Origin of the sequence: uncultured Holdemanella sp. (assembly GCF_958348295.1) — a bacterium.
In the GTDB taxonomy this organism is placed as follows: Bacteria; Bacillota_I; Bacilli_A; order Erysipelotrichales; family Erysipelotrichaceae; genus Holdemanella.
Window position 1 is genome coordinate 1 of the sequence record NZ_CATVYQ010000014.1, and the last position, 40764, is coordinate 40764.

Annotated in this window: 36 protein-coding genes and 1 pseudogene; 2 read left to right on the top strand and 35 right to left on the bottom strand. The window is 31.2% G+C overall.

The window, feature by feature from the left end; all coding sequences use genetic code 11:
- Positions 1–102 precede the first annotated feature (102 nt).
- The 27 genes and pseudogenes from rfbD to Q3907_RS04085 form a co-directional block, all read right to left on the bottom strand.
- A complete protein-coding gene (gene rfbD, locus Q3907_RS03950) occupies positions 103–1017 on the bottom strand; it encodes a dTDP-4-dehydrorhamnose reductase (RefSeq protein ID WP_301897334.1) in 915 nt (304 codons plus the stop codon).
- Between the two features lie 35 nt (positions 1018–1052).
- On the bottom strand, positions 1053–2087 hold the full coding sequence (gene rfbB / locus Q3907_RS03955) for a dTDP-glucose 4,6-dehydratase (protein WP_117571150.1): 1035 nt from the start codon (positions 2085–2087) through the stop codon (positions 1053–1055).
- A gap of 4 nt (positions 2088–2091) precedes the next feature.
- A complete protein-coding gene (gene rfbC, locus Q3907_RS03960) occupies positions 2092–2664 on the bottom strand; it encodes a dTDP-4-dehydrorhamnose 3,5-epimerase (protein ID WP_270778721.1) in 573 nt (190 codons plus the stop codon).
- 13 nt (positions 2665–2677) lie between these two features.
- Positions 2678–3556 (bottom strand): glucose-1-phosphate thymidylyltransferase RfbA, encoded by an 879-nt coding sequence (gene rfbA / locus Q3907_RS03965; protein WP_040465984.1) that lies wholly within the window; start codon positions 3554–3556, stop codon positions 2678–2680.
- Between the two features lie 78 nt (positions 3557–3634).
- Complete coding sequence (locus Q3907_RS03970) at positions 3635–5308, bottom strand: CDP-glycerol glycerophosphotransferase family protein (protein WP_301897336.1); 1674 nt, start codon at positions 5306–5308, stop codon at positions 3635–3637.
- Between the two features lie 4 nt (positions 5309–5312).
- Complete coding sequence (locus Q3907_RS03975) at positions 5313–6461, bottom strand: methyltransferase domain-containing protein (RefSeq protein WP_301897337.1); 1149 nt, start codon at positions 6459–6461, stop codon at positions 5313–5315.
- A 5-nt stretch (positions 6462–6466) separates the two neighbouring features.
- Positions 6467–8365, bottom strand: a complete 1899-nt coding sequence (locus tag Q3907_RS03980; RefSeq protein WP_301897338.1) for a DUF6077 domain-containing protein — start codon at positions 8363–8365, stop codon at positions 6467–6469.
- On the bottom strand, positions 8365–8709 hold the full coding sequence (locus Q3907_RS03985; protein WP_301897340.1) for a DUF2304 domain-containing protein: 345 nt from the start codon (positions 8707–8709) through the stop codon (positions 8365–8367). Before Q3907_RS03985 ends, Q3907_RS03980 begins: the two co-directional genes overlap by 1 nt.
- A gap of 2 nt (positions 8710–8711) precedes the next feature.
- Positions 8712–9398 (bottom strand): glycosyltransferase family 2 protein, encoded by a 687-nt coding sequence (locus Q3907_RS03990; RefSeq protein ID WP_301897341.1) that lies wholly within the window; start codon positions 9396–9398, stop codon positions 8712–8714.
- A gap of 116 nt (positions 9399–9514) precedes the next feature.
- Positions 9515–11989: a glycosyltransferase family 2 protein gene (locus tag Q3907_RS03995; protein ID WP_301897342.1), complete on the bottom strand. Its 2475-nt coding sequence runs from the start codon at positions 11987–11989 to the stop codon at positions 9515–9517.
- Between the two features lie 54 nt (positions 11990–12043).
- Positions 12044–13033, bottom strand: a complete 990-nt coding sequence (locus tag Q3907_RS04000) for a glycosyltransferase family 2 protein (RefSeq protein WP_301897343.1) — start codon at positions 13031–13033, stop codon at positions 12044–12046.
- 39 nt (positions 13034–13072) lie between these two features.
- Positions 13073–13855: an ABC transporter permease gene (locus Q3907_RS04005; RefSeq protein ID WP_295644491.1), complete on the bottom strand. Its 783-nt coding sequence runs from the start codon at positions 13853–13855 to the stop codon at positions 13073–13075.
- 10 nt (positions 13856–13865) lie between these two features.
- The gene (locus tag Q3907_RS04010) at positions 13866–14996 is read right to left on the bottom strand and encodes an ABC transporter ATP-binding protein (protein ID WP_301897344.1); all 1131 of its coding nucleotides are present in this window, start codon (positions 14994–14996) and stop codon (positions 13866–13868) included.
- Positions 14997–15104: 108 nt separating this feature from the next.
- Positions 15105–16058: a glycosyltransferase gene (locus Q3907_RS04015; RefSeq protein WP_301897345.1), complete on the bottom strand. Its 954-nt coding sequence runs from the start codon at positions 16056–16058 to the stop codon at positions 15105–15107.
- Positions 16059–16069: 11 nt separating this feature from the next.
- Positions 16070–16915 (bottom strand): glycosyltransferase family 2 protein, encoded by an 846-nt coding sequence (locus Q3907_RS04020; RefSeq protein WP_301897346.1) that lies wholly within the window; start codon positions 16913–16915, stop codon positions 16070–16072.
- The gene (locus tag Q3907_RS04025; protein WP_301897347.1) at positions 16912–17568 is read right to left on the bottom strand and encodes an SIS domain-containing protein; all 657 of its coding nucleotides are present in this window, start codon (positions 17566–17568) and stop codon (positions 16912–16914) included. The genes Q3907_RS04020 and Q3907_RS04025 overlap by 4 nt, the downstream gene beginning before the upstream one ends.
- Before the next feature lie 2 nt (positions 17569–17570).
- Entirely contained in the window at positions 17571–18809 is a 1239-nt protein-coding gene (locus Q3907_RS04030; protein ID WP_301897348.1) for an HAD-IIIA family hydrolase, read from the bottom strand.
- Complete coding sequence (locus Q3907_RS04035; protein ID WP_295644477.1) at positions 18809–19816, bottom strand: kinase; 1008 nt, start codon at positions 19814–19816, stop codon at positions 18809–18811. Before Q3907_RS04035 ends, Q3907_RS04030 begins: the two co-directional genes overlap by 1 nt.
- Positions 19813–20919 carry a glycosyltransferase family 4 protein gene (locus tag Q3907_RS04040; RefSeq protein WP_295759507.1) on the bottom strand — a complete coding sequence of 369 codons (1107 nt, stop codon included), beginning with the start codon at positions 20917–20919 and terminating at the stop codon, positions 19813–19815. Before Q3907_RS04040 ends, Q3907_RS04035 begins: the two co-directional genes overlap by 4 nt.
- Before the next feature lie 111 nt (positions 20920–21030).
- Complete coding sequence (locus tag Q3907_RS04045) at positions 21031–22128, bottom strand: glycosyltransferase (protein ID WP_301897349.1); 1098 nt, start codon at positions 22126–22128, stop codon at positions 21031–21033.
- Positions 22129–22174: 46 nt separating this feature from the next.
- A complete protein-coding gene (locus tag Q3907_RS04050; RefSeq protein WP_301897350.1) occupies positions 22175–22789 on the bottom strand; it encodes a sugar transferase in 615 nt (204 codons plus the stop codon).
- A gap of 277 nt (positions 22790–23066) precedes the next feature.
- Positions 23067–23348 (bottom strand): DUF2871 family protein, encoded by a 282-nt coding sequence (locus Q3907_RS04055; RefSeq protein WP_301897351.1) that lies wholly within the window; start codon positions 23346–23348, stop codon positions 23067–23069.
- Between the two features lie 97 nt (positions 23349–23445).
- The gene (locus tag Q3907_RS04060; RefSeq protein ID WP_301897352.1) at positions 23446–25059 is read right to left on the bottom strand and encodes a hypothetical protein; all 1614 of its coding nucleotides are present in this window, start codon (positions 25057–25059) and stop codon (positions 23446–23448) included.
- Positions 25060–25227: 168 nt separating this feature from the next.
- Positions 25228–26892 (bottom strand): hypothetical protein, encoded by a 1665-nt coding sequence (locus tag Q3907_RS04065; protein ID WP_301897353.1) that lies wholly within the window; start codon positions 26890–26892, stop codon positions 25228–25230.
- Between the two features lie 339 nt (positions 26893–27231).
- Positions 27232–27638: pseudogene (locus Q3907_RS10695) on the bottom strand (DUF2871 family protein).
- Positions 27639–27733: 95 nt separating this feature from the next.
- On the bottom strand, positions 27734–28474 hold the full coding sequence (locus Q3907_RS04080) for an N-acetylmuramoyl-L-alanine amidase (protein WP_301897355.1): 741 nt from the start codon (positions 28472–28474) through the stop codon (positions 27734–27736).
- A 179-nt stretch (positions 28475–28653) separates the two neighbouring features.
- Complete coding sequence (locus tag Q3907_RS04085) at positions 28654–28791, bottom strand: hypothetical protein (protein WP_295644464.1); 138 nt, start codon at positions 28789–28791, stop codon at positions 28654–28656.
- A 103-nt stretch (positions 28792–28894) separates the two neighbouring features.
- Between Q3907_RS04085 and Q3907_RS04090 the strand changes: the two genes are divergently transcribed.
- Positions 28895–31792: a glycoside hydrolase family 2 TIM barrel-domain containing protein gene (locus tag Q3907_RS04090; protein ID WP_301897356.1), complete on the top strand. Its 2898-nt coding sequence runs from the start codon at positions 28895–28897 to the stop codon at positions 31790–31792.
- 141 nt (positions 31793–31933) lie between these two features.
- Here the strand turns inward: Q3907_RS04090 and Q3907_RS04095 are convergent, their stop codons facing one another.
- The 8 genes from Q3907_RS04095 to Q3907_RS04130 all read right to left on the bottom strand — a co-directional run bounded on the left by Q3907_RS04095 (position 31934) and on the right by Q3907_RS04130 (position 39534).
- Positions 31934–32191 carry a helix-turn-helix domain-containing protein gene (locus Q3907_RS04095; protein ID WP_301897357.1) on the bottom strand — a complete coding sequence of 86 codons (258 nt, stop codon included), beginning with the start codon at positions 32189–32191 and terminating at the stop codon, positions 31934–31936.
- A gap of 540 nt (positions 32192–32731) precedes the next feature.
- Positions 32732–33712: a S66 peptidase family protein gene (locus Q3907_RS04100; protein WP_295644455.1), complete on the bottom strand. Its 981-nt coding sequence runs from the start codon at positions 33710–33712 to the stop codon at positions 32732–32734.
- A 368-nt stretch (positions 33713–34080) separates the two neighbouring features.
- On the bottom strand, positions 34081–34425 hold the full coding sequence (locus Q3907_RS04105) for a cupin domain-containing protein (RefSeq protein WP_301897358.1): 345 nt from the start codon (positions 34423–34425) through the stop codon (positions 34081–34083).
- Positions 34426–34435: 10 nt separating this feature from the next.
- Entirely contained in the window at positions 34436–35494 is a 1059-nt protein-coding gene (trpS, locus tag Q3907_RS04110; RefSeq protein WP_295644451.1) for a tryptophan--tRNA ligase, read from the bottom strand.
- A gap of 12 nt (positions 35495–35506) precedes the next feature.
- The gene (gene galE, locus Q3907_RS04115; RefSeq protein WP_301897359.1) at positions 35507–36508 is read right to left on the bottom strand and encodes a UDP-glucose 4-epimerase GalE; all 1002 of its coding nucleotides are present in this window, start codon (positions 36506–36508) and stop codon (positions 35507–35509) included.
- 47 nt (positions 36509–36555) lie between these two features.
- The gene (locus tag Q3907_RS04120) at positions 36556–37026 is read right to left on the bottom strand and encodes a CpXC domain-containing protein (protein WP_295644348.1); all 471 of its coding nucleotides are present in this window, start codon (positions 37024–37026) and stop codon (positions 36556–36558) included.
- An 11-nt stretch (positions 37027–37037) separates the two neighbouring features.
- Positions 37038–38816 carry an aminopeptidase P family protein gene (locus Q3907_RS04125; protein ID WP_301897361.1) on the bottom strand — a complete coding sequence of 593 codons (1779 nt, stop codon included), beginning with the start codon at positions 38814–38816 and terminating at the stop codon, positions 37038–37040.
- 19 nt (positions 38817–38835) lie between these two features.
- Positions 38836–39534, bottom strand: coding sequence for a hypothetical protein (locus Q3907_RS04130; RefSeq protein ID WP_301897363.1), 699 nt, complete (start codon positions 39532–39534; stop codon positions 38836–38838).
- Between the two features lie 78 nt (positions 39535–39612).
- On the opposite strand from Q3907_RS04130, the gene Q3907_RS04135 reads away from it, so the two are divergent.
- Positions 39613–40446 carry an HAD family hydrolase gene (locus Q3907_RS04135; RefSeq protein WP_301897365.1) on the top strand — a complete coding sequence of 278 codons (834 nt, stop codon included), beginning with the start codon at positions 39613–39615 and terminating at the stop codon, positions 40444–40446.
- Positions 40447–40764: the final 318 nt, after the last annotated feature.

Below are 40764 nucleotides of genomic sequence, written 5' to 3' on the forward strand. Positions count from 1 at the left end.
TATTATACCAAAAAAGACCGATATTCAGATTTTTAAATCTTGAATATTCGGTCCTTTTTTATTAAGCTGAAACTTCTTTATCCGTTACAGCTCCTTAGTTCATTAAAATTCTATTTCTTTTAAATATCTTTCTAAAGCATCCTGCCAAGTTGGTAATGGATTAAACCCATTTTCTACAAGTTTTGATTTATCCAAACGAGAATTAAAAGGACGAGCTGCTTTCGATAAACCATACTCGGCTGTTGTTACTGGAATTACAGTGTTTGTATAACCTGCTTGTTTAAAGATTTCACACGCAAAATCATACCAACTAATATATCCACCCTCATTTGTCGCATGATAATAACCATATTTATCCGTTTCAATCATGTCGACTAATAAACGTGCTAAATCATAAGTATAAGTTGGTGTACCAATTTGATCATTTACTACTTTTATTGTATCAAATTTCTTTCCTACATTTAACATTGTCTTAATGAAGTTATTTCCATTCTTGCCAAATACCCACGCAATACGAACAATGAAATACTTAGATAAAGTATTTGAAACAGCTAATTCACCACCAAGTTTAGTTTGTCCATATACATTTAATGGCTTATAATCTTTGCAGTCTGGAGTCCAAGGATCTGTTCCCTGACCATCAAATACATAATCGGTAGAAATATAGACCATTTTGGCATCTACTTCTTTACAAGCATCCGCAATATTTTGTGTACCATCCACATTAATAGCTTTAACCTTATCTTGTTTGTCTTCATCTTCCGCTAAATCAACTGCTGTCCATGCAGCACAATGTACGACTACATCTGGATTTACAGTTTTAATTGTTTCCATTACTGCATCCTTGTTTGTGATATCTAAGGACACATATTCAGCTGTTGTTACATAACTTCCATCTTGGATTCCACTATAACTTTCAGCTAAGTCTGTACCAATTCCAGTATAACCTCTTAAAGCCAATTCATTCATAACATCATGACCTAATTGACCAGCCACACCTGTCACAAAAACCTTCATTTATTCATCCTCCTATTTAGTAAGAAAAGCTAAGATTATTCCTTAGCTCTTCCTTTTTCTACATACATCTTTTCAAAATAGTTTTGGTATTCACCACTAATGATGTTTTCCCACCATTCCTTGTTGTCTAAATACCATTGGATTGTCATTGGAATACCTGTATCAAATGTATATTTTGGTTTCCATCCAAGTTCTGTTTCTAACTTCGTTGGATCAATCGCATAACGCATGTCATGACCTTTACGATCTGTTACATACGTAATTAAACTTTCTGGTTTGTTTAATGCATGTAAGACGGTCTTTACAACTTCTAAGTTTGTTCTTTCGTTATGTCCACCTACATTATAAACTTCACCAACACGTCCTTTACGAACAATTAAATCGATGGCTACACAGTGATCATATACATGTAACCAGTCACGAACATTTTCACCAGTTCCATATACTGGAATTGTTTCATCATTTAAAGCACGAGAAATAATTAATGGAATTAATTTTTCTGGGAAATGATAAGGACCATAGTTATTTGAACAACGACTAATCGTTACTGGTAAACCATAAGTTCTATGATATGCAAGTACGAATAAGTCTGCACTTGCCTTCGCACTTGAATATGGACTTGAAGTGTGAAGTGGAGTGTTTTCAGTAAAGAACAAATCAGGACGATCTAAAGGAAGATCACCATATACTTCATCAGTAGAAACTTGGTGATATCTTTGAATACCATATTTAACACAAGCATCTAATAATGTAGTTGTTCCCATTACATTTGTCTTAACGAAGATTTCAGGATCTTCAATACTACGGTCAACATGACTTTCAGCCGCAAAGTTAACAACAACATCAAACTTTTCTTTTTCAAATAAATCCATGATGAATTCACGATCTGCAATATCACCTTTAATGAATTTATAATTTGGTTTATCTTCAACAGGTTTACAAGTTTCTAAGTTACCTGCATAAGTCAACTTATCTAAGTTAACAATCATATCCTCAGGATATTTATTGACCATATAATGTACAAAGTTTCCACCAATGAAACCAGCACCACCAGTTACTAAAATTTTCATATTTTTATTCTCCTTCATATACAAATTGATTGTTTGACTCTTCTAAAGTAGGTCCAACCTGATCTTTTTCACTCAAGACAGGCTCAATACCATTTAATAATGATCCCCAATCTACATTACAAGTTGGATCATCATAACGCATTCCACCTTCTGATTCTTTATTATAGACATTATCTACTTTATATCTAAACTCAACATTATCTGTTAGAGTTAAGAATCCATGCGCAAATCCTTGTGGAATAAAGAATTGTCTATGATTTTCTTCACTAAGCTCTACACTTACCCATTGACCAAATGTAGGACTACCTTTGCGAATATCGACTGCAACATCAATTACAGTTCCTTTTGTACAAGAAACCAATTTACTTTGTGCATAAGGCGGATTTTGCCAATGCAAACCACGAAGCGTACCCTTCTGTGCACTAAAAGACATATTGTCCTGCACAAAATCAACAGTAACACCTAATTTTTCATATTTAGGCTTTGAATACGTTTCTGTAAAATACCCTCTATGATCCCCAAATACATCTGTATCAATAATCAATACACCAGGAATCTTTGTTTCAGTTACCTTCATTCTAATACCCCCATTACTTAATATACTTACGATCCATGATCTTCTTTAAATAAGCACCATATTGGTTTTTCTTATAAATTTCATACGTAGAAGCCAATTCATCATCACCAATCCATCCATTGTCGTAGGCAATTTCTTCAAGACATGCAATCTTACGATGTTGATGCTCTTCGATTGTCTTCACAAAGTTTGTAGCATCCACTAGAGACTCATGTGTACCCGTATCTAACCAAGTAAATCCATCACCAAGTAATGTGACATTCAATTCACCATTCTCTAAATAGATACGGTTCAAATCTGTAATTTCAAGTTCCCCACGAGCACTTGGCTTTAAATTTTTCGCATACTCAACCACTTTATTATCATAGAAATAAAGTCCTGTTACGGCATAATTTGATTTAGGACAAGCTGGCTTTTCTTCTAAACTAATAGCCTTACCTTGAGAATCAAATTCAACCACACCAAAACGTTCAGGATCTTCTACATAATAACCAAATACGGTAGCTCCCACTTTATTTTCAGCAGCCGCACGAAGACGTTTCGTCAAACCATGACCATGGAAAATATTATCACCCAAGATCATTGCGCAACTATCATTTCCAATAAACTCTTCACCCAAGATAAATGCTTGTGCTAAACCATCAGGACTTGGTTGAACCTTATAAGAAAGTTCAATCCCAAATTGATGACCATCCCCTAATAATTCTTGAAAACGAGGTGTATCATCTGGAGTTGAAATAATTAAGATTTCACGAATACCTGCCTGCATTAAAATAGACATTGGATAATAAATCATTGGCTTGTCATAAATAGGAAGCAATTGCTTACTTGTAACCTTAGTCAAAGGATATAAACGAGTACCACTACCACCAGCTAAAATAATACCTTTCATAACATTGTTCCTCCATAATTATATTTATAATATCACACATATAAAATAAACCCTAACGTAACGTTAGAGTCAAGTGTTTTATCTCTTTATTATTTTTTTCATCTTTTGGGTTGCCTTATAAGAACGGCTATTTTTGATTGATTCTAATTCATTTTTTAATTTTATATTTTCTTGATGCAATTCATTCAACAAATAAGTAACAAATTCATTGGATTGATATGTATCAATGATGTTAAAAGAGATTTTCAAATTATCAACATTAGTATCTTTAAGATCAATATGAATCTGTGGATCAAATCCTAAGAAATATACCATATTATTATTTTGAATACCGTTAAATATGTTGAATGACAGTAGTTCATCTTTACATCGAATTTCTATATCTTTCAATATCCAATGCCCATTAACATCTGGATCAAAACGAATGTATTGAACGTCGTCTAGTTGCGATAATTCATAGACAAGACGTTCACCATTCTCTATTATATTTTTATTTATATAGAGCTTGTCATCTTCATTTAATCCTTTACCTTTATCAAGATATATTTCTGTATTCAACTCCATACTATAATCATATAAACTTGAATTTCCTGGAAAATATGCTACCCCTAATTTTTTATCAAAATCATAAGAGTTATCATTCAATTTAAAATTTATTTCATCTAATAATCTTTGAGAAGATAAGCTATCAAGATATTTATGGAAGTATCCTAACATACTTTTTCTTTTTTCTTTATATATATCTTCTCCATGAAAGATTTGTTCTAATGATTCAATTAAAGAAGCCTGACTTTGAACCATTTTTCCAGGCATCAACAAAGATGGATCTTCTACAACAAAACCACGATCCTTTTTATATTCTTCTATATCAGGGCAAGAAAATATAATTGGTCGATTCAACAACAAGTAATCTACATAGACTGAAGAATAATCTGTTACCAAAACATCAAATGCATTCATAATATGATAAATCGTCATTAATTGTTCATTTAATGATTCCGTGTCTAAAAGTATCATTCGTTTAGGAATTTTAAAATCATTTTTTTGAAAATATTCTTGATCAGCAAAGTGAAATTTAGAAACTATATAAGCATTATTTTTTTTCAAAAAAGCATCTAATTCTTTTACATCATAGTCACTATAATTAAAAATATTTTCTTCAAACTGTTTTCCTTCATCTTTCAATCCCTTTCTCATAGTAGGTAAATAAAAGATAAAACGACTATCTGGATGCACATCTATTAACTTTTTTAAGTTTTCTCTTCCATTTTCTATACCTATCAAATCATTTCTAGGAAAACCTGTTATTTTCACTTTATTTGGATCCACCGATAGCATTCCGCTCATATTTAACTGACAAGTTCTAGAAGTAGCTGTAATAATATCACTTTGAGCCGTAATTACTTTTAAATTTAGAAAATCCATATTTGAACTAGCTGTGTCAAAATACCCAATTAATTTAAGTGGGAAACCGTGCCATGCAGATACATGTATTTGATTCTTTTTCTTGTGATAAGCAAATTCAAAGGATGAAGTAATAAAACAATCTGCTTTATCTATCATCTCATTTGCTATATCTGTACCAAATAAAGCACATTGTATACCATTTTCTTTCATTCTTTGATACATTTTTTCGTTTCGAACACACCAAAACGTATCTATGTTGTTATTATCTTTTAAATACTCCCAAAAGCCTCGTGAATTATCCGCAAAATCGGGATTAGACTCGAAAACAAATAATCTCTTTTTCATTTTTTTATCCTCTATAACCAATAAACAATCCAGCATGTTTTGTTACTACTATTTTACCATTCTTCTTTAACAATTCATCAATATATTCTTTAAAATCAGTGAGTCTTGGACCCAATATTTCATTTTGATTACCATGACAAGACATAATATAATCAATTAAAGGTTTTGATTCTGTGATTTCCAATGTATCTCGATAATCATATCTTTTAACCGATTTAAAATATGCGCACAATATAGATTCACCATTCTCTAATCCAAACACATCATATAACCTATGATTTGAAAGATTCACACTTGCATCAAAATTTTGTACGATGTCTGTTATTTCCTTCATATGCTCTTTTGCATATGTACTGCAATATAATATTCCATTCGGCTTTAAAACTCTTAATATTTCTTTTAATCCCAAATTTAAATCATTCAAATAAAACAGTACATGATTGGCAATAATAGAATCAAAATAAGCATCTTTAAAAGGTATCTTTTCAGCATCTGCTACAATACAGTTAAAATCCGAACCTAATTTATTACGAACCTCTTCCACCATACCTTCACTAATATCCGATAAAAAGATTTCTCGATTTCTTAAATCAATCGTATTTTCTTGCCACAACTTACCATTGCCACAACCAAGTTCTAATAATCGATTTACTTTAGAAAAATCAATCTTTTCAAACAACCAATTAAACCATCCCTGTGAATTAGTCGAATACTTTTCATGTAAAGAAATACGATCATTTAAGTTCTTCGCATTCTTATATTGCTCAATAATATTCGTTTCTTCATTCGACAATTGAACTAAAGATAAAATCATATTCCAAGAAAGATCTGAAGATTGACTCGCTTTTTTTAAAGCATCTTTTAAAGATTGTAGATGACTGATTTTATCCTCAATCAAATCAATCTGCAATTCAAAGCTCTCTTTAAGATTGGTATTGTCCATAACCATCGGAAAGATTTCTTCAATACTAAAACCCAAATGTTTTAATGATAAAATCTTCTGTAACTTCAATAAATCCAAATCACTATATTGACGATATCCATTTTCCATAACAAAAGAGGGTTTTAATAACCCTATTTTGTCATAATATCGTATTGTTCTTTCGCTGACATTCGCAAGTCGTGCAAATTGTCCTGTTTTGTAGTAATTCATTATAACTAACCCTTGACATAGATTGAATAATAGACACCTGCATTTTGATCAATAATCGTTTGTACTTTTTTAAAATCTCCATATGAATCATGCTTGCTTGTATCGCCAAATAATATAAAACTATTAATTCCATACTTATTAATAAATTTTATACAATTATTAAAATCATCATCTGATTTAGTGTCATTAAAAGTGTGAAACAATTCTTGATATTCATATTTATATGACGCAATTTCTTCATCACTATCAACATAATATCGTGGAATGGCTGAGTATGATATTGTATCACTCGAAACTGTTGTCAAAATTGTTGCTAATGGATGCGGAACCCCGTTTGCGAAAACAAATTCTGGAGCTAAAATACGCAGAGTCCCTTTTTCTAGTGAAATTTCATCTAAAACTTTACCTAATTCAAGCGTTGAATTCGGAACCATTTTTTTATTCTGTGCAATTACAATCAACGAATTTTTAATAGTCATATTTCTTCCTGTATAAGTTAAGATTGAACTTCCTGTAATGATACATGTCAAAATCAAAAATACTGGTTTCAAAATATTTCTATGAACATGAGACATAAAGAAATATGCTACATACGAAAACGCCACAATATAGAATGTGTACATTAATGTTGTAAACATGCGATTTGAAACAAAATTATAAATGGAGAAATTTTCAAAAACATCATTAATTTCAGGAATCATCATTAATGCGAAAATAAAAATTAAGGTAAAATTAATTCTATTTACAAAAGAATTTCTAAATGTAAACGATATTACAAGTACCACCAAAGATACAAGGAACGGCAATGTTTTTACATTTTGAGTTAACAAAGAATAAATTTCCGATTGAATACCTAAATTATTTGGTAAAATTATACCAACAACTACATATATTAATAACGGAATTAACAAAAATATTACTTTTCGCTCCTTATTAAAATTAATAATGAAGTATAATGTGACACTCGTTAATACTATAATGGGTAATGCAATACTAGACTTAGACATTAACACAACTGAAATCATAAAGAGCTTAAAAATATCTTTTATCGTAATCTTGTCATTCTCAACAAATGTCATCATAATCCATAAAATTCCCATTGTTCTAGGAATTGAAGAACCAAAATACATGGCTGTTACAAATTGCCAATGATCTATTAAATGCATAAATCCGATTTGATAAACAGTATTCATATTTGTGGCAAAAAATATAATGACAATAGGTATATATTGTATAAATTTAAATCTGTCATTTGATAGATTTAATTTTTTATAAATTTTGGTTGTAAACAAAGAAATTGTTGAGCAAAATAACAAATAATTAAAAAAATTAAGAAATAAACGACAATATACAAATACATTAATTTTTAGAAGATATACGTATATTGAAGATTCCAATTCCCATGTATTAATCCTATACGACAACATTGATTTTGCATAACAATTCACTGGGTAATCATAAGAATAAGGAGTGTCTAAGTAAGGCATTTTCACAATTTTACTTAAGTAATATCCATCATCTAAATGATTATTCAACCAATACACGCTAAAGCTTATAACCGATATAAACATTAAAATGAGAACTATTATGAATAAAAAATAGTTTTCTTGAAATAAATTCTTTATATCTTCTTTTGTTATCTTTAATTTATTCTTTTTAATAGAATATATTATATAAAATAAAATAAAAATTATTGTCAAAAAGAAGTAAATTAACGCAAACATCCAAGGCACATCAAATAATTCAATCACCATTAGTCCAAGTCCAATAATAAACGAATAGCCAATATATCCAGTAATTAAGTTAGTTGAAAAATTATGCTCTTTACGAATAGAAAAACCAAATAAATAAGATAATGCAATCATCCAAATTAAAAACAATAATCCACTAATATAATCCCACATTATCTATCACCCTTATGACGCTCTTTATATTCATTAATACTAAGTTTTTGTATTAATTCTTTTTGCTTTTCTTTTAATTTAGAAATTTGTGCATTTTGATTAAATAACATAATGTATAAAAAGAAAATAAATAAACAAAAAATGAAGTTACTTGGAGACATAAATCCAAGTTCATTTGAAATCCAAATGGGAATTTGAGGAAAAATGCTGATAATCAATAATAAAATTGCCCATAAAATCCAAACGATTGCATCATCAATATCTAAACCATGTTTCTGTATTTTCTTTATAACGAATAGAAAAGTGATAACACTTGCAACGATAAAAAAATATTGTAATTCCATAATTATTTTACCTTTCTAAATGGTTGTATTAAAAATATTGATACCATCATACGACTCATATACTTAATTGTATTTACTAAATTTAAATAAGATTCCCCAAATTCTCGATCACTCATTTGAACTTGAATTTCTTTTATTTTTCTTTGTTTTCTCAACATATAAACCAATGTATCTGGTTCTGGAGGATTATTCATTTCACTAGCATAATCCTTAATACATGCTCTATCATACGCTCTAAATCCACTTGTTGGATCCGTAATCGTTTTGCCCGTCATTAGTTTAATGGCTCCGGCAATTAATCGACTACCCATCATACGTGCTGTAAAGGTTTTTTTCTCATCCACAAAACGAGATCCAATCACAATATTATTTCCTTTTTCTATTTCTTTAACTAATGGTGCAATATATTTAGCTGAATGTTGACCATCTCCATCAAATTGAATGACAATATCATAATTTTCTTTTATTGCCAATTTAAATCCAGTTTGAACAGCCCCGAACAATCCTAAATTACAAAACCCATCTATATAGTTGAAATCATTCTTTTTTAACACTTCCAAAGTATTGTCTTTGGAACCATCATTTACAACGACATAATCCACTTCTGGTGCGTTCACTTCTAGATCATGTACCGTTTTTTCAATATTTAAAGCTTCATTATACGCAGGTATAACAACTAAAGTTTTCATATCTATCTACTCCTAAATCCTTAACCATTATAATTTATCTTAATCATTTTTTCAATTTTTTAAAAAAGGACCAAATTAATGGTCCTGGTATATCTGTATTTAAAATACACACTCTTTTAATCGAGTGTAAATGGAGCCGATTTCAAGTTCCAATTTTTATTGTAATATGGATCTCCCTTTTTTAAAATTTCTGGCCATTTGGCTTGAAATTTTTTTACCTCTGATTCGAAACGAGCTTGTTTTTCTGGTGTATCTTCATACCCTCTAGATTTAGATTCATAATGATGCCATAAAGCAAATGCATTATATACAATTAAATAATCCTTATCACGAATTTTTAAGCATAAATCAATGTCGTTACATGCAACTACGAACTGCTCATCAAATCCATTCACTTCTTCAAACACACTCTTTTTCACCATCAAACATGCCGCTGTACATGCAGAATAATTACAATTAACTCGTGGTCTCATCAAGAAACCTGGATCATCTCTATCGATTCCATTAAACACATGTGCTGCATATCCATTAAATCCAACTACAACTCCAGCATGTTGAATCGTATCGTCTTCATACAGTAACTTAGCACCTACAGCACCTACTTCTTTACGCATACAACATCCTAACATCTCTGCAATTGCAGTTGATTCAATAACTTCCGTATCATTATTTAAAAATAACACATAGTCACCTTTTGTATATTGCACGCCAAAATTGTTGATTTTAGAATAATTAAAGGAACCTTCATATGTAACGATAGTAACATTATCATGTTCTTGTTTTAATTGTTCATAATATTCAAAGATATCTTTTTCAGTACTATTGTTTTCAACAATCACAATTTCAAAATTCTTATATGAATTAACATTGTATAAAGAATCAATACAAGTTTTTAAAGTATCTTTTTGATTATAGTTAGGAATCAAAATTGAAACTAAAGGATTTGGCTCTGTACTATAAATCGTATGATAAAAACCATAATATGGTTTTGGCAACAATTCAACTTTAGCTCCCTTTAATCCAATACGTTCATAATGGGATTCAATGGCTTTTTGACCCGCCGTATAACAATACAATTTACTTTCTGGATCCATTGCGGTTGATTGAGGATGCATGCGCCAGTGATATAAAACGCGTGGAATATGATAAACTCCATTTGCTTTTTCAATACATCTAAAAATATAGTCATAATCCTGGCTACCATCATATTCACTTCTATAACCACCAACTTGTTCATAAATACGACGATTCACAAAGAAGATATGAGTAATATAGTTATGTGATCGCATCAAATCTTCACTGTAATCAGGCTTTAGATTTGGCTCAATAAACACTTTATATTGGTCATTTAATTTATCTTCATCTGTATAAAGTGTTTCATATCTAAAGTCTTGTAAAGCTTTCACAACCTCATAAAAACAATCTAATTCCAAAACATCATCATGATCATATACTGCTAGATAATCACCATCTGCCATTTCCATAGCCTTATTTGTATTACCTGAAATACCATAGTTTTGATCTAATCTTTTGAATTTGATTTTATCACCATAATTCGCATAATGTGCTTTAATATATTTTTCCACATCATCTGTAGTACTTCCATCCGCAATACAAAGCTCCCAATTTGAATAACTTTGATGTACAACTGTATCTATCATTTCTTTTAAATACTCTTCTTTAGTATTAAACGTAGCAACCGCTATACTAATTTTAGGTGAATATTCAAATTGTACTTTAGCTTGTTTTGCCAGTTCTTCAGCTGTAACTCTTTGTTTCAAGAACCAATTTTGATATTCATCTACATTTACGCCCTGTTTAAATCGTTGAATAAATTTTTTAACACCATTTTTACGTAAATAATCTATGGCATTGTGTATACTTCTTTTATTCAAATGCTTAACATAAGATTTAATCAATCCTCGAGTAGTATTGCTACTTTCATCAATTGTTGCTTTTTGTGAATCATTCTCAGATTTAAATCGAAGATAAAATTTCTTTTCAGGATCTCCTTCAAATCTAATTTGAAAACCACAATTTTTATTATCGGGTTTTACTAAATGATATTGTACCAAATCTGTTCTTGCGAAAGAACGTATTTTGTATTCAATAGAATTTTCATTTTCATCCAAAATATCAATACTTACGGGCTTTCCATTTTCTGAGTATACCCATCCTTGAACAGTAATTATACCTTTATTAAAATCTTTCGCTATACTATCAAGATTAAATTCAATTTCTTCTGTATTTCTAACTTTTTGAATTTTTTTCTTATTCACTAACAATAATTGCTCTTTATTCAATTCATCTTTTACATTCAATTCAAATGAATCAACATCTACATCTGTACAATCAACTTTAATTCGAAAGCCAACTATATCTGATTTTAAGTCTACTTTTCTATCTTTGTATACATCTTGACGATGCACTTTAGCTACATCTATAGATACATTTTGATTATTCAATTTAGCTGAATATGTAACAGGCTTATCTTCTTTTGAATAACACCAACCAATTACCTCTATATATTTTGCATAATCAAGATCCTTATATATAACTCTATCTATAGTATAAAAAAAATTCTTTTCCATATTGCCTCCACAAAACACTTTTATCATAACACAAACAATGACAATGTGCCTAATCTATTTGTTTATAAACACTTTAAAAGTAACTATAATATCCATCAGCCTTCCCTTAGTTGTTTTAAAATACTTATAGTATGAATTAAAATTTTGAATTATCAATTGAATAACTTTTCCATTTTCTATATACAAGATATGCTTATTAAAAAATTCTCTATAATTCGTATAAGTAGGATAGTTTAAACTTAACTCATTATCTAATTTTTCTAATTCATTCAATGTCTGAATACAATTTTTTGCCGTATTTGTTCTAGCATCCACCGTATTTGTGCTTACTAAATGATCCATACCTTTCAAAGTCACATTTCCTTTTAAACCAATCGTATTTTTACTATGTATACGGTAATGAAATAAAGGAACATTTAAAAAATACATACCGTTCTGTTCACTTGCTAATAAATTAATCAACCAATCATGGTGGAAATCAACAGAAAAACATCTTTGAAATTTTTCATTCACTTCTTTACAAATACATAGGGCACATCCTTGAAAACTATTTTCTACAATTAATCTTTCAAACGGCACCCTTACTAAAGCATTGGGTTTCACTTTGCATTTATACATGTTTTTATTTGAAAACCTAGGATTAATATCTATATGTATGGGATTATCATTTTCATTAATTAAGTCATATGTACTCGCCAATACTTTAATATTTTTATTTACATTCATTATTTGCATCATTACTTCAACTTTATTCTCTAACCAAATATCATCTTGATCGCACAAGAAAATAAAATCTGCATCACAAAATGAAAGTGCCTTTTTAAAATTCAATTTATAACCTAAATTATTATCGTTTTGAATAAGTCGAATATCGATATTTTTATATTCTTTTTGAATATCCTTAATGATCTGAACAGTATTATCCCTCGAATTATCATCACAAATAATAATTTCATCTACTGACATTGTTTGATTAAAAATAGATAGGAGTTGTTCTCTAATAAAACGTTCTCCATTATATGTTGCCATAACTACTGAAATCATAATTACCTCCAAAAAAAAGGTATTTAAAAAATACCTTTCTTATAATTCTTCTGCAAATCCTTTTTCTAATTTTTTGAAAACTGCATAGCCAATCACTAAAATAACAAAAGCCAATAAGGCAACAGCACCTAATGGTTTTAATGGCGGCCATACATGATACATAAAAATATCACGGTAGGAAGTAACTAAAATCGTCAATGGATTCATACGAATGATTTGACCTAAAACACCAGCTCCATCTAATAAAGATAAATCATAGATAACAGGAGTGGCATACATTCCCATGGTTAGTAAAAAGGATACAATATACTCTAAGTCTTGAATATAGGCATTTAATGAACTTAACAATAAAATAATACCTAAAATCAAAATTGATTGAATCAATGCAACTACAGGAAGCATTAGAATTTGAATAGAAATTCCATACCCAAATGCGAAACAGAAAATAAATATAATGATACAAGAAATAAAGAAATTGACTAATCCACTTAAGACTTGCGAAATCAATAAGATTTCTCTAGGAAAATACACCTTTTTAATAATTCCCGCATTCGCCTTAATCGAAGTCGTTCCTGTGCTTACAGTTGTTAAAAAGAATGTCCAAGGAATCAAACCTGTAATCAAATATACTAAATAGTTATCTCCACCTGCTCCTCGCATCAAATATGGAAATACAATCCAATACACAACCACTTGTAATAAAGGGTTAATAAATGACCAAAGAATACCTAGAAAAGAGCCTTTATATTTTCCTCGAATATCTTTTTTCACATTGGTTTTTAATAATTCACGATAATCATAAATATCTTTAAATATATGCATCTTTTCACCTCTAACCTAAAATAAACTGAATGCATTTTTCAGCCAACACATTCCCGTCAGGTTCTAAACATTGTACCATTAACTTATGATTTCCTAAATCAAGTTTTGTTAAATCTATCGTTGTCTTCCATCCGATTGTTTCAGGATCCATATCGCCTGCATAGACTTCTTGATAAGCATCAAATACATCTTGACGTCTTACTCTAACAACTGAATCAATTGGATTATCATCTAAAGTTATTTTTAATACTGCATCATCATGATCAGAAAGCTGCCATCCCATACAAACCAATTTTTCGTCTTTTCTATTTACTTTTGTAAAATCTTTAGGCTTATCAATAAATACTGCACCTTTAAATTTATGCTTTCCTTGAGCAATAGCCTTCTTTTTCTCTTCTTTATGATCAATCGCTACTTGTTTTAAATACTCATCAATGACATATATTGGATCACCATCTAAACGAAGCTCTCCTTTATAAATCCAAACTGCTCGATCACATAAATCTTTTACAACATCTAAACTATGTGTAACAATCACAATAGTCTTATCCGATTCTTTCAATTCTTTTAATTTGCGATAACACTTTTCTTGGAAGTGCTGATCTCCTACAGCTAAAATTTCATCAATCAACAAGATTTCAGCATCTACATTAATCGCAACAGAAAAAGCCAATCGCATGTACATACCTGAAGAATAAGTACGAACAGGATGATCAATAAATTCGCCTAGTTCACTAAAATCAATGATATCTTGAATTCGTTCATCAATTTCTTTTCTTGTTAAGCCAAAAATAGAAGCATTAAAATAAATGTTTTCTCTTCCCGTAAAATCTTGGTGAAAACCTGCACCTAATTCTAATAAAGAAGTTAATTTTCCATTTGTTTCAACAGTACCTTTATTAGGGAAAATAATCTTCGTCATTAATTTTAATAAAGTAGATTTTCCAGAACCATTTGTACCAATCAATGCTACTGTTTCACCTTTTTTAATATCCATATTAATATTCTTTAAAACTTCATGAATTTCAACATGACTCGTTTTCCAAAACAATAATTTATCTTTTAAAGTATGAGCTTTATCATAATCAACCTTAAATTGTTTATACATATTTCGTACTTCAATCGCATTTTGTGAATCCATTTCAACACCTCAATTCAATTCATTTTAACACACTTGCATAATGTAAACAATATTATACTACATGCCTAACACAACACTCATAAGAAAAAAGCGTTATATACACACTCATTATTTTAAACAATAAACCAAGTCCATAATTCTTCCACGCATTGTTTTTAATTTTCTATAATAAGCATATTTATTTTGAAAGAATAATTTTAACAGTTTTTTATTTCTTAGATATTCAATATGATTATTCATAAATGATTCAATTTTTAAATAATCAACCTTATTACGCAAATAATAATCCCTACAATTTATTTTTAAAATATCCAAAACATATAATGCATCTCTTGCTTTTTGATATCTTTCTTCAAATTGGTAAGCTCGCTTTACATGTGTAGATGCATCTTGATTTAATGTAGAAACACCAATCGAATTTTGACTATGAATACGATATTCAAAGAGTGGTTTATTCAAAAAATACATGCCACCATCCAATGATCCATATAGACTAATGATCCAATCATGTGGAATTCTTTCATCAAAATGATGCACAAAAAAATCTTTTGTTTTCTTATCAATGGCAAGTGCACAACCCTGAAAATAATTTCCATAAATAAATTCATCCGTTTTTACTTGCACAACATCATCTTGTTTTACCTCTTTATTATAAAGATTATGATTTGAATATCCTTTTTTATTTTTAGAAATAATCAAAGTATCATTTTCATCTATATATTCAAATGAACTTGCTAAAACATGAATATTTCTATTCTTTTCCATAATAGACATCATTTCTTTAACTTTATCTTTTTTCCATATATCATCTTGATCACATAAAAAAATGTAGTCACCCTTACATTTTTCCATTGCTTTTTTGAAATTTAACTTATATCCCAAATTCGTCTTATTTTGAATGATTTGAACATTGTACTTTTTCATAAGCTCAATCGTATTATCCGTTGAACCATCATCACAAATTATGATTTCATCAACCGATAAACTCTGATTTAATATCGATTCTATTTGTTTTTCAATGTATTTTTCTCCATTAAATGTAGTCATTGCGACAGAAATCATAATTTCACCACCTAATTATATAAAGTCTTTAAAATAATATAGTTTTCAATATAAATGATTTTTTTATACACTCTCATAATCCATAATAAAAACGGACTTAAATCATAATAATCTTTAAAATATACATAAAAACTATCTAAAGTGATCTTTCTTTTTTTTACTTCTGATTGAAAAGATTTATTAATGCTTGCTGAATGATTATGAATATATGTAGTATCAATCAATAATTTCGTTTTTAACCCGTTATCTTTAAAGTATTTACCTAAACATGATTCTTCAAAAAATAAGAATATATTTTCGTCATATAATGTTTCAGGAAGAATATCAGTTCTTATCATAAAGAAACAGCCTTGAACACAATCAACCTCAACAATACCGTGACTTAAATATTCCTTAGGATACCACATAGGACGTAATTTTTTATTTAAAATTTTTGAAGAAAACAAGAAATAATCTTTGATTACGGGAACTTTCCAAGCTTCAGGCTGCTGTCTTTTTCCATCAGGCTGCAAAGTTAAAGGAGCCACAATTGCTGTATCTTTATCAAATGAAGATACTAAGTTAGAAACAACATGTTCTTCGAAAATCACATCCGGATTTGCTACCATTATATAGTCCACTTTATCTTTTAAATAGTCAATTCCAACATTGTTACCATATCCATATCCACCATTCTTTTCAGACTTTATAACATGGACTTTATTTGACTCTAAAATTTTCAATTGAATATATGAATCGTCTGTAGAACAATTGTCAATAACCACTATCAAATCAATAGAATCCATATTTTTTACTCTTTGAACAAATTCAACCGTAGTTTTTGCGTCATTATAATTTAAAACAACACACCCAATCATTGATTTTCTCCAAAGAAATGATCTTCTAACATTAAACACCAACAATGATAAATTGGAAGATGTAATTCTTGAATCATATATGTTTCTGTTTCAGGTACTTTTACACATACATCAGAAACACTACTTAACTCACCACCTAAGGCTCCAGTTAACCCTAATACTTTAATACCTAAAGCTCTAGCTACTACAGTAGCACTCATAATATTTTGACTATTTCCTGAAGTAGATATACCTAAAAAAACATCTCCTTTTTTACCAAAACCATATAATTGTTGAGCAAACACACCCAAACCATCTACATCATTGATATAAGCTGTTGTAAGTGCTTCATGTGCAACTAATGGAATGGCCATTAAAGGTCTTTCAAGATTTTTTGATAAATTTTCTCCTCGAACAGAATCAATTTTAATTAATTTTTCTTTTAATTCATTAGGTACAGGACGTGGAGTTTTAAAACGTTTCATTAATTCACCTGCAATATGCTCTGCATCAGCTGCAGAACCACCGTTACCTGCTATTAACAATTTTCCACCATGTGCATAACAATCTTCCAACATCAAGTAACCAGAAATAATATCAGCTTTACAGCTTTCCAACATAGGATATCGCTTTATTAATAAATCTATATGTTTTTTTAATTTATCTTCTAACATGCCTACAATATCCTTTCTACAATATCATATAATGATTCTTCATCTGTTACTCGTGCTGTTTTACATCCTGCATTTTCACCAGCAAGAATGTCACTATCACTATCTCCTATCATCCAAGATTCCTTTACATCTATGTTAAAATCTTTTGATGCCTGAAGTAACATACCTGGTTTTGGCTTTCTACATTCACAATCAATTTTCAGTTCAGGAATTTCACCCTCATACCCTTTATGCGGATGATGCGGACAATAATAGATTCCATCTAGATAAGCTCCATCATTTCCTAATAACGTTTCCATTTTATTATGAATATTTTTTAGTTCATCAAAAGTTACTTCTCCTCTTGCGATGACAGGCTGATTTGTCACGACAATAGCTAAGTAGCCTGAATCATTAATTTTCTTAATAGCTTTTGATACATTTGGTAATAATTCAAATTGATCCATATCTCTTAAAAAGCCAACATATTTGTTGATTGTGCCATCACGATCTAAAAATATGGCTTTCTGTTTATTTGATAAATTTTTAGATTGAACTCGACCTTCTTTAAAATCTTCACATACCGCATAATATCTTTCGGGTGTTCCCATATCTCTAACATATTCAGGACTATCATAACAATACATCTGTCCTGTTCCTGCCAATGGTTTTAATAGTTGTCTATCCAAATCAACCTTCTTAGTTTCAATTACTTGATTTAATATTTCTTTGTTGATTACATGTAAACCAGCATTTACACGGTTCTGATAATAATCAGGTCTTTCATCTTCTTTGGCTAACCACTTTTCTACTTGATGTTTCGAATTTGAAATAATCAAACCACTATCATAAGGATGATTATTAGGATGTGTAAATAAACTTACCAAAGCTTTATGACTCTTATGAAATGCAACAAAACGATTGAAATCTACATCAAACATCGCATCTGCATTTAATAATAAAAAGTCATCTGATAATTTATCTTTGATTTGAAATAAAGCTCCTGCATTCCCTAATGGTTCTTTTTCAAAATAGTAATCTATATGAACACCAAACTTAGATCCATCTTGAAAGTAATCCATAATAATATTCCCTAAATGAGATACAGTTAAAATGATATCTGTAAAACCTTGTTTTCTTAAACATTCAATTTCATGTTCAAGCACAGGTTTACCTTCAATTAAAATCATTGGTTTTGGAATATCGGATGCAACGCTTGAAATGCGAGTCCCTTTCCCTCCTGCCATTATAACAACTTTCATCATTTGTCCTCCAAAGGTGAATAATCTTCTGGTCCATAATATATAACTTGGGTACCACCATCTTCAAATTTAAAAGGAATATACAATAAATCTTTCATGGCTTCTTTTACAAGCATCTGTTTTTCTGGTTGTACATAGAAAACTAAAAATCCGCCGCCACCAGCTCCAAGCAATTTTCCTCCTAGTGCTCCGGCTGTAATACCTTTATCGTATAAATTATCGATATTATTTGTTGAAACAGATTTTCCTGTTTGTCTCTTTAATTTCCAAGTTACATCTAACAATCTACCAAAATCATCTAAGTCCTTTGATTGATCCGTCAATATACTTTCTGCTTCATCCACCAAAGTCAGCATTTCTTTTAACTGCTTAGTCTTGCTTTCGTCATCTAAATGATTTGCCTTTTGAATGTCACTTGAAAAACGTGTAAAACCAGTAAAAAACATCATTAAATTATCATTTAATCTTTTCTTTCTTTCAGGTGAAATAATAATAGGATGCACAGAATAACCATCCGCATTAAAATCAATGCGATTAAAGCCACCAAAACTTGCCGCAATTTGATCTTGCCAGCCACCTGCTTCATCACATAATACTCTTTCTAGGTAAATAGCTTCATCTGCCAATTGTTTTTTTGATGCATATTTACCTTTTAATGCATAAAAAGCATTTAACATTCCTACCGCAAAAGAACTTGAAGTACCCAATCCACTTCTAGCTGGCAAATCCGCTTCATATGTCAAACGAATTTCATGCATATCTAACATCTTCATCGCATTGCGAATGGCAGGATGTTCAATCGCATCAATACTCGTAACTCTTTCTGTTTTTGAATAACTCAATTCAGTCGAATAATCAAAAAATCTAGGTAAATGTCTAACATTGACATAACAATATTTATCAAAAGTAGTAGATAATACAGATCCACCATTTTCTTTAAAGAAAGATTCCATATCTGTACCACCACCAAAGAAAGACATTCTAAATGGTGTCTTTGTGATTATCATTTTCTCACCTCATATAGTCGATCAAATAATTCGACCGTTTTATTCCAACTAAAATATTTTTTTACAAAATCTTTACTCTCAATTGATTTAGATTCAATCTTATTTGAATCGTCAATTAATTCTATAATTTCATTTTTGATTTGATCATCCGTATTGGCAAGAATCAACGTGTTTCCATCTTCATCAATACCTTCAGCACCAATATCAGTTGTGATAACAGGTAACCCAAGTCCACATGCCAATAATACTTTTAGCTTAATTCCTGCTCCCAATGTTAATGGGAATACGGCAATTTCATTCTTTAGAATTTCATCTTCAATATTCTCAACAAAACCAGTAATATGGATATTCTCACATTCTTCTTTTTGTAACTCCTCATTAGGATGTGCTCCAATAATTGTCAAGCGAATATCATCTCTATTTAATGATTTCACAATATGAATAAGGCGCATGGCAGCCAAATGATTTTCTTCTCTTCCCATTTGTCCAATAAAACAAATTGATTTTTGAATTTTATTTACAACCTTATCTGAAATCTCATCAAAGTCAACACCATAATATGGATTCATCAATTCAACTTGATTCAATCCATAATATTCATGAAGCAATCGTTGATCTTTTGAGTTTACCGCAATAACATGATCGGCTTTTTGACAATACTCTTTTTCATATTTAGTTGCTAAATTTAATTGCCATTTCCAAAATAATTGTTTAAGCCCTTTTGAGTCCATTGACTTTCTATAAAAGGATTGTCTTGTCACATCATGTTCAACTATATTAAAAATTATATTCGGATACATTTTCTTAATCCAAATGTATTGAGCCATTGCCGTATATTCGCAATGAATCGCATCAATTTTCTTTTCTTCAATTAATTTTAGAAACTGTTGTTTAAACTCTTTTGAAGTTCGAGCAGAAAACATCAAAGGCTTATTTAGATGTAATAACCCCTCTCTTAATCGATCCATATTCGATATGCGGACAAAATAACTATTATCTGTATTGTATTCTTCCTTTACTATTTTCTCTTCTAAAGGCATTGTTATAAAAGACAAGACATAAACATCATGTTTTCTTTTTAATGCTTCTACTTGTTTTCCCATGCAAACCCCTCCTGCATGATTTGTATGCAAGCTAGGAACATACGGAGAAATATGCAATATATTCATATATAACTCAACCTCCAATCAAAAAAAATGTGAATACTCACATTTTTATAAATCTAAAGCTTTATCTAACACTTCATAAAAACGCTTCTTCGTAAAATAAGAATTATATAGAGTTTGAATATTCTTTCTTCTTTGAAGCTGCACATCCATACTCTCCAAACAAACTTGATTTGCTATTACTTTTATATTTTCTCTATCTATGTTAAACCCTATATCCCATTCTTCACAAAAATTCTTTGTATCTCCCTGAATTGTATTAATGATAGGTAAACCTGCACACATATAATCCAATGACTTCATGGTTAAACCAACACAAACACTTGATTTCATCACATTCAATCCATAATTACACTGATCAAAAATCTCCTGCTTTTCTCTTTGATCATAAACCTCTTTATGATCTATGACATTGACACCAACAGCTAATACTTCTTGTATAAACTGTTCTTTCTTTTCACCATTACCAATTATATGCAATACACATTTCTTTAGTATGCTACATTCCCTTAAAAATGCAATAATCATTGAAATATCTATAATATTATTTATTGAACCCAAGTAACAAAATTGTAATTCATCCTCTTTTAAATCTGGACTCATAGGTAAACAATCACGATCTATAGACCAATATAGAACTTTACCACAACGCAAATATTGCTTAAATAAATCACATTCACAAAAAATCACATCTCCACTTATTAAATACTTATCGCGCGTGTTTTTCCAGATTTTAAAAGGCAACAGATCCTTATATTTTTCAATCGGCATCGATTCAGGCCATAAGTCAATAATGTCATATATAATTTTTACATCCCCATGTTCTTTTTTATATTTTGACATCTCTTTGACAAGTGAATTACACGGAATGATACAATGTACTAAATCCGGTTGAATATCACGCAAAGCTTTTCTTGCCCCTTTCGCAAACTGTTTATGCGATAAAATTCGATCCAATGATAAATTTTGATGATATTCACGCACAGGTATGACTACATCAGAACTTGGATCATACACAGCTTTTTTTCTATGCGAAAAATTTGAAGTAACACTTTTAACTTCATACCCCCTAGAAGTATAGTACTTCTTCAATAATTGCACACGATCCAAACATGTATCAAACGCATATACCAATGCCACTACCATAAATTACACTCCAATATAAATGAATTAAAGACCTTCTAACTATCCCCTAGTTATTATCTTTATTATGGATACTTCCTGTACCCCCTTCGACAACTCCATCATGTTTCAATACCGAAAAAATTGTCATTAAAAAACATTTTACATCAAATAAAAAGCTTAAATTTTTACAATACTCGCCATCCAATTTAGCCTTGACATCAATCTCTAATTCATCACGACCATTGACCTGTGCCCAACCCGTAAGACCAGGCAAGACATCGTTAGCACCATATGCATCTCTTAATTCAATCAAATCATATTGATTCCATAAAGCAGGTCTAGGACCCACAATTGCCATTTCCCCCTTAAATATATTAAACAACTGTGGAAGCTCATCTAAAGACGTTTTTCTTAAAAACTTACCAACACTTGTAATATATTGATCTGGATTTTCCAATAAATGTGTTGGCATATCTTTAGGCGTATCAATACGCATTGTTCTAAACTTTAAAATATTAAAATAAGATTTGTGAATTCCCACACGCTTCTGTTTAAAAAAGATTGGCCCTGGAGAAGTCACTTTAATTAAAACCATTAATATAATTAAAAGTGGAGATAAAATTATGATTCCAGCTAAACTCAAAACAAAATCGATCATTCGCTTACCGTATTTCGAATACATAAATACACTCTCCTATAAATATAGGGACAAAATCCCTTTATCGAATTATACCATACTCATTTCTATGAAACAAAAAAAGTTCAACAAAAGCTGAACTTAAGATGTAATATTCTCTTTATATAAAGCATATTTATTGAATTATGTGATATTGTCAAAATTAATCCTTGATACAATTTCCAATTGAAATCAACACTAAAATCATAGAAACATCTAAATTTAAATATCCAATTCCTGCAATTCCAGAAAGAACTGCACTTGAAACACCTAAACTAAGAACTTATACTACACCACGGACAACTAACATAACTACAGTTAAATTCAATCCAATATAATAAAACAACAAATATTTACTTACTTTAGTAGCTACAAAATGAAAATTCTTTTCGACAAGAACCAACAACAAGAAAAGCACCATTCCCAACATCAAATAATGTGTATGAACAACCGTCAATGTTGTAAAATCAGTAAAACTATTCAATTTTGTAAATTCACGATAAAACACACCACCAATTAAATCAAGTACTCCATATACAATGGATGCATTCATTAAACACTTCATATTATCACCACCCTTGCCTATTGTGTACCTTTCTTAGACATCCATAAACGGATATGCCCAAATAAAAAGGAGGTATCTCTACCTCCAAATTGAATCATTATTTATTTCTTCTTTTTAATACTTCTACAATTCCAAAACCAGCAACAGAAACAGCCATTAATCCAGTAAAGAATGTACCAGCTGTTTGTACACCCGTATTTACAGTCTTATTCTTTTTAGGATCCTTTTTAGAAACAGAATCTTTCTTAGTTTGTGTTGCAGGTGCAGTTGTAGTTGTGCCTGTTGAAGGCTTAGTTACAACTACATCTTTATATGCCAACATATAACTTGAGAATTGATCTGTTGTAAATGTTCCATCTTCAGCTAAATCTAATGCAGTAACTTTACCATCATGTAAACGTAATACATAGAATTTACGATTTGCTTTTTTCAATTCCTTAGGAATTTCAACTTTGAAAGTCAATGGTTCAGACAACTGAGTTAAATAACCCAAAGTTTCTCCATCACTTACTAAGACAACATCGATTGTAAATGCCTTACTTTCAGTTAAACCATGTTTCTTGGCAAAAGTAGCCAAAGTCTTTTTATCATTTGTTGGAGCAGTATCTTTAGAAACAACAGAAATTTCTGGTGTCGCACCATTTTGAATAGCTTCATCATATTTAGCCTTTAATTCCTTATTCGCCTCTAAATCTAAACTATCCTTTACCAACTTATTTGTATCTGCAGGTAAAGTAGGCGTAACTGGTGCAGTTGGTGTTTCAGGTTTTTCTGTAGTTGCTTTTGGTTCTACAAAAATCTCAATATATTTTGAAATCGGTGCTTTATAATTTCTAAAATCATATGCAGCAGAATCTAACGCATATTCATTATATAGTACTTCGATATCTTTATATCGATTTTCAAAGAATGTTTTAAACTCTCGACAAGTGATCATACCATCACCATTCAAATCAAATTCTGTAGCCTTTGAATAGTAAGGTGCATCATAAATTTCATATTTACCATTCTTTTTTTGTAGTAACTCAAGACTAACATAATTCATATTATCCTTATCTTCAGTGACAGGAACATTGACTACATACCGATTTGCATTATCTTTTATAATCTCATATTCATAATCAGAACCAAGATATTGTAAATTATATTTTGTTGGTATCTCTTTAATCTGTGAATTTGTAACCTTTTCAGCTCCCTTATCCACAAGAACCATTCTTGTACCAACTACATTACCATTAAAAATAAAGTTTACTTCACAAACATCTGTTTGCTCAAAATCGAAATCACCTGAATTTTCTTTCTTTACACACTCTGCTTTATAAATCGTTTTCTCTTCATTTAAAGGATAAATTTTAACACCCGATGCACTACCTTTACCATCGATAACCGCAACATATCCTTCAGGAAAACATTGTTTTGTGATTACTTCTACAATTTCATCATAAGTTGCATCTTGAGCTATTTCTACACTCACATCCTTGTAGGCACAATCTGAATAAATATATGGCCCTCTCTCATGAATTACCAATTGTACTGTAATTGTTTTTAGTGCAGCACGCTCATTTACATTGGTTTCATTTGAAACCTCTGCAATTGGAGTTGAATTCTCCAAAGTTTCATCAACTTCTTCTGCAAAAACTGGTAAAACCATACCAGCCACAGTCACAACACTCAACCCCAGTGATAATAACTGCTTTGTTAATTTGTTCATTATTAAAACCCTCCTAACTAACCTCATTGTACTAGATTTAAAGTATCACTAAAAGCGTTTTCAGTTAGAACTTGACCATAAATCATCATACGTTAACAACTATTATTGCAATATGATACTCTTAACAGGTTATATAAAAGGAGGTATCTCTACCTCCAAATTGAATCATTATTTATTTCTTCTTTTTAATACTTCTACAATTCCAAAACCAGCAACAGAAACAGCCATTAATCCAGTAAAGAATGTACCAGCTGTTTGTACACCCGTATTTACAGTCTTATTCTTTTTAGGATCCTTTTTAGAAACAGAATCTTTCTTAGTTTGTGTTGCAGGTGCAGTTGTAGTTGTGCCTGTTGAAGGCTTAGTTACAACTACATCTTTATATGCCAACATATAACTTGAGAATTGATCTGTTGTAAATGTTCCATCTTCAGCTAAATCTAATGCAGTAACTTTACCATCATGTAAACGTAATACATAGAATTTACGATTTGCTTTTTTCAATTCCTTAGGAATTTCAACTTTGAAAGTCAATGGTGCAGATAACTGAGTTAAATAACCCAAAGTTTCTCCATCACTTACCAACGCAACATCAATTGTAAATACATTTCCAGCACCATATCCGTTTTCTTTTGCAAATTTATTTAAACGATTGTTGTCTGCATCAGAAACAGCACCCTCACGTTTCATAACTGGAACAAGTGTAGGTGTAGCACCATTTGAAACAGCCTCATCATATTTAGCCTTAAGATCTTTATTTACCTCTAAAGCTAAACTATTCTTTAATAAATCTGTTGTATCTGTTGGATATTTTTCTGGTTTAGCTACAAGCGCATCACTACTATGTAAATACATTACATATGTATCAGAAGATTCTTCAATCAAATCATCAAAAGTATAGAATACATAGTCATTCTCACCAGTTAACCAATATTGAATATCTTTCTTTGTACCATATGCAGGAACTTCTGCAGTATGAATCACTCCATCTGTAGCATCATTGATATATACTTTGTAACTAACAGTTTTTGGCTTATAAACTTGTAAAGTCCATTGCTTTTCACCATTTTTATCAAATTCATATCCTAAAGTGAATGATTTATATCCAGTTGGAACATAATTATCTTCAATATAACCAAAAGCATCTTCAGTTTCATTTAGCTTCAACTCAAAATTTTGTGGTTCCCTAGTTTCATATTGATAAACAACTTTTAAATGATGATTTTCAAAAACATCTGTAGACTTTTTGACTACATAAACTCTATATCCACCATTACCATCTTTTTCAATCAATGGCTTTTCATTTTCATACGCAAGCTTATATTTTGTTGGAATACCAAACTCAACATCTTTACTTACCATGTCTGCATCTAAATAGTCACTTAATTTAATTAAAGTATTTCCGACCACTTCATCAGATCCATTAAGTACATATTCAACTTTGTAATCCTTCAATTGAACTTGTGGAGCATTTTTATTCACTAAATGCATATACCATACGTTTTCATCTTCCGGAGTATTATAAAGACCTGAAGCGCCACCTTTTCCATCAATGCCATATCCTGCAGGAACATAATTATTCGCAATTATATTCATTACTTCGAAAAAATCAGCATTTGCAGGCACCTCCACATCAATAGGATTCGGTTCTTCTTTTCCATCCTTGAAAACATGTAACTTAATTGTTTTCGTACCTTCCTTAGTTGTTTGAGTTGAAGAATTTTGAGCTTTTAAAACATTCACTCCATCATTTGCGAGTACCGGTGAAACCATACCAACCACAGTTACAACACTCAACCCTAATGAAAGTAACTGCTTTGTTAATTTGTTCATTATTAAGCCCTCCTAACCAATTTCATTATACTAGATTTAAAGTATCATTAAAAGCGCTTTCAGTTAGAACTTGACCATAAATCATCATACGTTAACAAATCTATATATGATAATTTCTCATTATTTTGGTTATAAAAAAAGAAAAGTTCAACTCTTTTACAAAATCAAAGCTATCGTCTTAAAAACAAAGACCCGTCTTTAGAGGTTTGCACCATTTTTTTACTATTCAACCTCTATAGTCAGGTATGAAGCAAAAAAAGTTCAACAAAAGCTGAACTTAAGATGTAATATTTTCTTTATATAAAACATTATTTACAAATTATGCGATAATGTCAAAAATCAATACGCCATATTTATAATTGCGTTTTTAATAGAAATCAAAATCATTATAAGCGAAATTCCTAAAATTAAGTGTCCAATAACTGCAATTCCTGCTATTACTACATTTAAAGCTGTAGTTAAAGAATTCAAATATACAACTTGAATAACACCACGAATCATTAACATGATTACTGTTAAATTCAATCCCAAATGATAAAAGAATACATAACTTTTTGTCCTATCATTCATGAAATGAAGATTCATCTCTAATAATGCTAGAATCAAGAAAACATCATTCCCAACATAAAATAATGTGTATGTACAACCGATAAAGAAGTATATGTACTAAAACCATTCAATTTTATAAATTCACGATAAAACACATCACCAATTAAACCAAGTACTCCATATACAATGGATGTCATATTATAACCACCCTTGCCTATTGTGTACCTTTCTTAGACATCCATAAACGGATATGCCCATATAAAAAGGAGGTATCTCTACCTCCAGTCAACACTTATTTATTTTCATCATCTTCTGATTTTTTATTCATTTTTGTAATATGTTTGTTGAGAGCTTTCGCGACAGCCTTCGAAATCTTCTTTTGAATTTTTTTATTCTCAATCTTCTTGATTTCTTTTGGATTTGTACCAAAACCAACTTCAAATAAAATAGATGGTATTTTTTGTGAATCCACTACATGCAAAGGAGATGATTCTGTCGTTAATGTACCACGATCATACGTCCATTCTAAACTAGATAAATTTTTTGACATATAATCCGTAATCTTCTTACCTTCTTTATCATCTTTACGAATATAAGAAACATAACCAGAACAACTAGGATCTAGATTTGAATTAATATGGTAAGCGAAGTAATAATCAGCTTTCTTTTCTTTAGCCATCTTAACTCTTGCTCTTAAATCCTTTGCTTCATCTTCTGGCCACGAAACCTTATCACTAGTACGTGTATAAACAACTTTAATATCTGGATTCAGTTTTTCAAGTTGTTTACCCGTTTCTAAAGCATAAGCTAACGTTAAATCTTTTTCAGCAGTACCATCCACCGCAATCGTTCCACCATCATATCCACCATGCCCAGCATCAATCATTACAGTCGCAATATATTCATGCGGCTCATTTGTTTCTGTCTTTGTAAACTTAGAAATTATCATAATAATGCCGACAACCAAACAAACACCCACACCAACAATAATTAAATTTCCTATTTTCAATTTCCTTTTTTTCGTATTTTTCATATTATGAATTATAACATTCATTAAAATATTATTCAAAAAATTTATAGTTAAAATAACTCTATTTAAACTTGTTTTAGAAAAAATAAAGGAACAGAAACTGCCCCTTAACTATTTACTATTTTTTAATACTTTTAAATCACCAAGTCACATCTTTATATGAAAAGAAAAGCTAAATTATTCTACAAAATCAATGCCATCATTTTAAATACAAAGACTACAATCAATAAGATTCCAATCCATTTTATACACTTAAAAGTAAACTTAATCACAAAATAAATTAAAGCTATTGAAATTACTAAACCCAACAAGTTTGACATGACTATACCTCCAATTTATTTTCTATTTTAGTTTATTTTCAACTTCCTTTCAATAGGACGGTTTGCTATAATGAAAGATACCCAAATACAAGGAGTGATATTCATGCGAACACCAGATTTAAACTGGCTAAAAGACTCTCGTATCTTTCAAGTCAATCGACTACAAGCATACAGTGATCATATATATACAATGGGAAAAGACAAAAAGCCAAGCTCTTTTTCTCTAAATGGAACATGGAAATTTAAACAATCTAAAAACTTTGATTCATGCTTCAAATTCTTTTATAACACAGAATTTAATGATGCCAACTGGAACGATATCCAAGTACCAGGACACATTCAACTTCAAGGATTCGATAATCCCCACTATACAGATGTGACTTACCCATGGGATGGCCATGATGTAGTTAAGCCTGGACAAATTGATATGGATAAAAATAAAGTGTATCAATACCGTAAAACTTTTGATCTACCACAAGACTTTATCAACCACAAACTCATTCTTTCTTTTGAAGGTGTCGAAAGTAATGTCTACGTCTGGCTAAACGGAATCTTTTTAGGCTACAGCGAAGATTCCTTTACACCAAGTCGCTTTGACATCACAAAATACGTTCAAGAAAAAGATAACACTCTATGTGTACGGATTTTTCAAAAATGTACAGGCACATGGCTAGAAGATCAAGATATGTGGCGATTTAGCGGAATCTTTAGAGATGTCATGATCTATAAACAACCAGACATCCATATTCAAGATTTACATATTGATACAAATATTGATTTAGACACAAAGAAAAGTATTCTAACATGTACATGCAAGCTTACTTCTAATGAAACGCATACGCTGCAAACAAAGCTATATGATCCACAAGGAAACATTGTATGGAATGCCAATATGCAAGATACTTTTGAAATCCCTGTTGAAAATACAATTCTTTGGAGTAGTGAATTTCCAAATCTATATCAATTAGAAATTGTACTCTACGATACAAATAATGAAATCTTAGAGACCATTCAAGAACAAGTTGGCTTTCGTAAATTTAGCCTTGAATATGGCATTATGAAATTGAATGGAAAACGCATCGTCTTCCATGGTATCAACCGTCATGAATGGAACCCAAAAACGGGAAGATCTATCACATCTGAACAAATGGAAGAAGATATCCATATGTTAAAATCATTAAATATCAATGCCGTAAGAACATCACACTATCCAAACAATAGCTATTGGTATAAACTTTGTGATCAATACGGAATTTATGTCATTGACGAAATGAATCTAGAAACACATGGTGCCAATGAAATTCTTCCTCAAAACAAACCAGAATGGACTGATTGTCTATTGGATCGTGCTAGAAGCATGTATGAAAGAGATAAAAACCACGCATGTATATTAATGTGGTCTTTAGGCAATGAAGCTGGAAGCGGATCTAACTTTATGATTCTGCACGACTACTTTAAAGAACAAGATGCATCAAGACTTGTACACTATGAAGGCATTACACAAGATCGTACATTTGAAAATGCTTCAGACATTGAATCTAGAATGTATACTTCACCAGAAAATGTGAAAGCCTATCTAGACTCACATCCAATCAAGCCATTTCTATTATGCGAATATATGCATGCGATGGGAAACAGTTTAGGTGGTATGGAAGAATATACCAACCTTGAAGATGAATACGAACAATACCAAGGCGGCTTTGTATGGGACTATGTCGATCAAGCCATTGAAAAAGATGGACAATATTATTATGGACAGGATTTTGATGATTATCCAAACGACTCAAATTTCTGTGGAGATGGTATTCTACTTGCAAATCGCCAAGAGACTGGCAAAAGTCAAGAATTAAAACAACTCTATCGCTATGTCGATATGGAAATCCATTATGATACGATCACAATCAAAAATAAGAACTTATTCTATGACCTAAGTAAAGATACCTTTATATTTGAACTGAAACGCAATGGACTTGCCATTCAATCCGGCATCTTTAAAACAAGTGTGGAACCAGGCACTACAAAAACAATGCCTGTACAATTTAAACAAATCAACACGCCTGGCTATTATACAAAAACCATCTACTACAAAACTCCATTTGGCATCCAATCCTTTGACCAACAAGTTTTTGAAGTCAAACAAGACGAACCAGAATCAAAACCAATGTTTGTAGTAGAAGGAATCAGTACAATTGGCATCCAATTTAAGGATATAGAATACTTATTTGACAAAAGAAAAGGTTTAGTATCCATTAAAGTTGATGATAAAGAAACGCTTAAACAAGCACCAAAGCCTATCTTCTATAGAGCATTAACCGACAATGATCGTGGTGCCAAACAAACCTACTCCAACTGGCTAAATGCAAGCCTATTTCAAAATGTTATTGATTTTAAAATGATACGCAATTCTAAATGTGCACAAATGATCTATACCCTTCAATTGGAGTCGATTGAAGAAGAATGTAAACTTGTTTATACCGTTTATTCAAACCAAAGCATTCAAATCCAGTTACATATGGATAAAAATTCAAAAAGACAAACCCTTCCCCTATTTGGAATTGAGTTTGCCCTAAAAGAATCATTCAAAAATTTTGCGTACTTCGGTAAAGGTGAAAAAGATACATATGCCGATAGAAATCATGCATTAACAGATTTCTATTCTGAAAATGTAGATACAAACTACATTCCATACTTAAAACCACAAGAACATGGAAACCATGTCGAATGCAAATGGTGCTGTCTATCTGACAATACAATTGGATTCAACCTAAAAAGTGAAAACATGGAATGTCAAGCCAGCAAATATTCTTTTATGCACTTATATAATGCCAACCACACATTTGAACTGCCACAAACTCAAACAACCTATTTAAGAATCACAAAACAACAAATGGGCGTAGGTGGAATCAATAGCTGGGGTGCAAAAGTACAACCCCAATATTTGATTGATCAATCTAAAAATCTAGACTTTACTTGTACACTTTATATTTCAAAGAAGGATTGATTTCCTTCTTTTTATTTGGTGCTTACTATACATACAAAGAAAACAAGTAGATTCCCACAGGTAATACAAGCATGGCTTAAATGACTGCACTTGAATATTTTATAAACTCAATTCATCCTCATTGATAAATCCATGCGCCCATCAACAAATCTCCTGCAAAATAGGTACGACCGGCTCTGCTCTTGATATTAAAACATATTCAGTACGAGGCAAAATCTCATCATATGATTTACGTTCAATAATACCATTTGAAATCAAATGCTTTAATGTCGGCACAAGAACCGCGTCCGTAATATTCACCATTTCTTTACGAAGCTGAGTATAGCGTAAAGTCTTTTTGTTGGCCAATACACAAATAATACAAAAATTCCACTTACCTTTAAAATATATCCAATCCATACTCCAAAGGACAACGAATATCCTTTTCTAATTTTGGTTTATACATGTTATAACCCAGAGAAATTAAACAAGAACTCTTTTATTCTTCAAGTACCTATTAAATTTAATAGGTACCTACAACACACTCTTATTTTCTGCACCAGGCGTTGTTACAATGATACGATGCACCCTTAGCTGTTGCTGCACCTTTAAACATATCTACAATTTCACCTTCAGTCACACACTTTGCCTTGCCCTGAATTTAATATCCCTCTAAACTAGAAGCATCATATGCACTAATTGCAATCTCACCATTATTTTCCAAAAGATTTTTAACGTTGTTTCCAAGAATACCTATCCAATCAACAATACATCGGATTTTGAAATACTCTTAAATGCCACTAAAACAACATTTGGCTTTCCATTCAAACAAGTAGCCAAATCCCACATACTATTCTCTAATACTTTTTTACATTATCGTTCATCATACAAATGACCTTCTTACAACACACATTATAAGAAGGTCACTCTCAAAATATAAGATATTAAAAAATTGTTAAGTTACTCTTTTATTTCATAGTGAATACTACCACAACCATCATAAACCTTAACTTTAGCCATGGCACCATTCACCACATACATATGCGGATAGGTATGTCCAATGTCCATCTTAAGTACAACATCTATATCTGGTAAAGCCTTTTTAAATGCCTGCTCATATCCAATCAAATCCGAAACATTCTTAAATAATACACGACCCACTAAAATAGCCTTTGTATATTTAAAATAACCCATATATTTCATTTTCAATAAAGCACGATATACATCACATGAATTCATTGAAAAAATATCAAAAAACCAAATAATGCCATCCAATTTATAACGTTCATTAAATTCTTCTACAAAATCATAGGGCGTACCTGCCATATCATTGATACTCTCAAAACACCCTCCTAAAAGCCTACCCTCTGCATCACAACTACCTACATACTCTGTGTTTGTATTAAGTATGGGTGCACCATCATTATAAAAATCAACATCCTGATGTAGTGAACTTGAATGAAGAACGTTATTTTTCCCTTTTAAAAATTCAATACATAAATCTGAATATTCATTGATTCCAAATTCATCAAAACTACCCGCATTAAATCCATATAAAGTAGCCAAATCACACTTACATGTTATTGGAAATAATAAATTTGTTGGATCACTCGCACCCAAATACCACTTTGGATTCTTTTCAATCAAATCAAAATCAAGATATGGCAACGTTTCAAATTGAAAATCACCACCCGCAGCTAGCCATATGGCATCTACATTTGAATCATTAACTAATGAGTTCAATTCAGTAACACGAGTTAATGCATCACAACTAGGTTCACTATCATTTCTTACACTGTTTGTTTCAATCACATTAAAACCATGACTTTTTATATACTTTATAGACTCATCAAAACTATCTAGCTTATGTCCTACACCACTCGACATAGCACATACGCCAATCGTATTATTATTCACATTTAAAAACTTAGGATATTTCATAAAAAAAACCTCCATTCCTATTATAATGAAAAAACGACAAGACTCAAAATCTTGTCGCATTCCCATAGTTTTAAAATAGAAAGGAAGTTTCATGTATTGCCCTAATACATTTCTATTATAGTCAAATAATAACGATTTGTCTTTATACTTTTTAGTTAAAATACAAAATTTTAACTAAAAAGAGCAGGGCGCAATCCTGCTCTTCAAGCATCCTCTACTAAGTCGCGATTTAAGAGAATATATTGACGGATTATTTCTCACAGAAATATTATAGAGAGAAACAGTTTTATGTGCGAAAACGCTTTCACAAAACCAATAGTATTATATATCAATTTTGTTTATTATGTTTGCACAAATTAGTAATCTGTTTATAATTTTTGTTCATTATTATAAATAATGAGAGCCATAAATACAAGGTCTTCATCCTGCTCATTTGCGATACTATGACCCTTGCCACTCGGTGTAAAATAATGTTCACCTGGCTTTAAATACAACGTTCTTTCATGATTATCATCCAAAGTAGCTATTCCAGAAAGGACAAAGTAATCTTCTCCATCTCCATCATGCACATGATAACCAACACTACATCCCTTTTTTAAAGTAACCTTGGCATAAACACGATTCATACCATGCATTTCATCTGCAGTCATGATATGTTCAAAATGTGCTACACCAGTACCACCCATAAAATTTTCTTTTTCTACAATTACCATAATCTATCCCCTAAATCAAAGAATTATCTTTAAAATAATTGATTTTCATACTTGATTTAACTTCATCCAACGTCTTTTGAGCTGTTGCGTAAGCCTTTTTAGTACCTTCTTCTAAGATTTTTACAACTTCTGGAAGTTTAGCTTCCCATTCCAGTCTTCTTTCACGAATTGGACTCAACTCTTCTTGCATAACACTATTCAAGAAACGTTTCACTTTAACATCTCCTAATCCACCACGTTGATAGTGTGCTTTTAATGCATCCAAGTTTTCATATTCTGGTAAATACTTTTCAAAATGTTCTGGCTTGCAGAATGCATCTAAATATGTAAATACACAGTTTCCTTCAATCTTACCAGGATCACTTACCTTGATATGATCTGGATCTGTATACATGCTCATAACTTTCTTTTTAATTGTTTCTGCATCATCTGACAAATAAATACAGTTACCTAATGATTTAGACATCTTCGCCTTACCATCTGTACCAGGAAGTCTTAAACAAGCACAGTTTTGTGGCAATAAGATTTTTGGTTCAACCAAAGTTTCACCATAAATCGAATTGAATTTATGAACGATTTCCTGAGTCTGCTCAATCATTGGCATTTGATCTTCTCCTGCAGGTACTGTCGTTGCCTTAAATGCAGTTATATCAGCTGCCTGTGAAATTGGATAACATTGGAAACCAACAGGAATACTCGAATCAAATCCACGCATTTTGATTTCTGCTTTTACTGTTGGATTTCTCTGAAGACGACTAACTGAGACTAGGTTCATATAATAGAAAGTCAATTCTGTTAATTGAGAAATCTCAGACTGAATGAAAATCGTTGTCTTACTTGGATCAATACCACAAGCCAAATAATCTAAGGCAACCTCTAAAATATTTTCACGCACCTTATCTGGATTATCAAAGTTATCTGTCAACGCCTGTGCATCCGCAATCATAATATAAATTTCATCGAACTCCCCAGAATTTTGTAAAAGGACACGATTTCTCAATGACCCAACATAATGTCCAATATGTAGTTTTCCTGTGGGACGATCTCCCGTTAAAATAATTTTTGCCATAAATACCTCACACTACAATAATTGCTTTTTCGCAAAATTCCATGTGTCTCTACACATATCATCTAGATTCTTTTCAGCTACCCAACCAAGTTGTTCCTTAGCTCTTGTAGGATCTGCGTAGCAAGTCGCAATATCACCAGGACGTCTAGGCTTGATGACATAAGGAATCTTGATTCCATTTACTCTTTCAAAAGCATGTACAATATCTAATACACTATAGCCTTTTCCTGTTCCCAAGTTACAAATATGAACACCTGGCGTATTGTATTTTTCAATCGCTAGTACATGACCCTTTGCCAAGTCGACTACATGAATATAGTCACGAACCCCTGTTCCATCTGGTGTATCATAATCATCACCAAATACACCAAGTTCACTAAGCTCACCAGTAGCCACCTTCATAATATAAGGCATCAAGTTATTTGGAATTCCCTTTGGATTTTCTCCAATCAAACCCGATTCATGCGCTCCAATTGGATTGAAATAACGAAGTAACGTTACACTCATTTCTGGATTGGCAAACTGCACATCCGTTAAGATTCTTTCCATCATAGCCTTAGTTGCACCATATGGATTTGTCGTAACACCTAGCTTACAATCCTCTGTTAAAGGAACGACTTCTGGATCTCCATAAACAGTCGCACTTGAACTAAATACAATACTTGGCACATGATATTTCTTCATCATCTTGGCAACAATTAAAGTTGTCATCAAGTTATTTGTATAATACTCAATTGGTTTTTGAACACTTTCACCAACCGCCTTAAATGCGCAACAATGAATCACCGCATCCAATTTATTTTCTTTAAATACAGCTTCCGTCTTTTCTTCATCTAATACATTAAATTCATAAAACTTAACATGTTTTCCTGTAATCTTATAGATTGAATCCAATACTTCTGGTTTAGAATTTGAGAAATCATCGATTACGACAACATCATGACCACTTTCTAATAATTCAACACAAATATGACTACCGATATATCCGGCACCACCCGCAATTAAAATATTCATATGTAATACCTCGTTTCTATCTGCTATTATACCCTATTTTACTTAGTCTACAAAATAAGAATCTCTTTACATTCTTTTTCTGATAAAGATACAGCTACGTCTTCAAACCAAAGACAATGATTTTTCGCATCAAAATAATCAAATTTAATACTTCGACCTAACTTATTTTCCAATAAATTCTTTTTCGTTAAAACCATTTTTGGATTTAAACTTTGATCATAGATTTTAAAGGCCAAAAGAAATTGTGAAACACTATGACACAACACAACTTGTTCATCTTCACTCAAATTGTCAATATGCTTCTGTTCAGTTAGCACAAGATCAAACTTTTTTTTAGGATCTCGATAAATAAATGGATAATATAAATAAAACATAGACTTACAATTCTGACATTGATGCATAAAATAGGATCCATCATTCAAGCGTTTTTTTGCGACTATGTCCATTTGTGCTATCACAACTGTATCTCTTTTTATCTCAAAAACATGCCCACAATGTGGACATGTTACTGGTATCATTCTTTCTTTCATTAAATAGATCTACAAGCAGATTTCAACCATTCTGATTCATCAGCTGTCAAATATGGACTGATTTTTTCAAATACTTCTTTATGATAATTGTTTAGCCAAGCCTTTTCTTCGTTAGTCAATAAATCTACATCTAAACCATCTAAATCAAATGGTACAAATGTCAGTGGTTCAAAATGCATAAACTGTCCATAGTTATTCACATTTCCTTTAACTACAACCATTTCATTTTCATGACGAATACCAAACTTACCTTCACAATACACACCTGGTTCATTTGAAGTAATCATACCCTCATCTAATACACACATTTCATTACGGTGTGGCAACACTTTCCATCTAAAACCATTTGGAGATTCATGTACATTCAATAAGTGTCCTACACCATGTCCTGTACCACATTGATAATCCATATCATGATCCCATAATGGTCCGCGAGCAAGAATATCTAAGTTTAATCCTGAACATCCAAATAAGAAGTGCGCATCAGATAGACGAATGTGTCCTCTTAAAGCTTTTGTAAACCAATACCTTTCCTCTTCACTGATTTTACCCAAGACAAATGTACGTGTAATATCTGTAGTACCCTCTAAATATTGTCCACCACTATCAATTAGAAGCATACCCTCATTTGTGACATCTACATTTGTTTCAGGCTTTGAAGAATAGTGCATCATCGCTGCATGTTCTTTATAAGCACAAATCGTATTAAAACTATCTTCTAAATAGTTTTCTTGTTCACTACGAAGAACTTGTAATTTAGATTGTATACTCATTTCGCTCATTTCAATCTTACCAGCGTTCTTCTTTAACCAATACATGAATTTTGTTACGGCAACACCATCTTTAATGTGTGCCCACTTTGTACACTTTAACTCTGTATCATTCTTTAAAGCTTTCCATAAAATAATTGGACTTTCCTTAAATACTGTTTTAGCCTTTAAATTTGATACAATCGCATAATTCACACTTGATGGATCAATTAAAACAGTGTTTTCTAATTCTTTACTTTCTGCATAGATATCGTTATATGCACATACTTTTACATTGTTCTTTTCAAACTCTTTTTTACTTAATTCATCTAAACGACTCGCATCCATATAAATAGATGCAGAATCCAAAGAAACAATAGAATATGCCAATGCGACTGGGAAATTAGGAATGTCATGTGCTCTTAAATTATAAAGCCACGCAATCTGATCTACACTTGTTAAGATGATAGATTCAACTTTTGTTTCTTTTAAATATGCGCGCAAACGACCTAACTTACTTTCCATTGATTCACCAGAAAATTTTTCTGAATAATGGAAAGTTGGTGTACTAGGAAGTTCAGGACGATTTGTCCAAACATCATTAACTAAGTCTAGATTTACATTCATATTCAAGCGTGCTAGATCAAACACAGATTTATATGCCAAAGCATCCTTTGTGTTCATAACACGGCCATCAAATCCAACTGTATCATTTTCTTTTAGATTTTCAATAATATACGCATCCAATTCAGGTACACCAGGCTGACCTTGTTTCATCAAATCAATACCTGTTCCATTTAATTGATTTGCTGCCTGAATGAAGTAACGACCATCTGTCCATAGTGCTGCTTTATCTAATAATACAACTAAAATTCCCGCACTACCTGTAAATCCAGACATATATTTACGACATGCGAAATAGTCACAAACATATTCTGTTTCATGGAAGTCACTTGTAGGAACAATGTAAGCTTGTACATTATTTTCCTTCATTTTCTCACGTAATTTTGAAATTCTTTCTGTAATCATTTTTAAAATCCTTCTTTCTCTATGCTAATTTCTTTAGGGCATCCACTTGATATACTTTATCTAAGAAATCAAAGGCTCCCACAGAAAAACATAATACAATACCCATTAAAAATAACATTTTAATGATATATGTTATAAAATAAACACCCTTTACACTGCTTTCTAGACGCATGTATTTAAAATGTGACCACATAATAAATAGTGGAAATAAAAACAACATACTTTGGAATAGCCAATACATCCAAGTACGATTTTGTAGAAGGTATAAAATATCAAATGCCTTATGCGCATGAAAATCAAGCATAAATTGATTGATAACTGCAACAGATGCATGACCGTTCAAAAAGCCGAGTGCACCTAAAAAACAAATACCTACAAATGCGTTATTCAGCAAAATACAAGTTCTTGCGACTTGCTGGCTCTTTTTAGATGTAACTCGATTGACCTGTGCCAACAGACATAAATAGCTCAAAACAAAAAAGATCGTATATACTACGGAATAAAATGGAATAAATGAATAAAATACACAAAATATGATAGATACTCCAATCAACAAATTCGCTATTGAATCCGTTGTTGTGTGATATCTTCGTACTTTTCGAATTCCATTTTTTTGCATAGAGAATGCACGTGTAATCAAATTATAGACTGGTTTTGGCAAAACCGACATCAAAATAACGAATACACCTACAACGCCTATCACAATATAATCACCCATTATATCCTCCCCTTTAAATCTTTACCTTTCTATTGTAGAATAAAAATATCATTTCGTCCAATAAGAAAGAGGTGCAGAATGAAACTTGTTTTTTTAGATGCCGATGGCACACTATTTCACCACGAAGGATACATACCAGAGAGTGCAATCAAAGCTTGCATCCAAGCACAAAAGAATGGTCATAAAATTATTTTGTGTACAGGAAGACAACGCATTGAAATTTTTGGTCCCATGTTAAAAATAGATTATGATGCGATTATTGCCGGTAGTGGTGCAACGATTGAATGTAACCACAAAATCATTGAAGAAAACGCATTATCTAAAGAAGAAAGTCAATATTTGTCAAACTATCTTCTCACAAATAACATTCCAGCTAATTTTGAATCTAGCACCAGAATCTATGCTACTCAATATACAAAAGATACCATGTTAAAAATGGTCGAAGAACAATGTGTAGGAAAAAGTGAAGAAGAAAAGGCCAAACATGGCCTTACAATTCTTACAAGTCAAATTACAGTTGTCAACAACATTCTAGATTTAGTCTATAACAAAGTGTCTGTCATTGATAATGGCAAAACACCATATAAAAAAATCCAACAAGATCTATCTGATAAATATGATGTAATTCCCGCAACATTTGCCCCACTTGGAAAAGAAAGTGGCGAAATCACTTCTTATCATATCAACAAGGCAACTGGAATAGATTCAGTGGTTAAATACTTTAATGCTGACATCAAAGATACAATTGCGATTGGGGATGGTTTTAATGATCTTCCTATGTTTGAAAAAGCCTATTTAAGTGTTGCGATGGGAAATGCCCCACAAGAAATCAAAGATAAAGCTGATATGATTACTACATCCCTAGATGATGATGGTGTATATCACGCCTTTAAAGAATTAAAGCTTATATAGACTAAAACTCCCATAAGGGAGTTTTATTTTATCCAAATCAATCATGATAAGACACTTCTTTTCCAACAAAATGATCTTTTGTCTTAATCGCAATACAATTTGGTAAATCATATACGATTTTTGTAAGACATTGCATTTTTCTATTCTAGAATCAATTTTATCGACAATATTCATAATCTAAGATTCTTTTACAATTTTTTTGCCATTACTATGCAAAAAAAACGCCTAGATTTCTCTAAGCGTTTGTATGTGTTACTCTTCTACGATTTCACTTAATCGATCAATACCCACTTGGATACGACGTAACGTTTCATCTTT

What these genes read in the sequence shown, in the direction of transcription:
- rfbD (WP_301897334.1), bottom strand. Translation starts at nt 1,017, where the DNA reads ATGAAGGTTTTTGTGACAGGTGTGGCTGGTCAATTAGGTCATGATGTT.
- rfbB (WP_117571150.1), bottom strand. Translation starts at nt 2,087, where the DNA reads ATGAAAATTTTAGTAACTGGTGGTGCTGGTTTCATTGGTGGAAACTTT.
- rfbC (WP_270778721.1), bottom strand. Translation starts at nt 2,664, where the DNA reads ATGAAGGTAACTGAAACAAAGATTCCTGGTGTATTGATTATTGATACA.
- rfbA (WP_040465984.1), bottom strand. Translation starts at nt 3,556, where the DNA reads ATGAAAGGTATTATTTTAGCTGGTGGTAGTGGTACTCGTTTATATCCT.
- Q3907_RS03970 (WP_301897336.1), bottom strand. Translation starts at nt 5,308, where the DNA reads ATGAAAAAGAGATTATTTGTTTTCGAGTCTAATCCCGATTTTGCGGAT.
- Q3907_RS03975 (WP_301897337.1), bottom strand. Translation starts at nt 6,461, where the DNA reads ATGAATTACTACAAAACAGGACAATTTGCACGACTTGCGAATGTCAGC.
- Q3907_RS03980 (WP_301897338.1), bottom strand. Translation starts at nt 8,365, where the DNA reads ATGTGGGATTATATTAGTGGATTATTGTTTTTAATTTGGATGATTGCA.
- Q3907_RS03985 (WP_301897340.1), bottom strand. Translation starts at nt 8,709, where the DNA reads ATGGAATTACAATATTTTTTTATCGTTGCAAGTGTTATCACTTTTCTA.
- Q3907_RS03990 (WP_301897341.1), bottom strand. Translation starts at nt 9,398, where the DNA reads ATGAAAACTTTAGTTGTTATACCTGCGTATAATGAAGCTTTAAATATT.
- Q3907_RS03995 (WP_301897342.1), bottom strand. Translation starts at nt 11,989, where the DNA reads ATGGAAAAGAATTTTTTTTATACTATAGATAGAGTTATATATAAGGAT.
- Q3907_RS04000 (WP_301897343.1), bottom strand. Translation starts at nt 13,033, where the DNA reads ATGATTTCAGTAGTTATGGCAACATATAATGGAGAACGTTTTATTAGA.
- Q3907_RS04005 (WP_295644491.1), bottom strand. Translation starts at nt 13,855, where the DNA reads ATGCATATATTTAAAGATATTTATGATTATCGTGAATTATTAAAAACC.
- Q3907_RS04010 (WP_301897344.1), bottom strand. Translation starts at nt 14,996, where the DNA reads ATGGATTCACAAAATGCGATTGAAGTACGAAATATGTATAAACAATTT.
- Q3907_RS04015 (WP_301897345.1), bottom strand. Translation starts at nt 16,058, where the DNA reads ATGATTTCTGTCGCAATGACTACATTTAATGGAGAAAAATACATTGAA.
- Q3907_RS04020 (WP_301897346.1), bottom strand. Translation starts at nt 16,915, where the DNA reads ATGATTGGGTGTGTTGTTTTAAATTATAATGACGCAAAAACTACGGTT.
- Q3907_RS04025 (WP_301897347.1), bottom strand. Translation starts at nt 17,568, where the DNA reads ATGTTAGAAGATAAATTAAAAAAACATATAGATTTATTAATAAAGCGA.
- Q3907_RS04030 (WP_301897348.1), bottom strand. Translation starts at nt 18,809, where the DNA reads ATGAAAGTTGTTATAATGGCAGGAGGGAAAGGGACTCGCATTTCAAGC.
- Q3907_RS04035 (WP_295644477.1), bottom strand. Translation starts at nt 19,816, where the DNA reads ATGATAATCACAAAGACACCATTTAGAATGTCTTTCTTTGGTGGTGGT.
- Q3907_RS04040 (WP_295759507.1), bottom strand. Translation starts at nt 20,919, where the DNA reads ATGGGAAAACAAGTAGAAGCATTAAAAAGAAAACATGATGTTTATGTC.
- Q3907_RS04045 (WP_301897349.1), bottom strand. Translation starts at nt 22,128, where the DNA reads ATGGTAGTGGCATTGGTATATGCGTTTGATACATGTTTGGATCGTGTG.
- Q3907_RS04050 (WP_301897350.1), bottom strand. Translation starts at nt 22,789, where the DNA reads ATGTATTCGAAATACGGTAAGCGAATGATCGATTTTGTTTTGAGTTTA.
- Q3907_RS04055 (WP_301897351.1), bottom strand. Translation starts at nt 23,348, where the DNA reads ATGAAGTGTTTAATGAATGCATCCATTGTATATGGAGTACTTGATTTA.
- Q3907_RS04060 (WP_301897352.1), bottom strand. Translation starts at nt 25,059, where the DNA reads ATGAACAAATTAACAAAGCAGTTATTATCACTGGGGTTGAGTGTTGTG.
- Q3907_RS04065 (WP_301897353.1), bottom strand. Translation starts at nt 26,892, where the DNA reads ATGAACAAATTAACAAAGCAGTTACTTTCATTAGGGTTGAGTGTTGTA.
- Q3907_RS04080 (WP_301897355.1), bottom strand. Translation starts at nt 28,474, where the DNA reads ATGAAAAATACGAAAAAAAGGAAATTGAAAATAGGAAATTTAATTATT.
- Q3907_RS04085 (WP_295644464.1), bottom strand. Translation starts at nt 28,791, where the DNA reads ATGTCAAACTTGTTGGGTTTAGTAATTTCAATAGCTTTAATTTATTTT.
- Q3907_RS04090 (WP_301897356.1), top strand. Translation starts at nt 28,895, where the DNA reads ATGCGAACACCAGATTTAAACTGGCTAAAAGACTCTCGTATCTTTCAA.
- Q3907_RS04095 (WP_301897357.1), bottom strand. Translation starts at nt 32,191, where the DNA reads ATGGATTGGATATATTTTAAAGGTAAGTGGAATTTTTGTATTATTTGT.
- Q3907_RS04100 (WP_295644455.1), bottom strand. Translation starts at nt 33,712, where the DNA reads ATGAAATATCCTAAGTTTTTAAATGTGAATAATAATACGATTGGCGTA.
- Q3907_RS04105 (WP_301897358.1), bottom strand. Translation starts at nt 34,425, where the DNA reads ATGGTAATTGTAGAAAAAGAAAATTTTATGGGTGGTACTGGTGTAGCA.
- trpS (WP_295644451.1), bottom strand. Translation starts at nt 35,494, where the DNA reads ATGGCAAAAATTATTTTAACGGGAGATCGTCCCACAGGAAAACTACAT.
- galE (WP_301897359.1), bottom strand. Translation starts at nt 36,508, where the DNA reads ATGAATATTTTAATTGCGGGTGGTGCCGGATATATCGGTAGTCATATT.
- Q3907_RS04120 (WP_295644348.1), bottom strand. Translation starts at nt 37,026, where the DNA reads ATGATACCAGTAACATGTCCACATTGTGGGCATGTTTTTGAGATAAAA.
- Q3907_RS04125 (WP_301897361.1), bottom strand. Translation starts at nt 38,816, where the DNA reads ATGATTACAGAAAGAATTTCAAAATTACGTGAGAAAATGAAGGAAAAT.
- Q3907_RS04130 (WP_301897363.1), bottom strand. Translation starts at nt 39,534, where the DNA reads ATGGGTGATTATATTGTGATAGGCGTTGTAGGTGTATTCGTTATTTTG.
- Q3907_RS04135 (WP_301897365.1), top strand. Translation starts at nt 39,613, where the DNA reads ATGAAACTTGTTTTTTTAGATGCCGATGGCACACTATTTCACCACGAA.